Raw genomic sequence first — 56,933 nt, forward strand, 5'->3', positions numbered from 1 at the left:
GACAAAAAGGTGTTATTTATGCTTTGGATTTGGATATAGAGATGGATCGTTATGGTAAAAAGAGATATGAAATCTTTGATCATTTTATGAAAAATGGGGTTTGTCTTCGTCCGTTAGGAAAAACAATCTATTTATTACCGCCTTATGTTATCAAGAAAGGTCAATTGGATAAAATTTATGATACAATTATTTCTGTTTTAAACTCTTTGTAAACAGATGACTATAGTATAGCTAAGAAATTTGATCACATTTTAGGGTAACAAATATCGCTCTTAAGACACTAACTATCGACTTCGTGTATAGCGAGGATAATTAAACCCATTTAATAATGAAAAAACTTTTATTTCTATCTGCGATTACAATTTTTGCAAGTTGTGATAGTGATTCTGTCTCTGATGAATTTGACAATGCCAATGGAGATGCTGCAAAAAAATTAATAGAAAGCGTGGAATTTAATCCTGCGCAAATTGATGAAGAAGATCAAGTGTTTACAGTAAATTATGATGCCAATAATAACGTAACTAGTGCATCTAGCGGAGCTGGAACAGTTGGGTTAGTGTATGAAAATGATGGATTGTCGACGGTTACAGGAGATGGTGATCCTTTTAGTATAAGTGAATTATATCAAGATCCATATGATGCTTTTGAGACAGGAGATGTATTAGAATATGATACCAGTGGAAACCCGATTTCCATTAGTGTACTCGAGGAGTATTATGAATACAATCAGGCCACAGGAGAGTATGAAGAAACTATAGAAGAGTATATTGCAACAATAACATATGATGCTACACCGAATCCTTATTTCTATACGTTTGAAGCTGCTGGTTTAATTGAGGTTTTAGATAGAGTTCAATTAAACTTTAGTATGATGCCGCAAAGTTCTGAAATTGTTAGAGCGCGTGCACTATTTCCTTTAAATAATATTAAATCTATTGTTTACAAAGATGAAGATGGTGAAGTTGTTGGTGAACTTAAAATTGAATACGTATACGATGCAGATAATTATCCAACTTCTGCAACATTAACTGTGATTGATGAAGATGAGTTGTCATCAGTATATACAATGACATATAATTACAAGCAATAATTTTGCATAACCTACTCAAAAAAATAAGAGGACTTCTTGAAAAAGAGTCCTCTTATTTTTTTATGATATTTCGAAGCTAATTTTCTTCGGATCCTTTTCCCCACAATAAATCGACTTGTTCGTTTGTTTCTTCAAGTATAACATATAGTTCAGAATACGTCCAGGTATCATTTTGTTTGGTACCAACAATATATATTCTGGCTTCTCCGTCAGGACCCTTGATCGGTATGGAGATGTCTACAGAACCTTCGTCATTTTCAAATTTTAAACTACCATTCATTATACCATTAGTTTCTATTGGTTCTCCTAGCTTTTGAACAACATACTCATCTTGTTGTGCTTTTAAAAGGCCGTCTTGATAAGGAGCTGAGTTTGTAAAAGCTTTAGAAACACCAAAAACAACTGAACCAAGGAATACAAAAAATATAACGATTATTGTGAAACAACCTCCTACAGGTACAACCCAAGGCCAATTTCTTTTAAACCAACTTTTTCGTGGTGTATGTTCTTCCATAATATAGATTGCTTTTTAGTTATTTATATGTATCAATTTCTATTGATTTGTTACAAAAGTATATTTTATAATTTCATTAAAAAAAGTGATTTACAGTTGAACAAAATTCAACAAACCCCTACATTTGTTCAAAAATTAAGTGTTGCAAAACCCTGTATCAATAACTGGAATCTCATCTATTTCTCCGATAGGAATTTTTTCCAAAGAGATTTGGAATTTATATAAGGAATCATCACATAAGATTACTTTTGAAGACTTTGCTGGAAGTATAGCACCAGTTGCAAAACTAAATTCAACATCAAGAAAAGAAATAGAAAAACTTAAAGAAGAGAATTCTCAATATGCTTCTTTAGATGATTCTGTTTTGTTTGCACTATTTGCTGCCAGAAATGCTATAAAAGAAGCAAACTGGGAAGATGAAGTTGATTTTGGAATTAATGTTGGATCCTCAAGAGGAGCAACAACTCTTTTTGAAAAATATCATAAAGAGTTTTTAGAAACCAATCAATCTTCTACATTAAGTTCTCCGACTACTACATTGGGTAATGTGTCTTCTTGGATTGCTCAGGATTTAGGATCTAATGGTCCAGATATAAGTCATTCTATTACCTGTTCTACAGCATTGCATGCAGTATTAAATGGTGTTGCATGGTTACAATCTGGTTTAAGCAATAAGTTTTTGGTTGGTGGTAGCGAAGCTCCATTAACGCCATTTACTATTGCGCAGATGAAAGCTTTAAAAATTTATGCATCGGCCACTACAAACCCTTATCCTTGTCAAGCAATGAATTGGGATAAGACTAGAAATACAATGTTTTTAGGGGAAGGAGCTGGGATTGCTTGTTTAGAAAATGGAATTACAGAAAATGCGTTAGCACTGATTACAGGAATTGGATATGCTACAGAATCATTAACACATAACATATCTATATCAACTAATGCAGATTGTTTCCAGAAATCTATGAAAATGGCTTTAGGAACAACCAACTTGGAAGATATTGATGCAATAATATTACACGCTCCTGGAACGATAAAGGGAGACCAAGCAGAATTTAATGCAATTAAAGCTGTTTTTGGTGAAACTGTTCCTGCATTGACGACAAATAAATGGAAAATTGGTCACACATTTGGGGCTAGTGGGATTTTAAGCATGGAACTAGCAATTTTAATGATGAAACATCAGGAATTTATACCAGTCCCTTATATAAGTCATAAAACAATTCCCCAGAAATTGAATAAAATTATTGTAAATGCTGTTGGATTCGGAGGAAATGCGGTTAGTATTTTGTTAGAACTCCCGCAAAAATGAATATAGATTGTTATTAAAACTATCGAATTTGATAAAGCTAATTTGTGTTTTTTGATTTTAAACAATTACTTTTGAAAATTCACATACCATTGATTTATGAGCGTTATTAGACACGATTGGACATCACAGGAAATATTAGATATATATAATAAACCATTAATGGAGTTGCTGTATGAAGCGGCATCTGTACATCGTGAATATCACGATCCTAATACAGTTCAAGTTTCTACACTATTATCGATTAAAACAGGAGGATGTCCGGAAGATTGTGGGTACTGCCCGCAAGCGGCAAGATATCATACTGATATAGAGGGTAATGATTTAATGAGTGTGCAACAAGTAAAAGCTCAAGCACTTCGTGCTAAAGCTTCTGGAAGTTCTAGAGTATGTATGGGTGCTGCTTGGCGTAATGTAAAAGATGGTCCAGAGTTTGACAACGTATTGGAGATGGTGAGAACTATCAATAAGTTAGAGATGGAAGTTTGTTGTACTTTAGGTATGATAACAGAAAATCAAGCTCAGAGATTGGCAGAAGCAGGATTATATGCTTACAATCATAATTTAGATACATCAGAAGAATATTATAAAGAAGTGATTTCTACTAGAGGTTATGAAGATCGTCTTCAGACCATTGATAATGTGCGTAAAACCAATGTTACTGTTTGTAGTGGAGGAATCATCGGAATGGGTGAAAAAGCGGCAGATCGTGCTGGGATGTTAGTGGCTTTAGCAAAATTAAGTCCACAGCCAGAATCTGTTCCTATTAATGCGCTTGTAGCAGTTGATGGAACACCAATGGAAGATCAAACACCTGTGGAAATTTGGGATATGATTAGAATGGTAGCAACCACTAGAATTGTAATGCCGCAAACACAGGTAAGACTTTCTGCGGGGAGAACGGAAATGAGTAGAGAAGGACAAGCTATGTGCTTTTTTGCAGGAGCAAATTCAATTTTTGCGGGAGACAAATTATTAACAACTCCTAATCCAGATGTTAATCAGGATATGGAAATGTTCAAAAAATTAGGATTGAATCCACAAAAACCATTTGTTAAGAAAGCGCAACCTGATACAGTGGAAGCTGAGAACTCTAAGTTTGAAGCTAAAGGAGAAAAACCTAAATGGTCTAGACCAGAGCATGTCATTGAAAAAAATGAATTTGCTAAACAAAAAGGGAAAGAAGCTTTACTTAATAAATAATTTGTAGTTATTTTTTAGTTGGTGGGATTAAATTTAGAACAAATATCAAGAGTAGAAACAATTACTAAAGAAGAATTTTTGCGGGATTATTTTATACCTCAAAAACCTGTAGTAATTGAACGATTAATTGAAGACTGGCCGGCATATCAAAAATGGAATTTAGATTATATCAATGAAGTTGCTGGAGATAAAGAAGTGCCTTTATTTGATGATCGACCTATAAACTCTGAATTTAAGTTTAATGAACCCCATACTAGCATGAAAATGAGTGAGTATGTGGAGCTCCTAAAAAAGAAACCTACCAATTATAGAATTTTCTTGTATAACTTATTGAAAGAGGTACCGAAACTTAGAGAGGATTATAAATATCCTGAGATAGGATTGAGACTACTAAAAAAAATGCCTTATTTATTTTTTGGTGGTGGAGGTTCTAAGGTATTTATGCATTATGATATAGATTTAGGTAATATTCTTCACTTTCATTTTCATGGAGAAAAACAATGTATTTTATTTCCTCCTTCCGAGACGAAATATTTGTATAAGGTTCCTCATGCATTAATAGCCCATCAAGAAATTGATTTTACAAATCCGGATTTAGAAAAATGGCCAGCTCTTAAGAAAGCAAATGGATATATTGCAAATCTTACACACGGCGAAACATTGTATATGCCAGAAGGATATTGGCATCAAATGACTTACCTTACTCCTGGGTTTTCTATGAGTATCCGAGCAATGGCAACTAGATTAGGCAATATGAATAAAGCAGCTTACAACATTTTTTTTATGCGCTATTTCGATAATATTATGAGAAGGATCGGCGGTCAGAAGTGGATGAATCATAAAAATGAGTTGGCTATTAAAAGAACTAATAAAAAGAATAGTTTCTAATTATAGAAAACTTGCAACCCTTTTAGTTTCTTTTTGTCTTTTTTATTAGAAATCATAAGTCTTTCTAGATGGAATTTGTGAATATTATTCTATTAATAAGTGTTTCCCAAGGATTTCTTTTTGGTTTTGCCATTTTGTTTTCTCCTTATTTTAGAAGTTCTACCAATAAATATTTAGGGTATTCAATCTTGATTTTAGCGTTCTTGATGTTTAATGTATATCTAGATGCCTTAAATATATATGAACAATATCCTAAGTTTTTAGTTTTATATGATATAGAATGGATATTCTTATTCCCTGTTTTTTTCTTTGTATATATATTAAAATCAATTGATCATGAGTTTATAGTAGAGAGAAAATGGAATTGGTTGTACATTCCGTTTATGTTTTCTGTTATATTGAATGTAGTTTATAATTTAGAACACATTTACAAATGGGAAATATTCTTTTTATCTGATGAAACATTGATGTATAAATGGGCTTTTGATGTACAAGAGTTCGGGTATTATTCTTATAATTTTGTAATCGCTATTTGGGCTTATAATATTCTTAAACATAAAAAAAATACTAACCAAATAAAGGGGAAATGGCTGAAAAAGTTATGTGTATATGAGGTCTCATTAGTTACTTGTTGGGTTTTAATAGATATCGCTGATATGATTTTTGATATTGGCTATGATGTGGGCATTTCTATCATATGTACTATTACTTCATTTTTTATATTTTGGATTGTATATAACGGGGTTTACTCTTTAAAAATAAGCAATTTCAAGAATAGTGATGTTAATTTAAATAAAGATACTCTAGAGGTTAAAAATCTTAAAGTTTCAATTTCCGAACATTCGTTTTCTAGGAATAATATTTACTTTCAAAAGTTAGAAGATTTATTGGAAAAAGATTATATCTATCGAAATCCTAATTTGAATCAAGAAATGGTTGCAGAAACTTTAAATATAAGCTCAGGTTACCTTTCTCAGATTGTAAATGATGTTGCTCGAAAAAACTTTACCGCGTATATTAATTCTTATCGAGTAAATGAAGTAAAGGAGATGATACTTAATGAAGAGTTTGATAAATATAGTTTACTGTCAATTGGCTTAGAAGCTGGCTTTAAAGCTAAGTCGACATTTTACACTTCTTTTAAAAAAGAAACTGGATTAACTCCCAACCAGTTTAAAATTGATCATAAAAAGGTACAGTTTTTTTAAATTTTAATAATCCCGAACACCGTTTTTTTATTAGCTATTTAGTTTTGAATCGAATCAAAGGTTGGATCAATTTGTTTTGAATTATTGATTGATCTTATGCAACTGATTGATTGTTTAATTGTCAATAGTGATATAATTCTTAAAACGTAATGTTATGATTTTAGATTTTTTAAAAAAGTATTTCTTAGTATTAATTTTGGTTTTTTTGGTTGGATGTAAATCAGATGATGACACTCCAATAATTATAGAAGATACTATAAATGGATTTTGGTTAGCAGAAGATAAAGGGTATGTGATTGAGTTTACAGATGATCAAGACATCCTTTATAATGTAAATACTTCTGGTTGTTCAATTGCAGATGATAATTTTAAGATAGAAGAATTAGCAGGCCTTCAGTTAGAGATGCTGAATAATAATGAACTGATTGGCAGATCAGAATTAATAGCCTCAGATATTAAATTTATAAGGTTAGAGAATCAAAATGAATTTTGTTTACCGGATCAGATCTCGGAGACTGATGATCCAAAAGTTAATTATGATCATTTCTGGAATATTTTTAATGATTATTATGCTTTTTTTGAAACAAGAAATGTGGATTGGTCACAGTACGAAGATTTAGGCGAGCAAGTAACTTCTGAAAATTTTTATCAGGTTATTGGTGAACTAGTTTTATTGTTAAATGATGGTCATGTTGCAATTGATGATGAAGAAAATAATATTAGTATAGATTCAGGTGTGCATGGTTTATTAGAGCGATTAAATGCAAGCCTATCAGGTGACTTGGTGATTGATTCTGATGAGGTTTATGACAAACTTTATAATCAACGATTAGAAGTTATTGCATTAAAATACCTTGGTGGGGAATATGAACTAGATGAAAGTGGAAACATTGCATGGGGTATAATTGATAATGTTGGTTACGTAAATATTTTGGGGATGGAAGGCTATAGTGATGATGAAAGTATAGAATTACAAATCTTGAATAGTATTTTGGATGAAATGATGGATGATTTTAAAAACTCAGGAGTTTCTAAACTAATAATAGATGTTCGTTTTAATGGAGGAGGCTATGATATGGTATCTATAGAAATTGCATCTCGCTTTGTGGATCAAGAAAGGTTAGTTTTTTCTAAGAAAGCCAGATTGGGAGATAGTTTTACAGAAACCACTTCTGTTTCGGTTAGTCCTAAGGGAGATTTTCAGTTCACCGATGAAATTATTTTACTAACAAGTCCATTAACTGCAAGTGCAGCAGAAATTTTTACTCTTTGTATGAAAGATTTACCCTATGTAACTATTGTAGGTGATAATACCAATGGAGTTTTTTCTGATATTTTGGTCCATGTATTACCAAATGGCGCATTTGTTGGATTGTCTAACGAGGTATATAGTGATGCTCAAGGAGTAGTGTATGAATCAATTGGAGTAGGACCTCTAGAAGAGAACAGAGTTCCTCTGTTTTCTAATGATGATTTTGTAGAAGAAAAAGATAGCGGTATAAATAAAGCTGTTGAAATATTAAGTAATCTTAACTAAGCGATGTTTTTATAATAGAAATAATCCCGTAATTACTAATTACGGGATTATTTCTATTATAATAAATTATACCATTTCATAAATACAGTAAAACCCATTGCATATTCCTCTTCCATAATCACAATCTAGTTCTGTACGACAAGTATTTGCCCCTGGACCACCTCCTCCATTGATTGTTTTTACTTTTAATTATTAATTCTAGATAAAGAAATAAAATATTAATAATACATTTACGAGAGGAAAATAATTAATAAAATGAATATGAAAAAAAATAAATTAGATCTTAAAAAGTTAACAGTAGCTAAGTTATCTAACCCTATTGCAATTAAAGGAGGAGTAACAATAATTGGTCCTACTACTACAGGAGATAGACCTACGGAAGTGCGGACTAAATGCAATTGTTGTACAGATTGTGATTGTCCTCCTGATAATTAATGTTTTTAGTATATTTTACTAGATATAAAAAGAGATAAAATAAATTACTTTTTTAGCGAAATATAGAAAATGTATTTTAAAAAAGGTCATTAATCTTTTCGAAAACTAGTTGATTTTCCCATCCTCGATAGAGGAGATAATCAATTAGTTTTTTTCTTTTCCTATATGTGTCAGTTTCTGAAATAGTATTAAATTTCTTTTCTGCAATTTCATGAAAAGTTTCTAGATAATCATTTTCAGAGATTTCTTTTAAAGCGACTTTAATACAGTATTCAGAGATTTGTCTGAATTTTAATTCTCTAACTATTCGTTGTTTTCCCCATTTTTTTATCCGAAATTTTCCTCTTGCAAAACTTTTAGCAAAACGCTCTTCATTTAAAAAATTATGTTCTATAAGATGTAATATGATCTTTTCTTTTGCTTCAGGAATTAGTTTCATTGTAGTTAACTTCTGTGAAACATCCTTATGACAGCGATCTTGATAAGCACAGTAATGCTCCATCTTTTTGATTGCTTCAGTAACCGTAATTGATTCTGGTGTTTTGTGGTACATTATTGTAAAAATACATAATCTGATATTATAAGTTTAACAATAACATTTTATTCGTGATTGTGTCTTTTTTTGATGCTTTATTTTTCTTTAGAAAATTTTTGATTTTTTCTTGATAAGGTTTTCCTTCAAAACTTTGAAGAAGATTTTTTCTGGTTAATTTTTTTAATTCTAATGGGAAGTATTTTGATTTAAAATGATAGTTATTAAAAATTTGCCAATCGGGTAGAAATTTATTAACCTCCTTGTAAATATGAATTACTCCATTACTTCCTATAAATTCACAAAAATTTCCACTTGGAAGTATACTGAAGTAAAAAGGATCAATTTCTTCACTATTGACTTCAGAAGTTATAATGTTCTTAATTTCATCTATGTTTACAGGACCATTGATATAGTATAATAAAATTTCCATTTTATGAATAAGATCAAAGCTGTCGATTTTTGACATTCCTTCAAAATTTTTCATAATACTACAAAGTGTTTTATGCTGGTTATTTTCCATATCAATGTTAGTTCTAGTTAATATAATTGTAGAATAATTGATGAATAACAATTCCTTCTATTTTAGATAATAGAAGGAATTGTAACATTAAAGCTTAATAATGTATTGTCTACTATCCAAAGATTGTATCTGGATCAGGAAATGTAGGTCCTGTAGTAGGTTTGATAATTATGATAACTGGCCCTGTGCATCCTCCACCATTACCATCATCAATTACACTTGGGTTATGGTTTCCACCAGTGATAGTTTTGATTTCTTGACTTGTCAATGTTGTTGTTTGATTTTTTAAATTTTTCATAAGATGTTTATTTTTAATTGTTATTTAAGAAGTGTATTAAATTCCGAAACCAGTATTGTTTATACTTTCAAAGTTTTGATTAATCTCGTCATCATAACGATTTATTGGATCTCCGAATGGTACGATTTCTATTAAAGTAGAGATCGTTGTTTCAGTTGATAAACCTCCACCGTTGTAATTTTCTAATTCTTGTTGACTTAGTAAAGTCGTGTTTAAATTTTTCATGATGTGTTGTTTTAATTTATTAAATATTGATGTTGTGCAATTGCTTTTACAGTACAATGATACAGGCTCCTGGTCTCATTATTTGAGACTTTCAATTTTTTTCTAAAGTTTAATGCAAATGGTTTTCAGGAAGAATATTAGGTGTCGTTTCTGATAGATATAAAAAGGGTGAACTATTACTCAAAGTTCACCCTTTTACAGAAATGATATTGTGCTTTTCTAAGACATACATACTGGGCAGACAATGTACTCAACAAATAATTCCCAGCTATATTTCTGAAAGATAGTTTTGATATCTCTTAACCAAATATAGAGTCCCAAGCACTTTCTAATCCATCTGCAATAGTTTCTACAGCTTCTGATATTGTATCAACTGCCATTTCTATAACTTCTCCTACACCTAAAGAACCTCCCGATGATCCTCCAGAGCCCCATAAATAACCATGGTTTCCTCCATCTATAGTAATTTGTTCTTCTTTATTTATTTCTACTAGTCCTAAATTTTCCATTATGATAATTTTTAAATTATAAAGTAAATATATTCCTTGTTAGTCCCATTTAATGAGATTTATAAAAAGATAGGTTTTTTATCCCTGTTGATGTTCGTTAATTGTATCCATAACTTCATCGATTACTTCTTGAACCTTATTTACCACCAATTCTTCAAGGGCTTCTAAAGCATCTGTGAACCAGTTTCCTCCATTAATGTTTATTAATTCAGTGTGACTCATTTCTTCTAATTTCATTTTTTCTAGATTTTTCATTTTTGAACGTTTTTTAATTTTATATATTCAGTTAGAGTAGTTGCTTTCGAATTACAATAATACTATGGGTAAATCTCATTTTATGAGAGTGTTATATGAGTTTTTGTTTGCTAATAAATAGTTTGTTATGAGAAGTATTCGAATAGCCTTTATGAGAGAACTCTATAAAAATACTAATAGTTCTATTTATTGAGATAGTACACTTTTTCAGATTTAGTGAACTTTATTTCCATGTTATTAAGCGTATCCTTAATAGCATTGAAGGAACAAAATTGTTCTACTGTTTCAATTGATTTACCATTGATTAAGAATTCTTTCATATATGGTTTTAAACCAATGGAATGAGCTTTACTTCCCTCTATGATTGATCTAATATAAAGCTCTTGTTCAAATCCAAATCGTATACCAAAACCAGTTTCGGCAAAATTCATTGTTTTTGTTTTTTGCACTAGTGTTAACATTTTGTTTGTCCAATCAATTGTCACTAAAAAGTTTTTTAAAACCCCCACACCTATGGCTTTAAACGATGATTTCTCACTAACTTTTACAGATATGTCAGATATAGGTAGTTCTTTATTTTTTCCTAAAAACAGAGAATTAAAATGCAGTAAATATTGTTTCGAGTCACTTTTACCACCAAGTCCTCTACTACCTTCTCCAAGAATATTTCTTTTTTCTTTAGTAGAGGTCAGTTTATCAATTTCTTTAGGTGAAAGACTCATATTTCCTCCAAGTCCCGTATCTAATATTATTTTTGTTTTTAAATTAGATTCTATGTATAAAGGAATGTATAGGTGATGACTAAATTTGTTTTCTTGTAACTTTATTTTAATTTCTTTTTCTTTATTTTTTGATAGATACTTTATGTCTTTCGCTATATGTATGATTTTATTTTGAAAATCGATCTGCCAAACAAAATGACGCATGATGTTTTTACCTATAATTCCATAAATTTCTTCGGAACAATTAAATTTTGTGGTAGAAATACTAAATGCGATATCCTCTAATTCAGTATCTCCGATTTTCAAAAAAGGAATCGTATATATTTTTGGAAATGAAATTTTTCCGTTAGTGTCTTTACTTATTCCTTTTCCTATTGATTTCCCTATATTTTTAGTTGGAAAATTATGGAATAAATAATTGGAGGCTCCTGTATCTAGAATAAAAGGATATGTTTTTCCAGAATTATCAATATTGAGATCAATTAAAATATGACCGGAAGAACTATATCTAAATGGAATAGAGTTTACCTCAGATGTTCTTTTTATCGTTAGTTGATCTAGTTTTTTGTAATGGTTAATAAAAAAGAATACAAATACTGTTAAGCATACTACAAGAACACCCATAATTATAAATATTTTTTTTATCATTTTTTAAAGTTTTTGACAAAGTTCTATCTGCTGCTATTGGCTTAATCAGATATAGGATCTGCTAATCCATCAATAAAATCATTTACAGATGTCACAGCTTCATCCCAAACTTCGCTTATAGAGTCTATAGTATCATTTACAGTATTTACTACGTCATCAAACCAATCTCCTCCATAAATAGTTGTCATTTCCAGAAGAGTCATTTCTATCATTTCTTTTTTCTTCATAATCCTATTATATATGTTTTAAATTTCTAATGGTAAAAGAGGTCCGCTAGTTTCAATAATAATATCCGATAAGAACGATAAAAACTCTCCTATTGCTTCTCCAATTTGGTGTCCATTGTTATAGGCATCACTATTGCAATCGTCGTTTCCTCCGTATAAATTAAGTAATTCATTTTTGTTTAAATCGTTCATTTTTTTGTTTTATGGATGTTATACTTAAATTGTAAGAGTAAAAAGAGACTATTTATTAATAGCCTCTTTTTAAAGTACATATTAAAACTTTTCGGTTTTAATGTGTCTTAGAAATTTAGTCTGAAAAAGGAGATAAAGCGTCAATTATATTTCCAATTCCTTGAAGAATTTCACCTACTACTTGTCCTACTTGGTATGCAGTACTTTCTTCGTGATTTCCGTCTACACAATCGTTACCTCCGTTGATTATCACCAACTCATTTAATGTTAATTCTTTCATTTTATAAAAGTTTTATGTTATTAATTATACTTATTCTGAAGATATTTTCAGATTAACCGTCCATAGCATCGTTAAGACCTCTAAAGAAATCTGCAACTACATGGATTACTTCACCAATTACTTCACCAACAGCGTGTCCGTTATTGTAAGCATCACTGTTACAGTCGTCTGTTCCTCCGTTGATTGTCATCAACTCATTTAAATTTAATTCTGTCATAATCTTATTTTTAATAATGTATACTACTATTTATATTCCTTCGATACCTTCGACAATACCATCCCAAAGACCTGAGAAGAAATCTCCTACTGCTTCTACTGCTTCACCTACTGCTTCACCTACTGCGTGTCCTGCATTGTATGCTCCATCATTACCTCCTGTAATAAGGATCATCTCATTTAAATTTAATTCTTGCATAATTTTGTTTTTTAATTTTTTAGTATTTGTATATATTAATCTTCGAAAGCAGCATTCCATCCATCAGCTACTCCATCAGCAAAACTACTAACTGCATCTACTACTGCGTCTGCAGCATCTGATACAGCTTCTACTGTTGCATCCCAAGCATCTCCAAACCAATTTCCACCTTCAATTGAATTTAATTCAAAGTTGTTTAACTCTTGAACTCCAAAATTTTCTAAATTTTTCATTTTTTAAAATTTTATAATTAATATTTGTATGATCTGTCAAACTGTTTTGGTGCACCTGTTTCGTTTTGACAATGTAAAAGTAGGTTTAGGGAATCTCATTAATTGAGAGCGCATTTTTTAAAATGTTAAAATTTGTTAATTCTATGTTTTTAGTAGAAAACAAAGGTTTTTTTATTTTCTGAATTCTTACATCATTTTTATGAAGAGTGCTATCTTGTTATATACATAGAATTTGAATAGGTTTTTGTAATGAATACATTGTGATGTAGAGGGTTTGGGTAAATTGATACAGTCTTATGCTTCTTGAGTATTCTAAATAAAAAAAGGAGCTGTATAAAACAAACTCCTTTTTTATGAATCAAACTCAACATTTTTTATAACCAGTCTCCTATGTCATCTATATAGGTATTATAATCTTCAGAATATACCATTACATCCGAAATGACTAATTGAAGTTCTGGGTCATCTATATTTTGGAATTTCTTTTTGTCGGATAATTGACTTCCTTTTGTACTATTTTTTGGTTTATACTTTTTCATGAGTTGTGCAGTTTAGTTATACTATTCTTAGGTATGGATAGTTAAAACCTGGTTCCATTAAGATTCTTTGGAAACTACCTCCACTAATTTCCAGAATTTCTTCTCCTTGTAAGTCTCTCGTATAAAAACCAAACCTAAAACTTACTTGTTCTTCATATATGTAACTCTGCAATCCAATATCAAAGATAATAGGTGCATTTAATCGTTTCATCACTTCAAATATTCTGAATAATGAAGCCTTAGATATATCCAATCTTCTGGCCAATTGTTGTGGATTACCAGTAGCTTGCATTCGTATTAATCGATCTAGCCTTTCTATTAATTCTATTTGTCGTTCTATTTTTGTCATGATTCGAGTATTTTTTGATTATTTTTTATTTCATATACTGTATTCTCAGGCAACAGCTTCAATCCTATTGATGTTATCTATTGAAGGCATTTGTTGTTGCCATAATTGATGATATTTTTCTTTACGTTGATATAGATCTTGGTGATTCCCTTCTTCTAGTACTTCTCCTTTTTCTAGAACTACAATTTTGTCAGCATCAATAACTGTACTTAGACGATGAGCGATTACAATAATTGTTTTGTTTTCTGTTCTAAGGTTTTGTATCGTTTTTTGGATATAATTTTCTGAGGCGCTATCTAAGGAAGAGGTCGCTTCATCAAGAACTAATATTTCAGGTTTTTTGTATAATGCTCTTGCAATGGCAATACGTTGTTTTTGCCCTCCTGATAATGATGCTCCATTTTCTCCTAAGTAGGTGTTAAATCCGTTAGGGAGTTCTTCAATAAAACCTAAAATACCGATGTCTTTGCAGATAGTAATAATCTCTTCCATATTCGGATTGAATTCCCCAACAGCAATATTTTCTATAACATTGCCCGCAAAAAGATCAATTTTTTGTGGTACCACACTTACTATTGTTCGTAGACTTTCATTATCTATATATCTTAGATCTTTATCTCCTATGCTAATGATTCCGCTTCGGATGGGGTAAATATTTTGTAATAAAGACATTAAAGTAGATTTTCCAGATCCACTTTCGCCAACAATAGCGGTAAGCTCTCCTTTATTAATAGTTAGGTTAAATTTTTTAAATACTTCTTTTCTACTTCCATATCTAAAAGCAACATCTGTAAAAGAAATATTCCCAACTGCTTTTCTACTAAGCTTCATTTTATTTTCAGTGTCTTCACGCTCCAGATCCATAATTTCAAAAAGACGATCTGCTGCGATGAGTGCATTTTGTATTTGCTTATTAGCGCCGACTAAACTTGCAACAGGTCCTGTAAAGTATCCTACTATAGCATAAAAAGACATTAATTCTCCAGCAGTAATTTGTCTTTCTATTACAAAAAAAGAACCTGACCATAGGAGTATAATAACAAATAATTGTGCGATAATCCCTGTAGATGTTCCGGAGAAAACAGAGTTTAGAGCAGATTTGTAGCCACTTTGTAGTAAGTTTATAAATCGTGTTTCGGTTTTGATATTAGCAAAGTCTTCTAAACCGAAACGTTTAATAGTTCCCACAGAGTTCAAAGATTCTACCAGCTGACTTTGTAACTCAGCTCCTTTTTCCATTACTTTACGTTCTGCTTTTTTGTTCAGTCTATTCATGATATAGTAAATACCGGCGTATAAAGGGATCACGCATAACATAATTAAGGCAAGTTTCCAGTAATAAAAAAACATCAATCCAAATGAGAAAAACAATATCATTATATTCACTGTAAGTGATAATGCTACTCCATTAATAAAATTTCTAATCTTAACAGCATCACCAATTCTAGATGTTATTTCTCCTACCCTCATAGTGTCAAAAAACTGTTGAGGTAATTTTAACAGGTGTTTGTAGTACCCAAGGATTAATCGGGTATCAATTTGTTGGCCTGTTTTGATCAAAAACACATCTTTAAAAACACCTATAATAAACTTTAAGACCAATAATCCGATCATAATTACTCCTAAAAGATTAAGGAGTTTTGTGTTGCCTCCTACAAGTACATAGTCGGTAATTTTCTGTATAAAGATGGAAGTAGAAAACCCAAGAAGTGTGTAAACAATTGCTCCAATCAAAGCTTGCATTACCACTAATCTATGTGGTTTAAGTAAGAACCAAAAACGTTTATAAGAAGAGATTTTTTCATTTCCTTTTTCAAAACTCTCATTAGGAGATAATAGTACTAATACGCCTGTCCATTCTTTTTTGAATTCTTCATAAGATTTTTTGTGCATCCTACCATCACCGGGATCCATTACTAGTACGTATTTTTTGGTAACTTCATAGATTACTACAAAATGTTGTAGCTTACCTTTAATAATAACGTGTGCAATTGTGGGTTTTGGAATTTTTGATAGACTTTCGAAATCTCCTCGAACACCTTTAGCTGTGAATCCAATTTTTTGAGCAGCTTCCAAAAGTCCGAGTATGTTCGTCCCTTTTTGATCCGTACTAGCATATTGTCGAATTCTAGCTATGGGTAGTTTTAATTTATAATGAGCAGATATAGATGCAAGACAAGCGGCTCCGCAATCTGTGATATCGTGTTGTTTTATTTTAATTTTAGCCATGATGCTTAATTTTATTGTTGAATTTGTGCTATTGAAGGGTTTGAAGGACTTGATGGATTCAACCAGTCATCTACTTTATCGTAGAGTAGATCAAAAAGTGTACGTTCTGTTAATTGAAATCTGGCGCTCAGTGTCATTCCCTTATTAAAGTTTCCTTTAAAACCATTTTTGAGTGCTAAATGTTCTTGGTCAATCTTGCAGCGAACTTTAAAAACCGGTTGGTTATTTACCATATCTATGTCTTTACTAATGTCTAGTATTTTTCCAGTAGCTAATCCCCATTGATTGTAATTAAAAGCATCAACTTGAAAACTTACTTGTTTTTCTTCGCTGACCAATCCGATATCTGATGGAGATAAATAACATTCTACGATCAAACCTGTATCTGGTGATATTTCTGCAATAGGAGATCCACTGATAATCATGCTTCCTGGTTCTATACCTTTTACACTTTTTAATATGCCGTCTATTGGAGCTGTAATAATATATTCTTTTTGATTTTGTTGTATTTGTGAAACACTACTATGTAGTTCACGTATTTCTACAGAATAATCTGTAAGTTGTGTTTGCCAAGTGTTTTTTTGTTGTTTTTTAAATTGATGCAACGTATTGATAGATAATTGATGTTCGAACTCGGTATTTTCAAACTCTATTTTGGCAATTACTCCTTTTGAATATAGTTTTTGATCCCTTTCAAAATCAATTAACGTTTTTTCAAAGCGTGTTTGCAATTCCCCAAGCTGTTGAGTGTAGTACAGGAATTCTTTTTGATAACGAGCTGATATAAGTTTATTAAAATGTGGATGGACTGTATTGATAAGATATTTGCAGTCGGTAATAAACTTCTGAGTTTCTGTAATTGTAGTGGTAGAAAGCTGTATTTTTTCATCTAGAATCTCTCTATTGGTCATTAACAATGTATCACCTTTTTTTACTTGTTGGTTGTCTAGTAAGTCCACATAAACTACTTTTCCGGATTGTAATGGTGTTATTGCGATACGTTCTTTACTTGGTTTTAGCATTCCACGTGCAGTAGTATAAATATCAACTTTTATAAAAGGTAATAAAATGAATGCGATCAAGATGGCTGCTAGAATCAACCCATAAATGACTTTGCTTCTATTGCGATGTTTAAACTGATGCACCTCTACAGTGTTTTCGATTATTTCTTTTGGAAATAGTTGTTTCATAGTTTTGATATTTACGAGTTAAAAGATGAATTGATATATTCCTATCACAAATTCTAAGAGATGTGTAACAAGTTTTATTAGTAATGTGACCATAGTGAGTTATTATTGACATCTCAAATATAGCCTTGGTAAAAGCTTAATAACAAGGGGACTACATCGGGATTCGGGAAAACAGACCCTGCATTCCCGGAATTCAGACTCTATTTTTTTGACGTAAAAAGCTGGTTAATGGTGATTTAAAAAAAGAAGGATGTAATTTTATAAAAAAGGAAAGTAGTATATTTGCTTCCCTATTATTTAGATAGACTAAAACCCCAAAAAACCGAAATTATACAGATTGCTGCAACTACGATAGTGTTCTTATAGTTATATAGATTACAAAAAAACAGTCTATATTGATTCGAGATTCGTGTTGTATATGGTTTAGTATTAAAAAAATAATTTTTAATAAAGTACATACCATGTACATGATTATAAAAAATAGCATGAATCGCATTGCAGTTTTTATTGTTTTCTTTTTATTCCAACAGCTATATTCGCAAGGTGATAAAGCGATTGATTCTTTAGATCAAAAGAGTTATGATGAATTATCTTTAGGTTTCGATAAGAACATAGGAAAAATAGTTGTTTCTAAGTTATATGCGACTACATTTCTGAAAAAAGCTAAAAGCGAAAAGAATATTTCAAAGCAGGCAGATGGTTATTATATGTTTACTAAAATCTTGGATAAATCTTTAGCACTGAAGTATACAGATAGTATCATTAATCTCACTAAGAATCAAGACAATTTCATATACCCTGCAGAGGCTCATTTGTTAAAAGCAAATATACTAGGGGGCACCGGTAAGTATAAAGAAGCCATGGAAGAGTTAGTAGAGGCTAATAATTTTGCTAAAAAGAATAAAAATATAGATCAACAGTATAGGACTAAGTATTTTATAGCTCTTTTACAAGATAACCTGGGTGAATATGAAGAGACTTTAAAAACATTTAGGTCTTTAAAACAGTATTACGAAAATAAATTTCAGAATAATAATTCTAAATATAGATATGACTACCTAAAATCTATGTATGCTCTAGGGAATGCTTACAATAATTTAGAATTATACGATTCTGCCTACTATGAAAATAGAAAGGCGATTGAACTATCATTAAATTATAAAGATAGTATTCTTTATAGCAACTTGTTATTATCTTCTGGAGTTACAGATTACTTTAAGAAGGATTATAAATCTTCTATTGATAGTATCGAAAAATTTAATAAAATATATGATAGTAGATCTAAGATCAATAAAATATATTTTACAACCGCAGATCTTTACCTTGGCAAGGTATATTATGAACTCAACGATTTAGATAAATCTATGTATTATTTAGAAAAAGTTGATTCTGCTACTTTTTCTAATAGAAATTTTTTCCCAAGTCTTAGATCGGCGTATGAAGTTTTGATAGAAATTCAAAAAGAAAAGGAAAATACAAATAAACAATTGTTTTATATTGAAAGGCTTTTGGAGTTTGATAGTATTTCCAATAATGATTCTAAGAACCTATATAAGAAAATTAATGAAGAGTATTCTACTCCAAATTTATTATCAGAGAAACAGTCTATTATTGATTCGTTGGAGCAGAAAAGTGAGAATAGAACAATATTAATTGTTATTTTAATTCTTCTTTCTTTTGCGCTTTTGTTGTTTTTATATATTAATAATAGAAAGAAAAAGATATATCAAAGTAGGTTTAAGGAAATGTTTGAGCAAAAAGAGAAAATTTCTGAAGTAGTTCGCGATTCCGAACCTAAAAAAGAAAATAAAGATATTGGAATCTCAGAAGATATAGTTGAGGATATTCTAAGAAAGTTGAAAATATTTGAAGAGAAACAGGAGTTTATTAAATCTAATATTACGGTAAGTTCTTTGTCTAAAGATTTAAAAACGAATTCTAAATACTTATCTAAGACAATAAACTTTTATAAAGAAAAAAGTTTTAGTAATTATATTAATGATCTTAGAATCCAATTTGTTGTAGATCGATTAAAATCTGATTCTAAATTCAGAAAATATACAATAAAGGCTATTGCGAATGAAATTGGTTTTAATACCACGGAAGCTTTTTCTAAATCTTTTTATAAAACTACTGGGATTTATCCTTCATTTTTTTTGAAACAACTTGAAAAAAAAGAATTTCCAGAAGGTTAAGCTTTGTTTTTGAGACTCTTTAGTAACAAGTTGTAAACAAGTTGTTTATAGATAGTTGTTCCTTGAATTCAGACTCTGAATTCCTGAAAACAGACAATCACTATAATAATTAAAGACATTTTTCTTACATAAATAAATACATTTGTTTCACAGTCAAATCACTTTACAAAAAAAATCACAATGAAAAAATCGCAATTAAAAGGAAAGCTTACATTAGAAAAAATGAATATTGCTAAACTTAATAACTTATCGAAAATTAGAGGAGGTAATTTTATGATTCTAGATTTAGTAGATAGTATTAATAATAATGATGACGATGATGATGATGATGGAACCTTACCAACTTGGCCTAATACAAATCAAGGTGATCAAGGTAATTAATTATCAAGATTAAATTCTATATATAATGAGTAAAAGAGTACTAATGAAATTATTTTTTTTGACATTGCTTTTTGGATGCCAAGAGAGTCCTAAAAAACTTGTTTCTAAAGAATTCAGGGAAGATGTTTTTGGAATTGTAATTAGTGATCCTTTTCGATACGCAGAAAATTTGGAAGACTCTTTAGTAAAAGATTGGATTAACGATCAAAGAGAAAGTTATTTAGAGGTTCTCAATAAAATAGATAAGCTTGATTATATTATAGATGAGCAAGTTAATTATGATCAACAGAAGTCATCTGTAATTTCTAAACTTAGAATTTCGGAAAACGGAAGATATTTTTATTTAAAGAGGTTACCAAAAGAGAATATTCCTAAACTTTACTATAGGAAGTCTTTTTTAGGAAAAGAGCAGTTATTATATGACCCAAAGAGTTTTCGACTGGGATCGAATACTGAATTTGTAATTAATTATATAAAGCCTAGTATTGATGGTTCTAAAATAGTAGTTAGCTTAACTTCTAAAGGAAAAGAAATATCTGAACTAATCATAATAGATGTTACTTCCGGAGAAGTGAGTCAAGAAATATTGACTAATGCTTGGCCTTCTGCTGCAGGAGGAATACAGTGGTTACAAGATAATACTTCTTTTATTTATGTATATCATCCTGTAACAAATCAGAAATCGGAAAAGTTTCTTAAAAATACTCGATCAGTTTTGTATACATTGGGAGATAAGGCTAATAAACTTAAGGTTGTTTTGTCCAAAGAAAACAATCCTGATCTGATTATAAAAGAAGAAGATTTTCCGGCAATAAGTATAATTGGAGAATATTTAATAGGTAAAATAACTGGAGGAGGAGGCTATTATGATGCGTATTACCTGAATATAAAGGATTTAAAAACTAAAAAATGGAAACCATTATTTACCAAACTTGATTATGTCAAAAGTTATAGAGTAGCTGGAGATTCTATTCTGTTTAGAACGGCAAAAGACGCTCCAAATTTTAAAATATGCAAAACTTCCATTATAAATCCAGATTTTAATAATGCTCAAGTATTAGTTAAAGATTATGATGATCAAGTAATCACAGATTTTGAGTTAACCAGTGAGGGGATATATTATGTTACCAATAAAAATGGTGTCAAAGCAAGTTTATATAGACAAAAAGACGATCTTTTTGAAGAGGTTAAATTGCCGCAACAAAATGGGAATTTAAGTATAAGCTCATTGGGACAATCATATCCAGAATTATGGATTAATGCCAGAGGTTGGGTTACCAATAATAAAAGATATCTATATGCTTCTGGAAAGCTGATTGATCAAAATTTACAAGATGAAATAAATAGTTCGAAACTAGAAAATATTGTTGTTGAAGAAATAGAGGTGGAAGCAGCGGATGGTGCTAAAATACCATTATCCTTAATCTACAATAAAAATCTTGTGAAAGATGGTAAAAATAGAGTTTTAATGGATGGTTATGGTTCTTTTGGGATTTCTATGAAACCTGGGTTTTCGCTTAGAAGGTTATTATGGGTAATGGAAGGAGGGGTATATGCAATAGCACATGTACGTGGAGGAGGAGAAAAAGGTGATGCTTGGCATAAAGCGGCTTATAAGGCTACTAAACCAAATACGTGGAAAGACTTTATCAATTGTGCTGAATTTTTAGTAGAGCAAAAATATACGAATCCAACTCAATTGGCAATTTGGAGCGGTAGTGCTGGTGGCATTATGGTTGGTCGCGCAATAACTGAAAGACCAGATTTATTTGGTGTTGCAATTGTAGAGTTTGGTTCTTTAAATGTGTCTAGATCCTCAGAAGATCCTAACGGAGCTAATATTGCAAAAGAATTTGGCTCTCCGGATAATCCTGAAGAATTTAAACATTTGTTGGAAATGGATGCATATCAGCATATTAAAAATAAAGAAAATTACCCTGCAACATTATTAACAGCTGGATTAAATGATCCGAGAGTTCCCGCTTGGAATTCTATTAAGTTTGCAGCAAGGATACAAGAAGCAAACATTTCGGGAAGACCGAACTACTTGTTGATAGATTCAGATACAGGTCATGCTATAGATGATACAAAGCTGGTAGAGGTTACAAGGTTTGCTAATATCTTGTCGTTTGCACTTTGGCAAACAGGGCATCCAGAGTACCAGCCTGAGTGAAATACTAATTCTTCCTTAAATAATTGTACAAACAAAAAAACCCAGCCTACATAGTAAGCTGGGTTTTGTTTTATTGTATCATTTCTCCGTCTTTGTCGTGAAAATGATATTCTAAATACGTGTAAGCGTCTCTAGGTATAATCTTTACCCATCTTTTATGGTCTATTAGCCATTGAGATCGGGCGGATGGAAATCCTTTAGTTAAAAAAGCTGCAATAAAAGGATGCGCGCTAAGCGTTAACTTTTTATGTTCTTTTTTAATTAATTTTTCTAAATCGACCTTTATTTTATCTACTAAAACTATTGGCGCCTCAACTTCACCATTTCCTCCATTAGGATTTTCCTCACGGGTTTTGATATTCATTTCTGGTCGTACACGCTGTCGCGTTATTTGAATCAAGCCAAACTTACTTGGCGGTAAAATTTTATGCTTTGCCCTGTCGTCTTTCATCTCTTCACGTAAGTGGTTGAAAAGTGTTCTGCGGTTATCAGCATTATTCATGTCTATAAAATCGACTACAATAATACCTCCCATATCCCTAAGACGTAGTTGGCGTGCTACTTCGGATGCACTGATTAGGTTGACTTCTAGTGCAGTGTCTTCTTGATTTTTGGCTTTGTTAGATCGATTACCACTATTTACGTCAATGACATGCATTGCCTCGGTATGTTCGATTACAAGATAGGCTCCCTTACTCATGGATACCGTTTTACCAAAACTTGTTTTGATTTGTCTTTCTATTCCATGTTTTTCAAAAACAGGTACTTTAGACGTGTGTAACTTTACGATAGATTCTTTTTTTGGTGCAATTTCTTGCAGATAATCTTTGATTTGGTTGTAGAGATCTTCTTCATCTACAACGATCGAAGTGAAGGTGTCATTAAAAACATCTCTTAATATAGAAGATGCTCTATTCATTTCACCTAAAATTTTTGATGGATGGGGTGCTTTGTATAATTTTTTACACATAGACTCCCAGCGACCCACCAAGTTTTGCAAATCTCTGTCTAGCTCTGCTACTTTTTTGCCTTCTGCTACAGTACGAACAATAATTCCAAAACCTTTTGGCTTAATACTTTTTACAAGTCTTTTCAGACGTTCTTTTTCTTCAGATGATTCTATTTTCTGTGAAATAGATACTCTATTAGAAAAAGGTACTAATACAATATATCTACCAGCAATCGAAAGCTCTGAGCTAATTCGAGGGCCTTTTGTAGAAATAGGTTCTTTTACTATTTGTACCAATAGCGATTGATTTGATTTTAACACATCTGTAATAACTCCGTGTTTATCAATATCGTTCTCAAAAGGAAAATTCTTAAGAGAATAATCTTTTAATTTACCTGTGCTTACACGTTTAATGAATTTAAGTAAAGAAGATACTTGAGGGCCCAGATCGTGATAATGCAAAAATGCATCTTTTTCATAACCTACATTAACAAATGCAGCGTTAAGACCTGGAACAGCTTTACGAATTTTAGCAATAAAAATATCACCTACCGCAAAATTGCTGTCGTCTTCTTCCTTATGTAATTCAATTAGTTTTCCATCTTTTAATAAGGCAAAATCAGTAGAGGAACCAGATCTAATGATCAATTCTTTGTTCACTCTGATTAGATTTTTATCCACCTCGATACGTTCGAGACAGATGGATTAAACAAATTTTTTCACAGGAATTTTTAATTCCGTTGAAACAAAGTCTTATAAAGGTAGTGATATATAAGATACTTTATTTCGATTTCAAAGAACATTCTTAAATAGAAAAAGTAGTTAGAAAACTACTTTTTCTTGTGGCGATTAGCTCTTCTTCTCTTTTTACGCTTGTGCGTAGCTACCTTGTGTCTTTTACGTTTCTTACCACTTGGCATAGTGCGTCTATTTATTGATTATTAATTGTTACTTAACTTCTACGTTAGTTTTTACACCTTCCACAAATACTTTTGCCGGTTTAAAGGCAGGAATATTATGTGCAGGTATTTTGATTGTAGTGTTTTTAGAAATGTTACGGCCAGTTTTTTCAGCTCTTGTCTTGATGATAAAACTACCAAAACCTCTAAGGTATACATTATCACCGCTCTCTAAAGAACTTTTTACTTCTTCCATAAAGGTTTCAACAGTTGCCTGAACATCTCCTTTTTCAATTCCTAGTTTTTCTGAAATTTTTGCTACAATATCTGCTTTAGTCATTATATTACCTATTTAGGGGTTTTTAAATTTTCAAGGGGGCAAATATAGCAATTTAAAATCCAAAATATCAATACTTAAGATGAAATTATCATCTTTTAAAGGTTTAATTTTACAAAACTTACATTTTTCTTATGATTTTCCATAAAAAACTCATTACGTGGTACTTACAAAACAAAAGATCGATGCCATGGCGAGAAACAACAGACCCATATCACATTTGGTTAAGCGAAATCATACTTCAGCAGACTCGAGTTGCTCAAGGATTACCATATTATTTATCATTTACGGATCAATATCCCACTGTTTTTGACTTAGCAAATGCAGAAGAAGAACAGGTGCTTAAACTATGGCAAGGATTAGGTTATTATTCTAGAGCTAGAAATTTGCATACTACGGCAAAATATATAGCAAATGAGCTTCGTGGTGTTTTTCCTTCTACCTATAATGATTTATTGAAACTAAAAGGGGTAGGTGATTATACCGCTAGTGCTATAGCTTCTATATGTTATAATGAAGTGGTCCCTGTGGTAGATGGTAATGTATATAGAGTTTTGTCCAGATATTTTAATATTGATACTCCTATTAATAGTACCCAAGGAATTAAGGAGTTTAAAAAAATCGCTTTTACGTTGATTGACCCAGAACAACCTGCGACCTATAATCAGGCAATTATGGAATTTGGAGCTTTACAATGTAAGCCCCAAAGTCCATATTGTATTGTTTGTCCATTAAATGATAGTTGTGAGTCTTTAAAAAATGGAACTGTTACTTCGTTACCTGTTAAATTAAAAAAGACAAAAATCAAGAAAAGATATTTTAATTATTTAATATTTTCTGTGAATGATCAGCAAACTGTTATTAAACAACGAACAGGTAAAGGTATTTGGCAGAATTTATATGAGTTTCCACTTATAGAAAGCGACAAGGACGTAAACCTTTCATATATAAAGGAGCATACTATTCTTAAAAACTTGGTTGGAAATATGTCTTATGATATTACTTGTTATGAAGAAGCTTTTAAAATACATAAACTTTCACATCAACATTTATATACTCGATTTTATGTTGTGAAAATAAATACAAAACCGGAAGTAGACGAAGAACTGGAGTTAGTGGAAATAGATAATATTCGTGAATATCCTGTTCCTATATTGTTAGGTAATTTTATAGATAGCTTTTTTTAGGTATGGTGCTTTTTTATTACATTTACTATAAATATAAAGGATATGTCTGGAACGTTGAATAAGGTAATGCTTATTGGTCACACAGGAGATGAAGTAAAGATGCATTATTTTGAAGGCGGTAATTGTATTGGTAGGTTTCCGCTGGCAACTAATGATTCTTATGTAAACAAAACTACAGGAGAAAGAGTTACTTCTACAGAATGGCACAATATTGTTGTCCGTAATAAAGCAGCAGAAATTTGCGAAAAATATTTAAAAAAAGGGGATAAGGTATATATCGAAGGTCGTCTTAAAACTAGAAAGTGGCAAGATGAACAAGGAAAAGATAGGTATAGTACTGAAATTCAGTGTACTGACTTTACATTTTTAACTCCAAAAACTGAGGGTCAGCAACCTGAAACAACTGCGAGTACGCAACCAGCAAGTACTAATAATCCTTCGGTCGGTACAGCACAGTCAGTATCACCCCAATCTACAGAAACGGAAGAAGATGATCTTCCGTTTTAATATGTTTAATTAAACAGCTATAATTTGGACCCTGATCCCGAACCGTTATTTATTTTATTTGTTGCTTTTGATTCTATGCAAGCAATTAATTTGCTTGCTCTAATATTACTATTGATTTGTTCTGCTTTAATTTCGGGTAGCGAGGTATCTCTATTTTCGTTGGCTCCTTCGGATCTTAAAATAGAAGGAGAAGAAGAAACTGCAAATCAAAAGATAATTTCAAAATTATTAAGTAAGCCAAAGAAACTGTTGGCTACTATATTGGTAGCTAATAACTTTATTAATATTGCAATTGTTTTACTTTTTGATGCTTTAGGAGAGATTTACTTTCATGACCTTAATATCGTTTGGTGGGGTTGGGTAGACGTAAGGTTTGTTGTAGAAGTTGTTGTTGTTGCATTCCTTATTCTATTATTTGGAGAAATATTACCAAAAATATATGCTAGTAGGAATAAGGTGAAATTTGCCAGTTTTATGGCAAGACCGTTAAGAGTTTTGGATTGGATTATTACTCCAATTAGTTTGCCTATGCGAAGTGTTACAATAAGTATCCATAATAGATTAGGAAAACAAAAATCAAATATTAGCGTTGATCAGTTATCACAAGCATTAGAGTTAACTTCGGATACTGATACTACTTCTGAAGAGAAAAAGATTTTAGAAGGTATTGTTTCGTTTGGTAATACGGATACTAAACAGGTAATGAAGCCTAGGATAGATATTTTTGCTTTAAATCGAGATATGGGATATGCTGAGGTTATTCCTGCAATTATTAAACAGGGATATTCTCGTATACCAGTATTTGAAGATAGTATTGATAAAGTTATTGGAATTCTTTATGTCAAAGATTTGTTACCTTATATTAATCATAAAGATTATAGTTGGGTGGATCTGGTGAGAGAGCCTTATTTTGTTCCGGAAAACAAGAAGTTAGATGACCTTCTTAATGATTTTAAGGATAAAAAGAATCATTTGGCAATTGTAGTCGATGAATATGGGGGAACAAGCGGTTTAATCTCTTTAGAAGATATTATTGAAGAAATTGTTGGTGATATTAGTGATGAGTTTGATGATGAAGATTTAGTATTTTCTAAGTTAGATGACCTTAACTATGTATTCGAAGGAAGAACTTCTTTAAAGGATTTTTATAAGGTGTTAAAGTTAGAAGATCAAGCAGTTTTTGAAAATAAAAAAGGAGACGCTGAAACGATTGCAGGATTGCTTTTAGAAATATCTGGAAGTTTCCCGAAAAGAGGAGATGTAATTGTATTGGAAAAGTATGTTTTCAAAATAGAATCTTTAGATAATAGACGTATCAAAAGAATTAAATTGACGATTGATGAAGAGTAAATTCTATATTTTTTTTGTGATAGTAGTTACAAGTGTTTTCTGTTCTTGTGGTGGAGATATTTTGCCAAAACCTAAAGGAATGTTGCGATTGGCCTACCCAGCTCCAAAATATGAAAAGGCTACACTAGATTGTTCATATACTTTTGAAAAAAATGATATTGCCACTTTCGAAAAGGCGAAAAATAATAAGCAATGTTGGTATAATATAGACTATCCAAAGTTGAATGCGACTATATATGTCTCCTATTACAATGTCGATAAAAATTTAGATTCTTTGTTGCGAGACGCGCAAAACCTAACGCAAGAACACCATATTAAAGCTGATGGAATAGATCAGAAAGATTTTGTCTTGCCAGAAAAGAATGTATATGGAAGTATTTTTGAGGTTACTGGAAATGCTGCTTCTTCTTGCCAGTTTTATGTAACAGATAGTCTCAATCATTTTGTGTCTGGCTCTGTGTATTTTAAGGTGAAACCAAACTATGATTCTATCCTGCCTGCGGCAAAATACCTGAGAAATGATGTCATTCATTTTATGGAAACTGTTCAATGGATAGAATAACGCTAAACGTTCGTTAATTTTTTTACATAAAAGATCATCACTTATTTAATTTTATTGATTTTTGCAGCTTATTAAATTATCGATGCAAAATTCAAAACTAAAATGGATATATCTTGCGATATTATCTTTAGTGTGGGGTAGTTCTTTTATATTAATTAAGAAATCGTTGATAGGTCTCACTCCAATGCAATTGGGTGCCTTGAGAACTTTGTTTGCGGCATTTTTTTTGTTTCTGATAGGCTTTAGGAGCATGAGAACTATCAAAAGGAATGAATGGAAGTGGATTGTGATTTCTGGTTTTTTAGGAACATTTATTCCTGCATTTTTATTTGCCTTTGCAGAAACTGAAATTGATAGTGGTATTGCTTCTGTTCTGAATTCTACAACTCCACTTGTTACCTTAATACTGGGTGTATTGTTATTCTCTATCCGTTTTAATAGAAATCAATTAATAGGAGTTATTGTTGGGTTAATCGGGTGTTTGGCTCTTATATGGGAAGGAGCTTCTGTGAATCCCAACCAAAACTATTGGTATGCTGTTTTAGTGCTTTGCGCTTCTGTTTGCTATGCGATGAATGTAAATATTATAAAACGATATATGCAGAAAATATCTCCAATGGCAATTGCTAACGGTAATTTTATTGTATTGGTAATTCCTTCAATTGTTGTATTGTATTATTCTGAATTTTTTGATAATAAGGTGATAAATAATCCCGAAGTGCATACAAGTTTAATGTATATTTCTATTCTTGCAGTGGTGGGAACTGGAATTGCTAAGGTGTTGTTTAATAAATTAGTTCAGATGAGCAGTCCTGTTTTTGCTACTTCTGTTACTTACACAATTCCTATTGTAGCTTTAATGTGGGGTTTGCTTGATGGCGAAGAGTTTTCTTTTTATCAGGTAATTGCTACTGGTATTATAATCTTAGGAGTATATATCGCTAATCGAAAAAAAGAAAGGCCCATTCATTAGAACGGACCTTTGTAATTATGTGAGTTGTATATAGATTTTATTTAAAATCTTCTTCTGTAACTCCTTCATTAATTTTAATTTCAGAAACATTAAAATCAAACTTCTGAGGACCTGCAGATATTGATATTGTGTGGGGGAATTTGATTCCATTCACTTCTTTATAGTTGCTATATCCAATAGTAGAAGGTATTTTTTGACCTCCTTGTTCTTGAATTACAATATCCTTTATTTTTAATCCCGTTTCTGTATCATAAAAAGAAGTTCTTTTATCACTCATTTTAATTTTATAAGCTTTGCCATTTTCGTATGGTTCCAAACCTTCTAACTTCGCTTCAGTATTTTTAAGTTCTGGGAACGGATATGTTTCCTTTTTTGCATCAGCAATTTGAGCTTCTGTATAGTCAATTTTTTGACCTTGAGCCATTGCATATCCTTTAGCGCCGTCAAACACATTTTTGTTTACAGAATTACCTCCAAATAATATATTGGTAAGTGTCTGATTTTTTGAAGTTACTTTAGATATCATCTGTAGAGTTGCTCCTCCCATAGATGCTTCAGCTGTAGTGAATGTAGATTGTACTTCTGCTAATTTATCTTTACCACCTATAGCATTAAAATAATTATCTAAAACCGACTGGGTAGTAACTCCTTCTGGAGTAGCTGCGTTATAATCTGGTTTTTCGGTTTTATTTCCATATTTATCAAAATATAGAACAGGAATTTTCTTTCCTTCAAAGCTAATTTTTTCTAGGTTTTCTAAAATGTCACTTCCTTTACCAACTAATACGATTCTAGCCTTGTCTAGATTAAAATACTTGTTAGCAATTCTTTTGATATCAGCTTTGCTAACCGCATTGATTTTAGCAATAAAAGTTTCGTAAAAATCTTTTGGAAGATTTTGAGTTTTGATATCAATACTTCTTGCTGCTATTGTTCTGTCATTTTCTGAAGCTAGAATAAAGTTTCCTAAGAATTTTGCTTTTGCATTTTTTAGTACTTCGTCGTCTACATCTTCGGTTCTAATTCTTTTAATTTCTTTTAGAGTTTCTACTACGGCACTGTCTGTAACCATATTTCTCACTTTTGCTGTAGCTCTGAATAAGGTTTTGTAGTTTTTATTTCTTGGTAGTGTAGATCGTCCTCCGTAAGTGTATCCGTGCTCTTCTCTTAGGTTCATGTTTATGTAACTACCAAAAGACCCTCCTAGAACATAGTTAGCAACCAATGCAGCATGATGGTCTTCATCGGCCATCTTTAAGTTAGAAACGTTCATTACAGCCATTTCTGTTTGTACAGCATTAGGCATGTCGATAAAATTGATCTGTCTGTATTGCGCATCTTTTACTTCTGGCATTCCAAAAGAAGGAGCTTTTCCAGCTTTCCAAGAAGTGAAATTCTTCTCTATTAATTCTTTTGCTTTGTCATTATTGATATCACCACTGATTACCATATAGGCATTTGCGGGAACAAAGTTGTTTCTGTAGTATGTTTCTACATCAGCCAAAGTGATATTATTAATCGTTTTTTCTGTAATATATTCTCCAGCAGGGTGATTTTTTCCGTAACCAAGTACACTTCTTACTCGATCAGCAACTGCCTCTGCACTGTTTTCTCCGGACTTGATACCTTCGATAAGTTTTTTCTTTTCAAGATCTAATTCTTCTTGTGTAAAGTTTGGATTTAACGAAGCTTTTGCAAAAAGCTCGATGATACGATCAGAATATTTAGATAACGACTGTGCAAACCCTCCGGATACTCCTACATTAACAAAAGCTCCGAGAAAATCAACCTCTTCATTAAAAGCATCTTTGCTAATAGTTTTAGTTCCTTTGCCCATTATTTGGGATACTATTCCTTCAATTCCTGCTTTATCACCTTCTGCATTTGGTGGATTGTCTAATGATAAGCTTACTGTGATTCTTGGTAATTTCTTGTTTTCTACTACAAGAACCGTAAGCCCGTTACCCATTTTAAATGTATACGGCTCTCCAAGATTTATAACAGGAGTAGGTCCTGATTTTGGCATTTTTGATCGATCTATTTGTGCTTGAGCACTTATTGCGACCAATAAAAATGCTATTATAAAGATTATATTTTTTTTCATTTCTGTATTCATTTATATTATTTGCTTGACTCTGGTAAGTAGTCAAGATTAAGACGTTGGTTTTTATTCAGATATTTCTTAGCAACATTTTGAATGTCTTCTCGCGTAATTGATCTGTAGATTTCAATTTCTTTATTGATAAGACTAGTATCGTCATAAAGCATGTTGTAACGAGCTAATGAATTTGCAATTCCTTCAATACTGGAATTGGAATTCACAAAGTTGTTTTCGAATTGATTCTGAAGTTTTTTAAATTCTCTTTCAGAAATTAGTTCGTTTTGTAACTTTTCGATTTCACTATCCATTTCTGCCAAAAGTTTGTCTAAACTTACATCACCAAGAGGTAGTGCTCCCATTAAGTAGGTTCCATAATCTTCTTGTGCATCAGTAAAGGCAATTACTTGTAATGCCATTTTTTTGTCTTCTACCATATTCTTCTGCATTCTAGAGCTATTTCCTCCTGTCAATATTGTAGAAATGTAGTCTAGTACATATGCGTCTTTCTCAGTCTGCTTAGGTGTTCTGTAAACCAAAACTTTTGCAGGAATTTGAATGTTCGCGTCTTTTTCTACGGCCGTAATTTCTGATGTAATTGGTTCTTCTTCTATGTTGGTTCTTGTTATTTTTTCTCCATTGTTTTTGATGGAGCCAAAATAATCTGAAATCATTTTCTTAGTGTCTTCGATCTGGATATCTCCAGCTACTACTAGTGTTGCGTTATTTGGATTATAGAATTTTTTATTAAAAGCTATAAACTCATCAAGTTTGGCAGCATCAAGATCAGCCATACTACCTATTACAGACTGACCGTAAGGGTGTTTTTTAAATAAATATTTATTTATCCCAGTTTTGTAAATAATCTTACCATAAGGCGCATTATCTATTCGTTGTCTTTTTTCTTCTTTTACAACTTCGTTTTGAGTGTCTACTCCTATTTTATTGATAACCGGATGTAGCATACGTTCGGATTCCATCCATAATCCCAATTCTAGATTGTTAGAAGGTAGTGTTTCATAATAGTATGTTCTATCTTGAGTAGTGTTAGCGTTGTTTCTCCCGCCATTTGCAGAAACGATATCAAACCATTTTCCTCTTTCTATGTTTTCTGTTCCTTCAAATAATAAGTGTTCAAAAAAATGAGCAAAACCAGTTCTTCCTTTTTCTTCATCTTTTGCACCTACATGATACATAACACCTACTGTTACTACAGGTGCTTTATTTTCTTGATGTAGAATTACGTGCAGACCATTATCTAAGTCATATTCCGTAAATTCTACTTCCTGCGCACTTCCGGAAATTGAAATCAAGAGCCCACAAGCAATTGTGTAAAGTTTATTTTTCATTAGTAATAATTTTGTTTATTGAATTTGTGTGCAAAGATCGCATTTTGTTACGATTTTAACGAAAAAGAATTTTAAGGGTCTAAAAGCCTTGTTTTTAATAAATTAACAGTTCTTTAGGTTGGAAAATGACGAATTATCCATAAATTTCTGTTAAATCCAAAATAGTAGAATTATGAAAAAGTCAACAATCCCAGTTAAATATGGTTCTCTAGTAGCAGTAGGACTCATAGCATATTTTTTAATTTTGTCATTATTTGGGGTGCAGACGAACCCAGTTTTTAGTTTGGGTAATGGAATAATCGTGGCCTTCGGGTTATATAAAGCAATGAAAGACTATAAGCTCGAAAAAGGAAGCGAATTTGAATATCAAAAGGGGTTTATGGCTGGATTGTTTACCGGATTTAATGCTACTCTTATATTTACTATTTTCTTTGCAATTTATGTAACTAATATAAATACTAGTTTTCTCCCGGAAATGCTTGCCAATTGGAGTTCTCACTATCATGTAGGTGTTGGTATAGTAGTGTTTGTTGCAGCTATTATGGGTTTTGCAACTACATTTGTATTAACATTGTCTTTTATGCAATTATTAAAAGAAAGTTGGAACATCAAAAAAAGACACAACTCTCCTCCTATAAAAGTCTAAAATATTTGTCAGTTAATTAATTAGGAGTATATTTGCATCCGCTTATTTTAGATAAGCGATAGTTCTTTATATAAAAAAATTAATTAAACGTTACGCTATGTACGCAATTGTAGAGATAGCAGGGCAGCAATTTAAAGTTGCAAAAGACCAAAAAGTTTTTGTTCATCGTTTAGCAGGAGAAGAAGGAGATAAAGTTTCTTTTGACAAAGTACTTCTTACTGCAGATGGAGACAAAGTTACCTTAGGCGCCCCGGCTATAGATGGAGCTCAAGTAGGAGCAAAAATCACAAGACACCTTAGAGGTGATAAAGTTATTGTTTTCAAGAAAAAGAGACGTAAAGGATACCGTGTTAAAAATGGTCACCGTCAATCTCTTACCGAAATCGTAATTGAAAGTATAGTAGCTTCTGGAGCTAAGAAAGCAGCTCCTAAAAAAGAAGCTAAGAAAGCTGCACCAAAAACTGAGAAAAAAGTAGAGGCTAAAGCTGCTGCTCCTAAAAAAGCAGAAGCACCAAAGAAAGCAGCTCCTAAAAAATCAGCTAAAGCAGACGATCTTAAAAAGATTGAAGGTATTGGACCGAAAATCGCTGAAACTCTGAAAGCTAATGGAATTGTAACTTTTGCTGATCTTGCAAAAGCTGATTCAAAGAATATTGCTGAGTTTATTAAAGATGTTCGTGGAAACCACGTTCCTGATACTTGGCCAAAGCAAGCTGAAATGGCTGCTGATGGTAAGTGGGACGAGTTAAAAGAATGGCAAGATAAATTAGACGGCGGGATTGAAAAATAATCACCGTTATTATTAACGATATAAAACCTTAAGAAAATGGCTCATAAAAAAGGAGTTGGTAGTTCTAAGAATGGTAGAGAATCAGAATCGAAACGTTTAGGTGTTAAGATTTATGGAGGACAAGCTGCCATTGCTGGTAACATCATTGTAAGACAAAGAGGTACAGCGCACAAACCAGGTGAGAATGTTTATGCTGGTAAAGACCATACACTACACGCAAGAGTGGACGGTGTGGTAAAATTCACCAAGAAAAAAGATAATAAATCTTATGTTTCTATAGTTCCTTTTGAAGCATAAGAATATTTTCCTTTGTAATAAAGATGAAGCCCTTTTCAAGTTGATTTGAAAAGGGCTTTTTATTTAAATTGTAATTCTTAAATATAAGTTTATGAAGCTACTAATGAATAGAGTTTTATCCTGTTTTGTTTTTTTGTTGATAACTACAGTGGTAGTATCTCAGGAAGTCCCGAAATATGATTATTTAGAAATTATTGTGGTCCAAAAGGCTAATAATAGTGGGAGAGTAAAACGAATAAAAGTTCAAGAACAGAAATCTTTAGAAGGCAAGCAGATTACAATTAAGGAAATAGAAGATTTAGAAGGAACTTCTGATTTGCTATATTATATGAATGCTGCTAATTGGGAATTCATAGATCGCCAATCTGTAGTATCCGAGGAAAATGATCCCGTATGGATGAGCTATATTTTCCGAAAGAGAAGATAAGTAAGGAATAAATAAAAACCCTCACAGAAATGTAAGGGTTTTTATTTAAACTAAAAATTATTTCTAATCTTAGTATCTGTAATGTTCAGGTTTAAATGGTCCCTCAACAGTTACGCCAATATATTCAGCTTGATCGTTACGTAACTCTGTAAGTTCAACACCAATTTTAGCTAAATGTAATTTTGCTACTTTTTCATCTAAGTGTTTTGGTAGCATATACACTTCGTTGTCGTATTTCTCACTGTTTTTCCAAAGCTCAATTTGTGCTAACGTTTGGTTTGTAAAGGAATTACTCATTACAAAACTTGGGTGACCTGTAGCACAACCTAGATTTACTAAACGACCTTCTGCAAGAATGATTACATCATTTCCATTTACATTGTACTTGTCAACTTGAGGCTTAATAGTGTCTTTAGTATGACCGTATTTTTCGTTTAGCCAAGCCATGTCAATTTCGTTATCAAAATGCCCAATATTACATACAATAGCTTTGTCTTTTAAAGCTTCAAAATGATGACCTTGAACGATATCCTTGTTTCCTGTAGTAGTAATTACAATATCGCTATTTCCGATAACAGTTTCTAGTTTCTTTACTTCAAAACCGTCCATGGCAGCTTGTAATGCGCAGATAGGATCTATTTCTGTAACGGTAACAATACTTCCCGCACCTTTAAAAGAAGCAGCAGTACCTTTACCAACATCTCCGTATCCACAAACTGTAACTCGTTTTCCGGCTAGCATAATATCGGTTGCTCTTCTTATTGCATCTACTGCACTTTCTTTACATCCGTATTTGTTGTCAAATTTAGATTTAGTAACAGAGTCATTTACATTGATAGCAGGCATAGTTAAGGTTCCGTTTTTTACTCTTTCGTATAAACGATGAACACCTGTAGTAGTTTCTTCAGATAAACCTTTGATTCCTTTAGCTAATTCAGGATAACGATCTAAAACCATATTTGTTAAATCTCCACCATCATCAAGAATCATATTTAGCGGTTGGCGATCTTCTCCAAAGAATAAAGTTTGCTCAATACACCAGTCAAACTCTTCCTCGTTCATGCCTTTCCAAGCATATACAGGAATTCCTGCATCAGCAATAGCAGCTGCAGCTTGATCTTGTGTAGAAAATATGTTACAAGAACTCCAAGTAACCTCTGCACCAAGAGCTTGTAATGTTTCTATTAACACAGCAGTTTGGATAGTCATATGAAGACACCCTGCGATACGAGAACCTTTAAGAGGTTGTTCGTCTTTATATTCTTCTCTAAGGGACATAAGACCTGGCATCTCAGCTTCTGCTAGTTCGATTTCTTTTCTTCCCCAGGCAGCTAATGAAATGTCTTTAACTTTGTAAGGAACATAAGGTACTGTTTTGGTACTCATAGTATCTGTTTTATGTTTATGAAGTGCAATAATTTTAGTATTTCGCACTAAATTATTCTAAATTCGTCTCCTGAAAATCAAGATACTGATGTCCTGAATTTCAGTTTGCAAAGGTACATAATAACTTTAAGAATTCACATGCCTCTTTACAAAACTATAACAGTAGATGATAGCACTAATATCTTGATTTGGAAGATAGAAGAGTCTTTTGAAACTCTATCTGAAGGAATTAAGTTAACGGATCATTGCCAGAATCGGGTGGATAACATGAAATCGGATATGCATAGAAGAGGGTTTATGAGTGTCCGCCATTTATTAGCAATTTTTGGATATAATGATCACGATTTATATTACGATGATTTTGGAAAACCGCATTTAAAGGATGGAAAGCAGATCTCAATAACCCATTCTTATGAATATGCGGGGATTATTATAAGTGATAAACTTGTAGGGATCGATATCGAAAAGCAGCGTGAAAAAATCCTTAGGATTGCTCATAAGTTTGTAGAGTCTGAACAAGATTTTGTAGATCAACAAGATGAAAAAACGAGAGTGCTTACCGTTATTTGGGGGGCAAAAGAATCTTTATATAAATTATATGGTACAGCAGGATTAAGTTTTGAGCAAAATGTACATATCATGCCATTTGATCTTACAATGCCTTTTACTGCAGGTAGTATTCATCATAATGATAAAATTAGTCATTATGAGATAACTTTTATGGAATTTGATGGTTTTACCTGTGTGTACGCTTTGCCTTATGTCTGAATATGATAAACAAGAATTTTGAAAATTTTATAAGATGCAAATATCAATAGAATTAACACTTACCCCTCTACAAAATGATTTCGAAGAACACATAATTAGATTCATAAAAAGATTGAGAAATTCAAAATTTAAAGTAATAGAAAACCCATTAAGTACACAAGTATACGGCACGTATGATGAAGTAATGTCTTTTTTAACTTTAGAAATCAAAAAGGCTTTCGGAGACATGGAGCACGTTTTGGTTTATATGAAAATGGTAAAGAGTAACAGGAGCGATTATGAGCCAAGTTTTTGATTTTCTTTTCGGTCAATATTCTGAATATTCTACACTTGATATTTCTTTAGAAGTTATTGCGGTGCTATTTGGAATAGCTAGTGTCTTTTTTGCTTGGATGAATAAAATATGGGTGTATCCTACAGGTATTATAAGTACTTCTATTTATGTGTATTTACTTTTAAAATGGTCTTTGTTAGGTGATATGATGATCAATGCATATTATTTTGTAATGAGTATATATGGTTGGTATATATGGACAAAGAAAATAGATGAAACACATACAACTCCCATTTCTAGAACAACTTCTACAGAAAAGAGGATAGAGTTTCTGATTTTTGTTGGAACATTAGTTTTTGTATATGTTATTTACAGAATATTTGATAAATGGAATGATTGGACGGCATATGTTGATACATTAACAACAGCTATATTCTTTGTGGGAATGTGGTTGATGGCGAGAAGGAAAATAGAGAATTGGATTTTTTGGATTATCGGAGATATTATTTCTATCCCTTTGTATTTTTATAAAGGATTTACTTTTACTAGTTTTCAGTATATCATCTTTACATTTATGGCAATTCAAGGATATTTAGCATGGAAGAAAAGTTTAGACAAGAATTTAGCGACTGTATAAGAGTTGTATTATTTGGCCCTGAATCAACGGGTAAAACTACTTTGTCTAGACAATTAGCAAATCATTATAATGTTTCCTGGGTCCCAGAATATATGAGAATATATCTTCAAGATAAATGGAATAGACTTAAAGAAGTTTGTGTTTATGAAGATTTGATTCCAATTGCTGCTGGACAAATGAAGTTAGAAAATCAAATGATTAAAAAAGAAGATCCAATAATCTTTTGTGACACAAATCTTTTGGAGATTAAAGTCTATTCTGAAGCTTATTATGATGGATCAGTTCCAGAAATTATAGAGAAATTTTCGCTAGAAAACACATATGATTTGTATCTTTTAACTTATATTGACACTCCCTGGGTTCCGGATGATTTAAGGGATAAGCCGGATCAGAGAGAAGAGATGTTTTTGAATTTCAAAGAATCTTTAGAAGAAAATAATTGTAATTATGTTACATTAAAAGGAGATTCAGATACTCGTTTTAAGAAAGCAAAAGTTATCATTGACCAATTAATAAAAGAAGCAAAGTGAATATTACAGATAAGGATATTAAACTCATAAGATCAAAAGAATTAACTGTAGAAAAAGTGTTGTCTCAAATAGAGACATTTAAGAACGAAATTCCTTTTGTAGCGTTGAGAAGTGCTGCTAGTTTAGATAATGGAATTTTGAAGTTCTCCGAACATTATCAATCTGAGTTAACTAAATTGTATGAGTCAAGATCAGCAGATTTAAACACGACTAAATTTGTTCCTGCTTCCGGAGCTGCAACCAGAATGTTTAAAGAGTTGTTTAAGTTCTTAGATAACTATGAATATCAAAAAGAAAGTCTCAATTCATATACGAATCATGAGAAGGCTAATGCGATACGACTTTTTTTAATTGGGTTAGAAAAATTTCCTTTTTATGATATTGTAATGCAAAAAGTAAAAAGCTCTTATCCTAATTTCACATCGCTCTCAGAAGGAAGACAGCTTCATATTTTTGTAGAAATGATGTTAAAAGAAAAAGGATTAAATTTTGGAGCCTATCCCAAAGGATTGCTGCCATTTCATAAGTATACGAATAGTATATCAACGTCTTTTGAGGAGCATCTGTTTGAAGCTGCAGGATATAATAAAAATATAAAAGGAGACTCTAAACTACATTTTACAATCTCTAAAGAACATCTAGATGCATTTAAAGATGAATTTGAAAGAATAAAGAAAAAGGTAGAAGCCGAGACTAATACAAATTTTATAATTACATATTCTTTTCAGAAATCAGAAACCGATACGATAGCGGTGGATGAAAATAATGAGCCATTTAGAAAAGAAGATGGTTCGTTGCTATTTAGACCAGGCGGACATGGCGCGTTAATCGAAAATTTAAACGATTTAGATTCTGATATTATATATATCAAAAATATTGATAATGTAGTAGTCCGAAAATATCAAGATGAGGTATCCGGATATAAAAAGGTGTTGGCTGGTAAGTTAATTGAGATTCAAGATGAGTCATTTAGAATATTAAATGCGATTGATAAAAAAGCACCTACTGAAGCGGAATTAAAAGATATTAAGAAATTTTTGGTAGAGCAACTTAATGTGAGACTGCCTCTAGATTTTGATAAGTTCTCGGAAAACTACAAACTTGAATTTTTAAAGGAATCATTAGATCGACCTATTAGAGTTTGCGGTATGGTGATTAATGAAGGAGAACCAGGAGGAGGTCCTTTTTGGGTTAAAAAAGAAAATGGAAGGTTGGTCTTACAGATTATCGAAACACCACAAATAAATTCTGAGGATAATAGGCAGCAGGATATTTTAAAAAGTGCTACCCATTTTAACCCGGTAGATTTGGTTTGTGGAGTTCGAGATTATAAAGGAATTAAATTTAATTTGTTGGATTTTGTAGATCCAGACGCCGGATTTATAACAACAAAATCTCTTAACGGGGAGGTTTTGAAAGCATTGGAGTTACCAGGATTATGGAATGGAGCTATGGCAAATTGGATTAGTGTTTTTGTAGAAGTTCCTCTTACTACTTTTAACCCTGTTAAAACAGTGAATGATTTATTAAAGTCAGCGCATCAGGTAAAACTTTTTTCGTGAACATACCAGTAATTATTAGTGAGCTAAAGTTTAAAGCAGTGAGAAGTTCTGGTGCTGGAGGTCAGCACGTAAATAAAGTATCTTCTAAGGTTGAGCTTTCTTTTAATATATCAGACTCTAAAGGAATGACTGATGAAGAAAAATTACGGATCTCTCAAAAGCTAGTTTCAAGAATTACTAAATCGGATGATTTAATTTTATATTGTGGAGATACTAGAAGCCAACATAAAAATAAAGAACTAGTAATTAGCAGGTTTTTAGATATCCTAAAAGCTGGTCTGCATATTCCTAAGCCAAGAAAGCGCTCTAGGCCATCAAAATCTTCTATTAAAAAACGATTGGAAAATAAAAAAAGACAAGGATTGAAAAAATCTAATCGTAAAAAACCTTTATTGTAACAGCATCAACACTAATACCGTGTAAAATTTCTACACTTTTGTGTGGATTTTACAAATTTCTACAGTTTTTAATTTTCTTTAAAAACAGTTAAATATCTTAAAATCAGGTATTTAGTTTAATTTATTCATTTGTTTATTTTTTGGAACAATTATTCCTAGTTATAAAAGAGTAAGACCAGTTTTTACAATAATAACAAAATGAAAAATTTAAAAATGATCATCGCGATAGTAGTAAGCATTATATCAGCACAAGGAGTGATAGCTCAGGATGAGTTGGCTGAAAATGACGGATGGGAATTTATGGATTATGAATATGAAGTACAGGAGTATGCAGAAATTGAAATTGTAGAATTACCAATGTCAATTCAAGATGCTGCTGCGAGAGATTTTGAAAACTTACGTATATACAAAGCCTACATGTCTAAGGATAATACTTATAAAATTGTTCTTAAAGGTAAAGATAACTACACTAAAGTTGTATTTGCTAGCGCTAATGGCGAATGGATAAAGCCAGACGACAAATCTTAAATCTAGGGGTAGAAAAGGATATCGTTTTGCAACCAAAAGACGATATAAAGTTGTTTAGTGCTAAAAAGAGACCCAATCCCAAGGGTCTCTTTTTTATTTTTTACGTTTCTTTGATGTAGAGAATTATTAAATGTTATTAATGTTTAATTTTATGTATTACATTTAGAATTAAATGATGTCAATATGTCCAAATTACTAATTGTTGAAGATGATGTTGCTTTTTGTACAATGCTTAAAACTTTTTTGCAAAAAAAAGGATATGAGGTGTCTACTTCATTTTCTGGAAGCGAAGCTGTTTTACAAATTCAAGAGCATACATTTGATGTTGTACTTACCGATGTAAGGTTACCAGATAGAGATGGTATTACTTTATTAGAGGATATCCGGATGAAAAACCCAAAAACTCAGGTGGTTATTATGACGGGTTATGCTGAGATTAATATGGCTGTTAGTGCAATTAAGCAAGGGGCATTTGACTACGTTTCTAAACCATTCAATCCAGATAAGATACTGCAGATTATAGAAAACGCTTTAAACGCTGAAACAAAAAATTCAGAGCCGAATAGAAATAAAGAGCGAAAGAATAACGAAAGAATTATTCCTAGCAACAATTCTTTTGTCAAAGGAATTAGCGATGCTTCTAAAAAATTAAATGAGTATGTTGCTCTAGTGGCGCCTACACGTATGTCTGTATTGGTTATTGGTGATAGTGGTACAGGAAAAGAATATGTTGCTAGTAGTATTCATAAAGCTAGTAAAAGAGCAGATAAGCCTTTTGTTCCTGTTGATTGTGGAGCTATTCCAAAAGAGATTGCGTCAAGTGAATTTTTTGGTCATATAAAAGGATCCTTTACCGGTGCAGTTAATGACAAAGTAGGTCATTTTGAAGCAGCTAATGGGGGTACTTTGTTTTTAGATGAAATAGGTAATCTTAGTTATGAATTACAAGTTCAATTGCTTAGGGCGTTACAAGAACGAAAAATTAAACCGGTAGGTAGTAATAAGGAAATAGAGGTTGATATTAGAGTTATTGCGGCTACAAATGAAGATCTTAGTAATGCAGTTAAAGAAGGAGAGTTTAGAGAAGATTTATATCATCGACTAAATGAGTTTTCGATAAAAGTCCCACCGCTAAAAGATAGAATAGAAGATTTAATGCTCTTTGCGAATTATTTTCTTGAAGAATCTAACGTGGAGTTGGATAAACATGTCGTTGGTTTTGCAGATGAAGTATTAGATACATTTAAAAAATATGACTGGCCTGGTAACCTAAGGGAGCTAAAAAATATAGTTAAAAGATCGGTGCTGTTATCACAAAATGAGATGATCACTATGGATGTATTACCTAATGATATAGCATATGCTTCTCATAACTCGAAGCAAACGTATGGTTTGTTTAAAAATCAGAATGAGCAGGAATTGATTTTGGATGCTTTAGAAAAAGCAAATGGTAACAAAGCAAAAGCTGCACGTATGTTAGATATAGATAGAAAGACACTATACAATAAGTTGAAACAATATGATATAAGTCTTTAGTTTTTAACTTTTAGTTTATCTATTAAATTTTCTATTTTGTTTATTCCTTTTTCTGTGAGTGAAAGTATTTCTTTAGGTTCTAATTCATAATCGTCTTGATGTTCTAAGGTGTCTAAAATCGGAATAATTTCTTTCGCTTTTATCTGTTTGAACATTGGTAACATTTTATGAGCTAGTCTTTTAATTTGTTCAAAGTCTTGATGTTTGATGGCAGCTTTTAGTTCCTTTATGTGTTCGGTTGTGCTGTTACAAAAAGTTTCTAAAATTGCATAAAGAGATTCAGAATCTCCTTGAGCAAAAAGCATCAAGTCATTTAAAGAGTAATTAGAATCTTTTTCCTGTTCAGATGTATTATTTTCATAATCTAGATTGACATCAACAGTTTTAATTTTTAAAACACCAGCAATTAGGCCTATTAAAGCTTGCGGAGCATATGGTTTACGAAGGCTTCCAGAAAAACCTGCATCTTCATATTCTGATTCAGAAACAGCGGTTCTACCCGATAACGCGATGATCGGCAGATCTTTATAATAAGAGTTGTTCTGAATTTCTTTCAGCAGTCCAAAACCATCCATCTTTGGCATTTGTATATCAGTTAGGATTAAATCATATGTCTTTTTGTTTAGAAGCTCTAAAGCATCTACTCCGTTTTCTGCAATATCATATGACAAACCTATTAAGGACACAACTTCACTAGTTAAATCTAGTTGGCTGAGATCATCATCTACTATAAGGACCTTTTTGTTTGTAAAATGTTGAATTTCTACAGATTCATTGTCTTCTTCAGTAATTTGAGATTTAGCAAGTTCAATAGGAATACAAAATGTAAAATTACTTCCTTTATCAGCCTCACTTTCTAATTTGATTTTTCCATTAAGTAATTTGATTATTTTTTTAGTGATTGCTAAACCTAAGCCAAAACCGCCATACTTTTTTTCTGTATCATCATCTCCTTGAGAGAATTCTTCGAAAATATATTTTTGTTGTTCCTGTGTGATTCCTATTCCAGTATCTTTTACCGAGATGACAAGTTCTTTTTCTGCAAGTCCATTTTCTTTTATTTGACCGTCTATTGAAATGGATCCTTGATCAGTAAATTTATAAGCGTTGTTCAGTAGATTAGTAAGAACTTGTTTGATTCTAAATGGATCTCCTAAATACTGCTTATTTAGTTTTTTATCTACGTTTATGAAAATCTCTAGGTTTTTGGTGTCATTTACAGGAATGATACTAGTAATGGTGTTTTCTATTAATTTTATAGGAGAGAATGGTAATTTTTCGATAACCATTCTACCTGCTTCAAGTTTAGATAAATCTAATAGATCATTTACTAAATGTAGAATATAGTCTGAGGATTTTTTAAGGTGACCTAAATAATGTTTTTGCTTGTTGTTTAAGCCTGTTTTTTCTAATAAATCAGAATACCCAATAACTGTATTTAAAGGAGAACGAAGATCATGAGTTACTGTATTTATTAATGATTCTCTGGTTTTTAATAGGGATTCTTTATAAGTTTTTTCTGCCTCTAACTCGTTTCTATATTTTTGACTCTTTGATACATCTTTGGTGATCAAAAAGAGAAAAGTAATGGCAATTATTAAGCTAATTGCAGTAATGATGATAATGAAATGAGCAGTTTTATCAAGAATATTATTAGATCGTTCTAGTTTTGCAACATATTCTCTTCTCTCATTATCTTCTATAGCGGCCATTAAATCTCGAAGCTGTCGAGTGATAATTTGATCATTCTTTAAAAGTTTATTTTCTCTAGCTTTGATCTGTCTTTGATATCTTCTTTCTTTTTCTTCAGCACCTGAAAGTGCTTGATAAATGGATCTGGCAATAGAATCAATAGTTTGATTGGTTAAACGTTCTTCATTATCTTTTCTAGTATATTCAAGCCAAGCTATGATAGCCTCTTTTTTCTGAGGACTATATTTTCTAAAGCGTTTATCATAATTGGTATAATTTCCAAAGTTTTCATTCTTCTTTAATTGATCCATTACATTTTCTTGCAACCCTTTTTCTTTACTTTGCTCATAAATAGCAATAAGTTTTTCAAAATTTTGATTTTTATTGTCAATCAAGATTTTAATACTGTCAATTTTTCTGGATTGTAATGTGTCAAGAGACATCGTACTAACTTTATCTATAGTCCCTATGATAGAATCAATTTTTGTTTTATAGTTTTTGAATTTCTCTGTATCCGAAGTTTGGATGATATTTCTCGTTAGACTTTCCGCTTCGTAAAGACCGGTTATGGCCTCGCCAACTAAGAAAAGTTTTTCGTTATTATCATTTTTTATTTTTGTGATTTCAGAATAATTGCTAAACTGCCTGTAGATCACCCAAAAAGCAATTACCGCAAGTACAATTGCTAGTGTGTATCCTGCAATTATTTTTAACGTAATAGAACGTTTTGTATTTTTCATACTATACTAACTTCAAAAAAACGGAAGCATTGTTTTTATCTTTAATAAAGTTACAATAAATGAATTAAACATAGTATTTTTGCGGCAAAATCTCAAAGGGGTGCGAAATCTTGAAAAAAAACTTTTCCTGGATAAAGCTGAGATCATACCCGATGAACCTGGGCAGGTAATGCTGCCAAGGGACGCTATAAGTTATTAATATCCTTGGATAATAGTACTTTAGGGAATAATAATTATGCTTGTTATACAGTGTAATTAGGTCAAATTAATTTTAATCGTTGAATAATTACTCCTTTTATTCGTAACAATATTTTACGAATGAAAAACATATTGTTTTATCTCATCATCTTTTTAGTGAGCCTACAAATCTCGGCTCAGGAAAAGCAAAAAGATTCCATAACTAATAAAGTTGAAAAACTAGATGAAGTTCTAGTTAAATCTGTTCGTGTTGATGCAGATTCACCAATAACACATTCTAATCTTTCTAAAGAAGAATTAGCTACTCGTAATCTTGGTCAGGATATACCAATATTACTTAATTATTTGCCAGGAGTTGTAACCACTACAGATGCAGGAGCAGGAGTTGGATATACATATATTAGAGTGAGAGGTAGTGATGCGTCCCGAGTAAATGTTACCTTAAATGGAATTCCTTTTAATGATGCAGAGAGTCAAGGTACGTTCTGGGTTAATTTACCAGATTTTGCATCTTCTGTAGAAAATTTACAACTTCAGCGTGGAGTTGGAACTTCTACTAATGGTTCTGGAGCCTTTGGAGCTAGTTTAAATTTGTTAACTGATGCTATTTCTGAAAAGGCAAATGGAGAAATCTCTAATTCGTTTGGATCCTTTGGTACAAGAAGACATAATCTTAAATTTAGTACAGGGCTGCTCAATGATCATATAGAGATTGCAGGTCGTTTATCTGCTATTGCATCTGATGGATATATTGATAGGGCATCATCTGATCTTAAATCATATTTTTTGCAGGGTTCTTATGTGGATGATAATACCTTGATCAAGGCAGTTGCTTTTGGAGGTCACGAAATTACATATCAATCTTGGTTTGGAATAGATGAAGCAACTTTAGAAAGCGACCGTACATTTAATCCTGCAGGTCAATACACTGATGAGGACGGAAATACTCGTTTTTATGATAATGAGGTAGATAATTACAAACAAGATCATTATCAATTGCATTGGAATCAAAAATATAATAATTATTGGTCCACTAATGTGGGGCTTAATTATACATATGGTAGAGGGTTTTTCGAGCAGTATAAAGAAGATGAAGATTTTGCGGATTATGACTTTACACCTATTACTATTGGAGGAGAAACTATTAATACTACAGATTTAATTCGTCGTAGGTGGTTAGATAATGATTTTTATGTAATTAATGCTACTGCTAATTATAAGAATAATAATTTAGATGTAGACTTTGGTGCATTTTATAGTTTTTATGATGGCGATCATTTTGGAGAAGTAATTTGGGCTCAAAACTCTGGAGGATCGGAAATAAGAGATAATTATTATTTTGGAAATGGAAAGAAAAAAGAATTTACCATTTTTGGAAAAACTACCTATAGAGTTAATGATAAATGGAGTGCATTTGTAGATTTACAAGGGCGTTTTGTTGGGTATGAAACTTCTGGATTAACATCTGATAGAGTACCTCTAGAAGTCGATGAGAACTATGATTTCTTTAATCCTAAATTGGGAGCTACTTATCAAATTAATGCTTCAAATCAGTTTTATGCATCATATGCTAGAGCTAATAGAGAGCCCAGAAGAAGTGATTTTGAGAATGGAATTAACAAGGCAGAAAAACTTAACGATATCGAATTGGGTTGGAGATTTAATAAAAAGAGAACAATCGTGAATGCCAACTTATACTACATGTGGTATAAAGATCAATTAGTACTTACAGGAGCATTAGATGATGTAGGGGCGCCAATAAGGGCTACAAGTGGAGAAAGTTATCGTTTAGGGATAGAAATTGATGCAGATATCACTATTACGGATAAGTTTATTGTAAAACCTAATGTGTCAATAAGTACTAATAAAAATAAGGATTTTGTTACTTCTAGAGATGGTAGTTTAGTTAATTTAGGGAATACAAATATTTCATATTCCCCAAATATAGTAGCAGGAAATATGTTTATTTATCAGCCTGTCAAAAACCTTCAGCTTGGATTTCTTTCCAAGTTTGTAGGAGAACAGTATATGGGTAATATAGATAGTGAAACATCTAAATTAGATAGTTTTTTCATAAATGATCTAAACGTAGTGTATGAGATCAAAAACATCCCGGTTTTTAAATCTATACTATTAACAGGTCTAGTGAATAATATTTTTGATACAGAATATGTATCCAATGGATATTTTTTCACTTTTGATGATGATTTCACAAACCCGGGAACTGTTACAACGGTTGAAGGAGCAGGATTCTATCCACAAGCTGGAGTTAATTTTCTGCTTGGAGCAACACTAAAATTTTAAGTTAAAAAACCTAGAAAATTAATATTTCTTAGTATAGTTTTCTGGGTTTTATTATTTTTATCAAATAAACTTTAGGGGTGACTCCTTAGTATGGAGTCTGAGAAATACCCTTTGAACCTGATGCAGTTAGTACTGACGAAGGGAAAAGTTAATCTCATTTCTTATGTAATAAAATATATAAGAATATGATTTTTCTTCTCAAAAGGATAAGTTATTCCTAAAGTTTATGGATTTAAATCTAAAAAGATGACCATAAACGTTAATAATCAAGAGCAAATAATTTCAGAAAATAGTTCGGTAAATCTTCTATTAGAAGAGTTATCTCTTTCTAAAAAAGGAATTGCTGTTGCTATTAATAATAAAATCATTACCAAAGATACTTGGAGTGATACTATAGTTAACTTAAATGATAACGTTACTATCATCCATGCTACACAAGGAGGATGATGAAAAATATTAACCAGGTTTACTAAAAGTTAAAAAACTTACTTATGAAGAAAAAAGATACAGCACCACAAGAGGGGAAAATAACAACAACCCCTTTCCCTAGTTCTAAAAAAATCTATGTAAACGGACATATACATCCAGAGATAAGCGTGGCAATGAGAGAAATAGAACTAAGTGATACCATAGATTCTATGACTCGTAAGAAAACATCAAATGAATCTGTAGTAGTATATGATACTAGTGGACCATATACCGATCCGAGTAAAGAAATTAATGTCCATGAAGGGATTGAGCGTATTAGGGAACAATGGATCATGGATCGTGGTGATGTTGAGGAATTAGACGGTTTTTCTTCAGAGTATTGTAATCAACGTTTAAATGATACTAGTTTAGATCATCTTAGGTTTAATCATTTAAGAAAGCCTAAGAGAGCAAAAGAAGGAAAAAATGTTTCCCAGATGTATTATGCGAAGCAAGGAGTTATAACTCCTGAGATGGAATATGTTGCTATTCGAGAAAACCAAAAAATTGAAGAAGCGACTAGAATTGCTAATCAACATGCAGGTCAGGATTTTGGAGCAAGTATTCCAAAAAAAATTACGGCAGAGTTTGTTAGGGAAGAAGTAGCCAGAGGGAGAGCAGTAATACCTTCTAATATAAATCACCCAGAAGCAGAGCCAATGATTCTTGGGCGCAACTTTTTGGTAAAAATAAATGCTAATATTGGTAATTCTGCTACTACTTCTAGTATCGAAGAAGAGGTAGAAAAAGCTGTGTGGGCTTGTCGTTGGGGAGCAGATAATATTATGGATCTTTCTACAGGCCAGAATATTCATGAAACAAGAGAATGGATCGTTCGTAATTCTCCGGTACCAATTGGAACAGTACCTATTTATCAAGCTTTAGAAAAAGTAAATGGTAAGGCAGAAGATCTTACTTGGGAGATTTTTAGAGATACTTTGATAGAGCAGGCAGAACAAGGAGTAGATTACTTTACTATACATGCAGGAGTACGTTTGGCATATGTGCCGATGACTGCAAAAAGAGTTACAGGAATTGTTTCTCGAGGAGGTTCAATTATGGCAAAATGGTGTTTAGCACATCATAAAGAAAGTTTTCTTTATACGCATTTTGAAGAAATTTGTGAGATTATGAAATCTTACGATGTAGCGTTCTCATTGGGGGATGGTTTACGTCCTGGAAGTATAGCTGATGCTAATGATGAGGCGCAATTTGCAGAATTAGAAACGTTGGGTGAGTTAACTAAGATTGCTTGGAAGCATGATGTACAAACGTTTATAGAAGGACCTGGACATGTACCAATGCATATGATTAAACAAAATATGGATAAGCAATTAGAAGCTTGTGGAGAAGCACCTTTTTATACTTTAGGTCCATTAACCACTGATATTGCACCAGGATATGATCATATAACATCAGGAATCGGTGCAGCAATGATTGGTTGGTATGGGACAGCTATGTTATGTTACGTTACTCCCAAAGAACATTTAGGATTGCCTAATAAAGAAGACGTTCGTGTTGGTGTGATAACATATAAGTTAGCAGCTCACGCGGCTGATTTGGCAAAAGGACATCCAGGAGCACAGCATAGGGATGATGCATTGAGTAAAGCCCGATTCGAATTCCGTTGGGAGGATCAATTTAACTTAGCTTTAGATCCTGAAAGAGCACGAGAGTATCATGATGAAACACTACCAGCTGAAGGAGCTAAAATTGCTCATTTTTGTAGTATGTGTGGTCCTAAATTCTGTTCTATGAAAATCTCGCAGGAAGTACGAGATTATGCTGCACAAAAAGAAATTGATGATCAGAAAGCATTAGAAGAAGGCATGCAAGAGAAAGCAGAAGAATTTAAAGAAAAAGGAAGCGAAGTATATTTATAAACTATAAGTTATCGGTAATTGGGTTTCAATAATTCTGATACCCAATGCCCGATATCTAATTCTCTGAGACTAAAAAGATGATTATAGTATTAACATCAGAAAAGCCAATTTCTAACGAATTCAATCAGATTAATCAATTGTTTAATGCTGGCTTAGAAATTTTACACCTTCGCAAACCGACATTTACGATTGATGGATATCGATCTTTATTAGACTTAATAGAGGTTAAGTATCATAATAGAATAATGACGCATCAGTTTCCCGAGCTAACTCAAGAGTATAAATTAAGAGGAATTCATTTACAAGAACAAGCACGTTTTGATCTAGAAGATGCATTAGAAGCAACTGTTCAGATATATAAGAGTAAAGGATTTTCTGTAACAAGTTCTTTTCATTCTAAAGAAGAGATTGATGCATGTAAAGTGAATTTCGAATATGTTTTGCTAAGTCCTGTTTTTGGATCAATTTCTAAAACAGGTTATGAAGGAAAAGGTTTTGATGTAAACGATTTGAATCATACAATTATCGGAATGGGAGGAATTAATGAAACTACTTTGCAAAAAACCTATGATTTAGGATTTAAGGGAGTTGGTGTTTTAGGAGGTGTTTGGAATACAAAAGATCCTGTAAGTAGCTTTTCTAAAATAAAGGAAGCAAATGATATGGTGATAAAGAATACGAACTAGACTGTATATGCAAACGCGCCCTAATGTACTAACAATTGCAGGTTTTGATCCTTCTTCGGGAGCAGGATTAACAGCAGATATTAAAACTTTTGAAGCTTTAAAATGTTATGGTTTTGCAGTTTGTACGGCGAATACGATTCAAAGTGATACAAGTTTTGAAGAATGTTATTGGATCGATATAGGAATTATAAAAAATCAGATAAAGATTTTATTCAAAAATTTCGAGATTGATTATGTCAAAATCGGAATTATCCAAAACTGGAAGGTATTACATGATATTATTGACTTTCTCTTAGAAAAGAATAGCAATGTAAAAATTGTTTTAGACCCAGTTCTAAAATCCAGTTCAGATTTTGATTTCCATAAACTCTCACTTGGAGAGAATGAATTCGAAGAAGTGCTGAATAAAATATATCTATTGACACCGAATTACAATGAGATTAAAGCTTTTTATCCTGATAAAACTATTGAAGAAACAATAAAACACATTTCTAGTAAAACGAATGTTTTTTTAAAAGGAGGTCATCGAGAAGGAATGCTTGGAAAAGACGAGTTATTTACAAAAGAGGGAACAAGTTTTAGGCTGAATCCTAAAAATAAAAATATAACAGAAAAACATGGAAGTGGTTGTGTATTGTCGTCTTCAATAACAGCATATTTATCCCAAGGATTCCCCTTGCTAAAATCCTGTTATAGAGGTAAGCGTTACATAGAAAAAGTATTGAGTTCTAATACTTCTCTTTTAGGATATCATAAATTCTAGCAGTTAAAATATGAAAGAAGAAAATTTACAATATATTTCTCAGGGAAAATCTCCACAAGAGCATTTAAGGCATATCGGTGAAGTCTGTGAAGCCGGAGTTAGGTGGGTGCAATTGCGTTTAAAAGATGTGGATGCTGCTACAGGGCTAAATACTGCTTTAAAATGCAGAGAAATTTGCGATCAGTATGGAGCTATTATGATTGTTAATGATAGTGTGAGTATTGCAAAAGCTTCTCAAGCAGACGGTGTGCATTTGGGATTACAGGATATGAACCCTAAAGAGGCGAGAGCTATTTTAGGAGATAACTTTATTATTGGAGGTACAGCAAATAGTTTAAAAGACTGTATAAAACATATAGATGAAGGAGTAGATTACATAGGATTAGGACCTTTTAGATATACTAGTACCAAAAACAAGTTAAGTCCAATATTAGGTTTAGAAGGGTATCAAAAGATTATTTCAGAATTTAAAAATAATATAGATATTCCTATAGTAGCAATTGGTGGAATTGAAGAAAATGATGTACCTCAAATTCTTAACATAGGAATTAGTGGAATAGCAGTTTCAGGAATGTTAACGGATAAAGAAGATTTGGAGAAAAGAATAGAAACTATAAAAAAGCTTATGGCGGTTGCTTAAAGCTAAGACATACAATGGATACATTAAAAATTGCAGATAAAGAATTTTCTTCTAGGTTATTTACCGGAACAGGAAAATTTAGTTCATCTGATCTGATGAAAGAAGCATTGATAGCTTCAGAAAGTGAGTTGATAACTGTAGCACTTAAACGAGTTGATGTCAAAAATGAAGATGATGATATATTGACTCATTTAGATCATCCAAGAATTAATTTATTGCCTAATACTTCTGGGGTTAGAGATGCTAAAGAAGCTGTCTTTGCCGCTCAGTTGGCTAGAGAAGCACTAGAAACTAACTGGATTAAGTTAGAAATCCATCCTGATCCAAAGTATTTATTACCAGACCCTATCGAAACTTTAAAGGCGGCTGAGGAATTAGTAAGACTTGGTTTCGTTGTGATGCCTTATATACATGCAGATCCTGTTTTATGTAAACGGTTAGAAGAAGTAGGAGCGCAATGTGTTATGCCTTTAGGAGCACCAATAGGCAGTAATAAAGGATTAAAGACATTGGATTTTTTAGAAATAATTATAGATCAAAGTAATATTCCTGTAATAGTAGACGCAGGTATCGGTAGTCCGTCTCATGCAGCACATGCTCTTGAAATAGGCGCTGATGCAGTTTTGGTAAACACTGCTATCGCTGTTTCAGAAAACCCAGTAGCAATGGCTAAAGCATTTAAGATGTCAGTTGAAGCAGGTAGATTGGCATATACCGCTAAGTTAGCTCCCATTAAAAAACATGCGGAAGCAAGTAGTCCATTAACATCTTTTTTGAATGAGTAATTTCAAAAATATATTTGATCAATATAATTGGGACTCTGTCTTATCCGATATTCTTAGCAAAACTGAACGGGATGTTCAGAAAGCTTTAGATACGAATAATAGAACTATTGAGGATTTTAAGGCTTTAATTTCCCCAGTTGCTAAGCCGTATTTAGAACAAATGGCGCAATTGAGCTATCAAATTACAAAAAAGCGGTTTGGGAATACCATACAAATGTATGCGCCAATGTATCTAAGTAATGAATGCCAAAATATTTGTACGTACTGTGGTTTTAGTATGACTAATAAAATACCTCGTAGAACTTTATCTGATCAGGAAATATTGAAAGAGGTAGCTTTTCTAAAGTCAAAAGGGTATGATCATATTCTTTTAGTTACAGGAGAAGCAAATAGAACCGTAGGTGTAGCATATATTGATAATGCTATCAAACTAATACAATCTAAATTTGCCAATATTACTATAGAAGTGCAGCCATTAGATCAAGAAGATTATGAATTATTAATTGATAGCGGTTTATATGCGGTCTTAGTGTATCAGGAAACATATCATAAAGGAGAATATAAAAAGCATCATCCAAAAGGAAAGAAATCAAATTTTGATTATCGATTAGAAACTCCAGATAGATTGGGGCGAGCAGGGGTTCATAAAATAGGTTTGGGAGCCTTATTTGGCTTAGAAGATTGGAGAGCTGATAGTTTTTTTACAGCCTTACATTTGCAGTATTTGCAAAAGACATACTGGAAGACTAAATATTCTATATCGTTTCCAAGATTAAGACCTCATAGTGGTGGATTAGAACCAAAAGTTGAAATGACTGATTCCGATTTGGTGCAATTAATCTGTGCATTCCGTTTATTGGATGAAGATGTAGAATTATCCATGTCTACTAGGGAAAGTGAAGTTTTTAGAGAAAATATTGTGAACTTAGGGATTACTTCAATTAGTGCAGAATCTAAGACAAATCCTGGAGGATATGCTGTAGAACCTCAGTCTTTAGAGCAGTTTGAGATTTCTGATGAACGTTCTACAGAAGAAGTGGTAACCATGTTAAAATCTAAAGGTTTAGAGGTAGTTTGGAAAGATTGGGCTCATAATTGGAAATAAATTGTAATATCTTTATAGCTTGTTTGTGAAAATGCTAGATAAAGAAGAAAAAATACAATACAGCCGTCATATTTTGTTAGATGAAATAGGTGTTGATGGTCAAGAAAAACTGAAATCAGCTAAGGTTTTAGTGATTGGTGCAGGAGGATTAGGGTGCCCTATTTTACAATATCTTACTGCAGCTGGAGTAGGTACTATCGGAATTATTGATGACGACGTAGTTGATAAAACAAACCTTCAAAGACAAGTTTTATATACCGTAGATGATATCGGAAGATCAAAAGCCAAAGTAGCTTCAGAAAGATTATCTGGACTAAATCCTTTTGTGTTCTTTAAGGTATATGAAGAGAAGTTAGATAACGATAATGCATTAGAGCTTTTTTCTGAGTATGATATTATAGTAGATGGAAGTGATAATTTTCCAACTCGATATTTAGTAAATGACGCTTGTGTGATCACTGATAAACCATTAGTATTTGGTTCTATATTTAAGTTTCAAGGGCAGGTTTCTGTGTTAAATTATAAAAATGGCCCAACATATCGGTGTTTGTTTCCAAATCCACCGGAACAAGGAGCTGTTCCTAACTGTTCTGAGATAGGAGTTTTAGGAGTATTACCTGGGATTATAGGAAGTCTTCAGGCAAATGAAACTATTAAAATAATTGTTGGTATAGGAGAAGTTTTAAAAGGAAAACTACTCTATTTTGATGCTCTTACTTTACAACAACAAACATTAAGTTTTAATAAAAACCAAAATATCGATATAGATCGATTACTTGACAACTATGATTTTTTCTGTGGTATTAAACCAAATACTTTTGAGGAAATTTCTGCTGAAGAACTAAAACAAAATATAGAAAATTATCAAATTCTAGATGTTAGATCTCCAGAAGAGATTGATTATTTTAATATTGGAGGCATTCATATTCCTCTAGATACAGTTTCTTCAAGTGTTTTTGAACTAAACAATGAAAAACCAATTGTAGTTTGTTGCCAATCTGGTTTACGAAGTAAAAAAGCAATCGAAATTATACGTAAACATAGAGACGATCTTCATTTGATTAATTTAAAAGATGGATTATCTGCATATTAATTAGAAACGACCAAAATATTTCCGTCTCTTCTAATTTGATATCTTAAAAGGGGGAACCCACCTTCTCCTTCTAATTGTTGTCCATTAATAATCTCATAAGCATTATCATTTCCACAATTAGATTCAGCTCTAATTCCTGTTACGCTAAGTGCGGAACAACTACTAGGAATTATATTTGGATCACTTAATTCAAAAGCAGAGTATAATGTATTATCTATATTATATATGACAACTCCTTTGATACCAACTCCTTCAATTCTAATTAATTCAAAATTCCCGGGAAACTTAAGACTATTAAATTGTGGTAAGTCTAAATTTACAGTATGATTAAAACCTATAGAAGGAAGATTAGGGTTGTTAGAGCGACCATCATCACTACTACAAGAGAGTATAAATACTGAAATAAAAACTACTAATATTATTTTTTTCATTTTTTGTTGTATTAATAATAAAGAAAGATATTCTTTACTAATCCAAGTGCAATTTTTTAAATGACCAAATTAAGTAAAAATGTGATTCGGTATTATTTTTTATTATATTTGTTTATAGATAAAGTCCCATGGCCGTGGGATTTTTTGTATTTATATAAACGATGAAGTTATGAGCAAAGTATCTTATTACACTGCAGAAGGGCTAAAAAAGTTAAGAGACGAATTAAATAACCTTAAAGATATAGAGAGACCAAAGGCATCACAGGCTATTGCAGAAGCCCGTGATAAAGGTGATTTAAGTGAAAATGCTGAATATGATGCAGCAAAAGAAGCGCAAGGATTATTAGAGATGAGAATTTCTAAGTTAGAAGAAACATTATCTGGAGCACGCTTAATAGATGAATCTCAATTAGACACCTCAAAAGCATTAATACACTCTACTGTTAAGATTAAGAACCAAATCAATGGCGCTCATATGACCTATAAGTTAGTTGCGCAGAGTGAAGCTGATATTAAAACAGGTAAGATATCTGTTGATTCACCTATTGGAAAAGGCCTTTTAGGTAAGAGTGTTGGTGAGGTTGCAGAAATTCAAGTCCCTAATGGGATTATGAAGTTTGATGTTGTAGAAATCTCGCGAGAATAAAAGATATAACTAGCACTTACGAAAACCTTTCTTAAAAAAATGAGAAAGGTTTTTTTATGACCTTTATTTTGCCAGAAATATCCTATATTTCGTATTGATAAACCAACTAAAAGTTTTAACGAATGTCTACCCTGTTCACTAAAATCATTAATGGCGAAATACCTTCTTATAAAGTTGCGGAAGATGAAAATTTTTATGCTTTTTTGGATATAAATCCTAATGCAAAAGGACATGCCTTATGCATTCCTAAAAAAGAAGAAAATAAAATATTTGATCTCGATGAAGAAACGTATATTGAGTTAATGCGTTTTTCGCGTAAAGTAGCTCTTGCAATAGAAAAATCAGTTGTTTGTAAGAGAGTTGGTATTGCAGTAGTAGGTTTAGAAGTACCTCATGTCCATGTTCATTTAATACCAATTAATGAAATGAAAGAAATGACTTTTCAATCTAAAGTATCTCTAACCAAAGATGAATTTGAAATATTAGCAGAAAAGATCCAATCGAATTTATAAAATGAATACTACATCAGAGTTTAAGTTATCGTTGCAATTAAGAATTGATTGGAGCGAGATGGATACGTATCAGCATGTCAATAATGTAAACTTTATGAAGTATATGCAAAGTGCTCGTGTTCAGTTTTGGGAAGTTTCAGGATTAGCTAAATTATATGCTGAAACTAAAAAAGGACCAATGCTTGTTTCTACAAAATGTGATTTTAAAAACCCACTCTTCTTTCCTGGAAATGTATTAATAAGAACGAAGGTTGCATTTATAAAAAACTCTAGTTTTGGATTGTATCATGAGCTTTATAATGACAATGAAATTTTATGTGCAATTGGGAATGACGTAGCAGTTTGTTTTGATTTTAATATGGATAAAACTTTTAAGATTTCGGATGAATTACGAGAAGTAATGAGTCAATATGTATAATACATATTATTGAATTTGAAAAAGTTCAGGGTGAATAATAAATATACCTAATGTTGCGCTTAGAGCAATTACTAAAAAAACTATTAGATAAAACAATCCAGTGAATTTAACGCTAGATGATTTTAAATCAATTGTCTTTCTGTGATAATTATAAACTCTTTCTATATCATCTGTCCAACGTCCTGGAAAAATAGTAGTTTCACATTTTCTACAGTCCATACTTTCAATAACTTCCTTATTGGTTTTTATAAAAAGTTTAGAAAATGTTTTTTTTTGTTTGAAC

Annotated in this window: 66 protein-coding genes and 1 riboswitch (2 of these 67 only partly in view); of the genes, 40 read left to right on the forward strand and 26 right to left on the reverse strand. The window is 31.9% G+C overall.

The genetic code is table 11. From position 1 onward, the window contains the following. Positions 1-212 carry the final stretch of an adenosylmethionine--8-amino-7-oxononanoate transaminase gene (gene bioA, locus BMY33_RS06810; RefSeq protein ID WP_091406933.1) on the forward strand. The gene continues 1,054 nt to the left of window position 1, outside the view, so the window shows 212 of its 1,266 coding nt (coding positions 1,055-1,266); its start codon lies beyond the left edge, outside the window; its stop codon occupies positions 210-212. A 116-nt stretch (positions 213-328) separates the two neighbouring features. Beyond that, the gene (locus BMY33_RS06815) at positions 329-1,090 is read left to right on the forward strand and encodes a hypothetical protein (RefSeq protein ID WP_091406934.1); all 762 of its coding nucleotides are present in this window, start codon (positions 329-331) and stop codon (positions 1,088-1,090) included. 76 nt (positions 1,091-1,166) lie between these two features. Here BMY33_RS06815 and BMY33_RS06820 read toward each other — a convergent pair whose 3' ends face one another. Next, the gene (locus BMY33_RS06820) at positions 1,167-1,604 is read right to left on the reverse strand and encodes a cytochrome c oxidase assembly factor Coa1 family protein (protein WP_091406936.1); all 438 of its coding nucleotides are present in this window, start codon (positions 1,602-1,604) and stop codon (positions 1,167-1,169) included. A 142-nt stretch (positions 1,605-1,746) separates the two neighbouring features. On the opposite strand from BMY33_RS06820, the gene BMY33_RS06825 reads away from it, so the two are divergent. The 6 genes from BMY33_RS06825 to BMY33_RS23400 all read left to right on the forward strand — a co-directional run bounded on the left by BMY33_RS06825 (position 1,747) and on the right by BMY33_RS23400 (position 8,181). Next, complete coding sequence (locus BMY33_RS06825; RefSeq protein WP_091406937.1) at positions 1,747-2,913, forward strand: beta-ketoacyl synthase N-terminal-like domain-containing protein; 1,167 nt, start codon at positions 1,747-1,749, stop codon at positions 2,911-2,913. A 96-nt stretch (positions 2,914-3,009) separates the two neighbouring features. Then, positions 3,010-4,113, forward strand: a complete 1,104-nt coding sequence (gene bioB, locus BMY33_RS06830) for a biotin synthase BioB (RefSeq protein WP_091406939.1) — start codon at positions 3,010-3,012, stop codon at positions 4,111-4,113. A gap of 21 nt (positions 4,114-4,134) precedes the next feature. Then, a complete protein-coding gene (locus tag BMY33_RS06835) occupies positions 4,135-5,001 on the forward strand; it encodes a cupin-like domain-containing protein (protein ID WP_091406941.1) in 867 nt (288 codons plus the stop codon). A gap of 68 nt (positions 5,002-5,069) precedes the next feature. Beyond that, positions 5,070-6,209 (forward strand): helix-turn-helix domain-containing protein, encoded by a 1,140-nt coding sequence (locus BMY33_RS06840; RefSeq protein ID WP_091406944.1) that lies wholly within the window; start codon positions 5,070-5,072, stop codon positions 6,207-6,209. A gap of 154 nt (positions 6,210-6,363) precedes the next feature. After that, the gene (locus BMY33_RS06845) at positions 6,364-7,746 is read left to right on the forward strand and encodes a S41 family peptidase (RefSeq protein WP_091406946.1); all 1,383 of its coding nucleotides are present in this window, start codon (positions 6,364-6,366) and stop codon (positions 7,744-7,746) included. 261 nt (positions 7,747-8,007) lie between these two features. Then, positions 8,008-8,181, forward strand: coding sequence for a hypothetical protein (locus BMY33_RS23400; protein WP_170837023.1), 174 nt, complete (start codon positions 8,008-8,010; stop codon positions 8,179-8,181). A 76-nt stretch (positions 8,182-8,257) separates the two neighbouring features. On the opposite strand, the gene BMY33_RS06855 is transcribed toward BMY33_RS23400, so the two are convergent. The 17 genes from BMY33_RS06855 to BMY33_RS06905 form a co-directional block, all read right to left on the reverse strand. Further along, entirely contained in the window at positions 8,258-8,734 is a 477-nt protein-coding gene (locus tag BMY33_RS06855; protein WP_091406952.1) for a regulatory protein RecX, read from the reverse strand. Between the two features lie 25 nt (positions 8,735-8,759). Continuing rightward, positions 8,760-9,200 (reverse strand): hypothetical protein, encoded by a 441-nt coding sequence (locus BMY33_RS06860; RefSeq protein WP_091406953.1) that lies wholly within the window; start codon positions 9,198-9,200, stop codon positions 8,760-8,762. A gap of 148 nt (positions 9,201-9,348) precedes the next feature. Then, positions 9,349-9,534, reverse strand: coding sequence for a hypothetical protein (locus BMY33_RS06865; RefSeq protein WP_091406955.1), 186 nt, complete (start codon positions 9,532-9,534; stop codon positions 9,349-9,351). 36 nt (positions 9,535-9,570) lie between these two features. Continuing rightward, entirely contained in the window at positions 9,571-9,759 is a 189-nt protein-coding gene (locus BMY33_RS06870) for a hypothetical protein (RefSeq protein WP_091406956.1), read from the reverse strand. 299 nt (positions 9,760-10,058) lie between these two features. Beyond that, positions 10,059-10,268, reverse strand: coding sequence for a hypothetical protein (locus BMY33_RS06875; RefSeq protein WP_091406958.1), 210 nt, complete (start codon positions 10,266-10,268; stop codon positions 10,059-10,061). A 78-nt stretch (positions 10,269-10,346) separates the two neighbouring features. After that, positions 10,347-10,490, reverse strand: a complete 144-nt coding sequence (locus BMY33_RS23405; protein ID WP_170837024.1) for a hypothetical protein — start codon at positions 10,488-10,490, stop codon at positions 10,347-10,349. Positions 10,491-10,705: 215 nt separating this feature from the next. Continuing rightward, positions 10,706-11,893 (reverse strand): pepsin/retropepsin-like aspartic protease family protein, encoded by a 1,188-nt coding sequence (locus tag BMY33_RS06880; protein ID WP_091406962.1) that lies wholly within the window; start codon positions 11,891-11,893, stop codon positions 10,706-10,708. 41 nt (positions 11,894-11,934) lie between these two features. After that, on the reverse strand, positions 11,935-12,120 hold the full coding sequence (locus BMY33_RS06885; protein ID WP_091406965.1) for a hypothetical protein: 186 nt from the start codon (positions 12,118-12,120) through the stop codon (positions 11,935-11,937). Positions 12,121-12,138: 18 nt separating this feature from the next. After that, positions 12,139-12,312: a hypothetical protein gene (locus tag BMY33_RS23410; RefSeq protein ID WP_170837025.1), complete on the reverse strand. Its 174-nt coding sequence runs from the start codon at positions 12,310-12,312 to the stop codon at positions 12,139-12,141. 115 nt (positions 12,313-12,427) lie between these two features. Further along, positions 12,428-12,592: a hypothetical protein gene (locus BMY33_RS23415; protein WP_170837026.1), complete on the reverse strand. Its 165-nt coding sequence runs from the start codon at positions 12,590-12,592 to the stop codon at positions 12,428-12,430. A gap of 52 nt (positions 12,593-12,644) precedes the next feature. Next, the gene (locus BMY33_RS23420; RefSeq protein ID WP_170837027.1) at positions 12,645-12,809 is read right to left on the reverse strand and encodes a hypothetical protein; all 165 of its coding nucleotides are present in this window, start codon (positions 12,807-12,809) and stop codon (positions 12,645-12,647) included. Between the two features lie 30 nt (positions 12,810-12,839). After that, positions 12,840-13,007 (reverse strand): hypothetical protein, encoded by a 168-nt coding sequence (locus tag BMY33_RS23425; RefSeq protein ID WP_170837028.1) that lies wholly within the window; start codon positions 13,005-13,007, stop codon positions 12,840-12,842. Between the two features lie 35 nt (positions 13,008-13,042). Further along, a complete protein-coding gene (locus tag BMY33_RS06890) occupies positions 13,043-13,240 on the reverse strand; it encodes a bacteriocin (RefSeq protein WP_091406966.1) in 198 nt (65 codons plus the stop codon). A 374-nt stretch (positions 13,241-13,614) separates the two neighbouring features. After that, a complete protein-coding gene (locus tag BMY33_RS23430; RefSeq protein WP_170837029.1) occupies positions 13,615-13,779 on the reverse strand; it encodes a hypothetical protein in 165 nt (54 codons plus the stop codon). Positions 13,780-13,795: 16 nt separating this feature from the next. Continuing rightward, positions 13,796-14,128 carry a hypothetical protein gene (locus tag BMY33_RS06895; protein WP_091406968.1) on the reverse strand — a complete coding sequence of 111 codons (333 nt, stop codon included), beginning with the start codon at positions 14,126-14,128 and terminating at the stop codon, positions 13,796-13,798. A 45-nt stretch (positions 14,129-14,173) separates the two neighbouring features. Next, a complete protein-coding gene (locus BMY33_RS06900) occupies positions 14,174-16,357 on the reverse strand; it encodes a peptidase domain-containing ABC transporter (RefSeq protein ID WP_091406970.1) in 2,184 nt (727 codons plus the stop codon). 11 nt (positions 16,358-16,368) lie between these two features. Further along, entirely contained in the window at positions 16,369-17,547 is a 1,179-nt protein-coding gene (locus tag BMY33_RS06905; protein WP_091406972.1) for an HlyD family secretion protein, read from the reverse strand. A 485-nt stretch (positions 17,548-18,032) separates the two neighbouring features. On the opposite strand from BMY33_RS06905, the gene BMY33_RS06910 reads away from it, so the two are divergent. The 3 genes from BMY33_RS06910 (at position 18,033) to BMY33_RS06920 (ending at position 22,296) form a co-directional block, all read left to right on the forward strand. After that, positions 18,033-19,742 (forward strand): helix-turn-helix domain-containing protein, encoded by a 1,710-nt coding sequence (locus BMY33_RS06910; RefSeq protein WP_170837030.1) that lies wholly within the window; start codon positions 18,033-18,035, stop codon positions 19,740-19,742. Between the two features lie 180 nt (positions 19,743-19,922). Further along, entirely contained in the window at positions 19,923-20,123 is a 201-nt protein-coding gene (locus tag BMY33_RS06915; RefSeq protein ID WP_091406975.1) for a hypothetical protein, read from the forward strand. Between the two features lie 43 nt (positions 20,124-20,166). Continuing rightward, positions 20,167-22,296, forward strand: coding sequence for a prolyl oligopeptidase family serine peptidase (locus BMY33_RS06920; RefSeq protein WP_170837031.1), 2,130 nt, complete (start codon positions 20,167-20,169; stop codon positions 22,294-22,296). A 70-nt stretch (positions 22,297-22,366) separates the two neighbouring features. On the opposite strand, the gene BMY33_RS06925 is transcribed toward BMY33_RS06920, so the two are convergent. Then, entirely contained in the window at positions 22,367-23,905 is a 1,539-nt protein-coding gene (locus tag BMY33_RS06925; protein WP_091406978.1) for an Rne/Rng family ribonuclease, read from the reverse strand. A 288-nt stretch (positions 23,906-24,193) separates the two neighbouring features. Next, the gene (locus tag BMY33_RS06930; protein WP_024768281.1) at positions 24,194-24,484 is read right to left on the reverse strand and encodes an HU family DNA-binding protein; all 291 of its coding nucleotides are present in this window, start codon (positions 24,482-24,484) and stop codon (positions 24,194-24,196) included. A 131-nt stretch (positions 24,485-24,615) separates the two neighbouring features. Here BMY33_RS06930 and mutY point away from each other — a divergent pair, with 131 nt between their 5' ends. The 5 genes from mutY to BMY33_RS06955 all read left to right on the forward strand — a co-directional run bounded on the left by mutY (position 24,616) and on the right by BMY33_RS06955 (position 29,060). Next, entirely contained in the window at positions 24,616-25,668 is a 1,053-nt protein-coding gene (gene mutY, locus BMY33_RS06935) for an A/G-specific adenine glycosylase (protein ID WP_091406980.1), read from the forward strand. A gap of 42 nt (positions 25,669-25,710) precedes the next feature. Further along, positions 25,711-26,175 carry a single-stranded DNA-binding protein gene (locus BMY33_RS06940; protein WP_091406982.1) on the forward strand — a complete coding sequence of 155 codons (465 nt, stop codon included), beginning with the start codon at positions 25,711-25,713 and terminating at the stop codon, positions 26,173-26,175. Positions 26,176-26,199: 24 nt separating this feature from the next. Further along, positions 26,200-27,525 (forward strand): gliding motility-associated protein GldE, encoded by a 1,326-nt coding sequence (gldE, locus tag BMY33_RS06945; protein WP_091406985.1) that lies wholly within the window; start codon positions 26,200-26,202, stop codon positions 27,523-27,525. Continuing rightward, positions 27,515-28,087 (forward strand): gliding motility lipoprotein GldD, encoded by a 573-nt coding sequence (gene gldD / locus BMY33_RS06950; RefSeq protein WP_091406988.1) that lies wholly within the window; start codon positions 27,515-27,517, stop codon positions 28,085-28,087. The genes gldE and gldD overlap by 11 nt, the downstream gene beginning before the upstream one ends. A gap of 82 nt (positions 28,088-28,169) precedes the next feature. Continuing rightward, complete coding sequence (locus tag BMY33_RS06955) at positions 28,170-29,060, forward strand: DMT family transporter (RefSeq protein WP_091406990.1); 891 nt, start codon at positions 28,170-28,172, stop codon at positions 29,058-29,060. 37 nt (positions 29,061-29,097) lie between these two features. On the opposite strand, the gene BMY33_RS06960 is transcribed toward BMY33_RS06955, so the two are convergent. Continuing rightward, entirely contained in the window at positions 29,098-31,164 is a 2,067-nt protein-coding gene (locus BMY33_RS06960; protein WP_091407222.1) for a M16 family metallopeptidase, read from the reverse strand. Between the two features lie 17 nt (positions 31,165-31,181). Next, positions 31,182-32,507 (reverse strand): M16 family metallopeptidase, encoded by a 1,326-nt coding sequence (locus BMY33_RS06965; protein WP_091406991.1) that lies wholly within the window; start codon positions 32,505-32,507, stop codon positions 31,182-31,184. Positions 32,508-32,679: 172 nt separating this feature from the next. On the opposite strand from BMY33_RS06965, the gene BMY33_RS06970 reads away from it, so the two are divergent. From BMY33_RS06970 to BMY33_RS06985, 4 genes are all read left to right on the forward strand, one after another. Continuing rightward, on the forward strand, positions 32,680-33,153 hold the full coding sequence (locus BMY33_RS06970) for a DUF4199 domain-containing protein (protein WP_091406993.1): 474 nt from the start codon (positions 32,680-32,682) through the stop codon (positions 33,151-33,153). Between the two features lie 97 nt (positions 33,154-33,250). Beyond that, positions 33,251-33,943, forward strand: coding sequence for a 50S ribosomal protein L21 (gene rplU / locus BMY33_RS06975; protein ID WP_091406995.1), 693 nt, complete (start codon positions 33,251-33,253; stop codon positions 33,941-33,943). 36 nt (positions 33,944-33,979) lie between these two features. Beyond that, positions 33,980-34,240 (forward strand): 50S ribosomal protein L27, encoded by a 261-nt coding sequence (gene rpmA / locus BMY33_RS06980; protein ID WP_091406997.1) that lies wholly within the window; start codon positions 33,980-33,982, stop codon positions 34,238-34,240. 91 nt (positions 34,241-34,331) lie between these two features. Next, a complete protein-coding gene (locus tag BMY33_RS06985; RefSeq protein ID WP_091406999.1) occupies positions 34,332-34,667 on the forward strand; it encodes a hypothetical protein in 336 nt (111 codons plus the stop codon). Between the two features lie 69 nt (positions 34,668-34,736). Here BMY33_RS06985 and ahcY read toward each other — a convergent pair whose 3' ends face one another. Next, positions 34,737-36,053 carry an adenosylhomocysteinase gene (gene ahcY, locus BMY33_RS06990; protein ID WP_091407001.1) on the reverse strand — a complete coding sequence of 439 codons (1,317 nt, stop codon included), beginning with the start codon at positions 36,051-36,053 and terminating at the stop codon, positions 34,737-34,739. A 138-nt stretch (positions 36,054-36,191) separates the two neighbouring features. Here ahcY and BMY33_RS06995 point away from each other — a divergent pair, with 138 nt between their 5' ends. From BMY33_RS06995 to BMY33_RS07030, 8 genes are all read left to right on the forward strand, one after another. Next, a complete protein-coding gene (locus BMY33_RS06995; RefSeq protein ID WP_091407002.1) occupies positions 36,192-36,821 on the forward strand; it encodes a 4'-phosphopantetheinyl transferase family protein in 630 nt (209 codons plus the stop codon). 34 nt (positions 36,822-36,855) lie between these two features. Then, positions 36,856-37,116 (forward strand): YkoF family thiamine/hydroxymethylpyrimidine-binding protein, encoded by a 261-nt coding sequence (locus BMY33_RS07000; RefSeq protein ID WP_091407004.1) that lies wholly within the window; start codon positions 36,856-36,858, stop codon positions 37,114-37,116. Then, entirely contained in the window at positions 37,100-37,732 is a 633-nt protein-coding gene (gene pnuC, locus BMY33_RS07005) for a nicotinamide riboside transporter PnuC (protein WP_091407005.1), read from the forward strand. The genes BMY33_RS07000 and pnuC overlap by 17 nt, the downstream gene beginning before the upstream one ends. Beyond that, on the forward strand, positions 37,693-38,262 hold the full coding sequence (locus BMY33_RS07010) for an AAA family ATPase (protein ID WP_091407006.1): 570 nt from the start codon (positions 37,693-37,695) through the stop codon (positions 38,260-38,262). The genes pnuC and BMY33_RS07010 overlap by 40 nt, the downstream gene beginning before the upstream one ends. Next, positions 38,259-39,824 carry a DUF4301 family protein gene (locus tag BMY33_RS07015; protein ID WP_091407008.1) on the forward strand — a complete coding sequence of 522 codons (1,566 nt, stop codon included), beginning with the start codon at positions 38,259-38,261 and terminating at the stop codon, positions 39,822-39,824. Before BMY33_RS07010 ends, BMY33_RS07015 begins: the two co-directional genes overlap by 4 nt. Further along, positions 39,821-40,222: an alternative ribosome rescue aminoacyl-tRNA hydrolase ArfB gene (arfB, locus tag BMY33_RS07020; RefSeq protein ID WP_091407009.1), complete on the forward strand. Its 402-nt coding sequence runs from the start codon at positions 39,821-39,823 to the stop codon at positions 40,220-40,222. The genes BMY33_RS07015 and arfB overlap by 4 nt, the downstream gene beginning before the upstream one ends. A gap of 198 nt (positions 40,223-40,420) precedes the next feature. Beyond that, positions 40,421-40,750 (forward strand): hypothetical protein, encoded by a 330-nt coding sequence (locus tag BMY33_RS07025; RefSeq protein ID WP_139195605.1) that lies wholly within the window; start codon positions 40,421-40,423, stop codon positions 40,748-40,750. Between the two features lie 183 nt (positions 40,751-40,933). Further along, positions 40,934-42,286, forward strand: a complete 1,353-nt coding sequence (locus BMY33_RS07030) for a sigma-54-dependent transcriptional regulator (protein WP_091407012.1) — start codon at positions 40,934-40,936, stop codon at positions 42,284-42,286. Here BMY33_RS07030 and BMY33_RS07035 read toward each other — a convergent pair. Continuing rightward, complete coding sequence (locus BMY33_RS07035; RefSeq protein WP_091407014.1) at positions 42,283-44,718, reverse strand: hybrid sensor histidine kinase/response regulator; 2,436 nt, start codon at positions 44,716-44,718, stop codon at positions 42,283-42,285. The two genes, BMY33_RS07030 and BMY33_RS07035, sit on opposite strands and share 4 nt — an antisense overlap. Positions 44,719-45,036: 318 nt before the next feature. Here BMY33_RS07035 and BMY33_RS07040 point away from each other — a divergent pair, with 318 nt between their 5' ends. From BMY33_RS07040 to moeB, 9 genes are all read left to right on the forward strand, one after another. Continuing rightward, positions 45,037-47,220 carry a TonB-dependent receptor gene (locus BMY33_RS07040; protein ID WP_091407016.1) on the forward strand — a complete coding sequence of 728 codons (2,184 nt, stop codon included), beginning with the start codon at positions 45,037-45,039 and terminating at the stop codon, positions 47,218-47,220. A gap of 63 nt (positions 47,221-47,283) precedes the next feature. Next, positions 47,284-47,381: riboswitch (TPP riboswitch) on the forward strand. A gap of 85 nt (positions 47,382-47,466) precedes the next feature. Further along, entirely contained in the window at positions 47,467-47,667 is a 201-nt protein-coding gene (thiS, locus tag BMY33_RS07045) for a sulfur carrier protein ThiS (protein ID WP_091407017.1), read from the forward strand. A gap of 44 nt (positions 47,668-47,711) precedes the next feature. Then, positions 47,712-49,571: a phosphomethylpyrimidine synthase ThiC gene (gene thiC / locus BMY33_RS07050; RefSeq protein WP_091407019.1), complete on the forward strand. Its 1,860-nt coding sequence runs from the start codon at positions 47,712-47,714 to the stop codon at positions 49,569-49,571. 77 nt (positions 49,572-49,648) lie between these two features. Next, the gene (locus BMY33_RS07055) at positions 49,649-50,257 is read left to right on the forward strand and encodes a thiamine phosphate synthase (protein WP_091407020.1); all 609 of its coding nucleotides are present in this window, start codon (positions 49,649-49,651) and stop codon (positions 50,255-50,257) included. 7 nt (positions 50,258-50,264) lie between these two features. Then, a complete protein-coding gene (locus BMY33_RS07060; protein WP_091407021.1) occupies positions 50,265-51,020 on the forward strand; it encodes a hydroxymethylpyrimidine/phosphomethylpyrimidine kinase in 756 nt (251 codons plus the stop codon). Between the two features lie 10 nt (positions 51,021-51,030). Further along, positions 51,031-51,660, forward strand: a complete 630-nt coding sequence (locus tag BMY33_RS07065) for a thiamine phosphate synthase (protein WP_091407023.1) — start codon at positions 51,031-51,033, stop codon at positions 51,658-51,660. Positions 51,661-51,674: 14 nt separating this feature from the next. Further along, positions 51,675-52,445, forward strand: a complete 771-nt coding sequence (locus tag BMY33_RS07070) for a thiazole synthase (RefSeq protein WP_091407024.1) — start codon at positions 51,675-51,677, stop codon at positions 52,443-52,445. Next, positions 52,438-53,550 carry a 2-iminoacetate synthase ThiH gene (thiH, locus tag BMY33_RS07075; protein WP_091407026.1) on the forward strand — a complete coding sequence of 371 codons (1,113 nt, stop codon included), beginning with the start codon at positions 52,438-52,440 and terminating at the stop codon, positions 53,548-53,550. Before BMY33_RS07070 ends, thiH begins: the two co-directional genes overlap by 8 nt. Positions 53,551-53,581: 31 nt before the next feature. Continuing rightward, positions 53,582-54,643: a molybdopterin-synthase adenylyltransferase MoeB gene (gene moeB, locus BMY33_RS07080; protein ID WP_091407028.1), complete on the forward strand. Its 1,062-nt coding sequence runs from the start codon at positions 53,582-53,584 to the stop codon at positions 54,641-54,643. On the opposite strand, the gene BMY33_RS07085 is transcribed toward moeB, so the two are convergent. After that, complete coding sequence (locus BMY33_RS07085; protein ID WP_091407029.1) at positions 54,640-55,074, reverse strand: hypothetical protein; 435 nt, start codon at positions 55,072-55,074, stop codon at positions 54,640-54,642. The genes moeB and BMY33_RS07085 overlap by 4 nt on opposite strands. Before the next feature lie 169 nt (positions 55,075-55,243). Here BMY33_RS07085 and greA point away from each other — a divergent pair, with 169 nt between their 5' ends. The 3 genes from greA (at position 55,244) to BMY33_RS07100 (ending at position 56,650) form a co-directional block, all read left to right on the forward strand. Next, positions 55,244-55,720, forward strand: a complete 477-nt coding sequence (gene greA / locus BMY33_RS07090) for a transcription elongation factor GreA (protein WP_091407031.1) — start codon at positions 55,244-55,246, stop codon at positions 55,718-55,720. Between the two features lie 122 nt (positions 55,721-55,842). Beyond that, on the forward strand, positions 55,843-56,232 hold the full coding sequence (locus BMY33_RS07095; protein WP_091407033.1) for an HIT family protein: 390 nt from the start codon (positions 55,843-55,845) through the stop codon (positions 56,230-56,232). Position 56,233: 1 nt separating this feature from the next. Beyond that, positions 56,234-56,650: an acyl-CoA thioesterase gene (locus BMY33_RS07100; protein ID WP_091407035.1), complete on the forward strand. Its 417-nt coding sequence runs from the start codon at positions 56,234-56,236 to the stop codon at positions 56,648-56,650. Positions 56,651-56,656: 6 nt separating this feature from the next. Here BMY33_RS07100 and BMY33_RS07105 read toward each other — a convergent pair whose 3' ends face one another. After that, positions 56,657-56,933, reverse strand: partial view of a hypothetical protein gene (locus BMY33_RS07105; RefSeq protein WP_091407037.1) — the 3' portion only. Its footprint extends 86 nt past the window's final position; 277 of the gene's 363 nt are visible here — the last part of the coding sequence; its start codon lies off the right edge, out of view — the gene reads right to left on this strand; the stop codon is at positions 56,657-56,659.

This window comes from Aquimarina amphilecti (assembly GCF_900109375.1).
Lineage (GTDB): Bacteria > Bacteroidota > Bacteroidia > Flavobacteriales > Flavobacteriaceae > Aquimarina > Aquimarina amphilecti.

Excerpts from the sequence above, each read along its gene's own strand:
- BMY33_RS06815 (WP_091406934.1), top strand. The coding sequence starts at position 329 with ATGAAAAAACTTTTATTTCTATCTGCGATTACAATTTTTGCAAGTTGT.
- BMY33_RS06820 (WP_091406936.1), bottom strand. The coding sequence starts at position 1,604 with ATGGAAGAACATACACCACGAAAAAGTTGGTTTAAAAGAAATTGGCCT.
- bioB (WP_091406939.1), top strand. The coding sequence starts at position 3,010 with ATGAGCGTTATTAGACACGATTGGACATCACAGGAAATATTAGATATA.
- BMY33_RS06840 (WP_091406944.1), top strand. The coding sequence starts at position 5,070 with ATGGAATTTGTGAATATTATTCTATTAATAAGTGTTTCCCAAGGATTT.
- BMY33_RS06845 (WP_091406946.1), top strand. The coding sequence starts at position 6,364 with ATGATTTTAGATTTTTTAAAAAAGTATTTCTTAGTATTAATTTTGGTT.
- BMY33_RS23400 (WP_170837023.1), top strand. The coding sequence starts at position 8,008 with ATGAAAAAAAATAAATTAGATCTTAAAAAGTTAACAGTAGCTAAGTTA.
- BMY33_RS06855 (WP_091406952.1), bottom strand. The coding sequence starts at position 8,734 with ATGTACCACAAAACACCAGAATCAATTACGGTTACTGAAGCAATCAAA.
- BMY33_RS06860 (WP_091406953.1), bottom strand. The coding sequence starts at position 9,200 with ATGAAAAATTTTGAAGGAATGTCAAAAATCGACAGCTTTGATCTTATT.
- BMY33_RS06865 (WP_091406955.1), bottom strand. The coding sequence starts at position 9,534 with ATGAAAAATTTAAAAAATCAAACAACAACATTGACAAGTCAAGAAATC.
- BMY33_RS06870 (WP_091406956.1), bottom strand. The coding sequence starts at position 9,759 with ATGAAAAATTTAAACACGACTTTACTAAGTCAACAAGAATTAGAAAAT.
- BMY33_RS06875 (WP_091406958.1), bottom strand. The coding sequence starts at position 10,268 with ATGGAAAATTTAGGACTAGTAGAAATAAATAAAGAAGAACAAATTACT.
- BMY33_RS23405 (WP_170837024.1), bottom strand. The coding sequence starts at position 10,490 with ATGAGTCACACTGAATTAATAAACATTAATGGAGGAAACTGGTTCACA.
- BMY33_RS06880 (WP_091406962.1), bottom strand. The coding sequence starts at position 11,893 with ATGATAAAAAAAATATTTATAATTATGGGTGTTCTTGTAGTATGCTTA.
- BMY33_RS06885 (WP_091406965.1), bottom strand. The coding sequence starts at position 12,120 with ATGAAGAAAAAAGAAATGATAGAAATGACTCTTCTGGAAATGACAACT.
- BMY33_RS23410 (WP_170837025.1), bottom strand. The coding sequence starts at position 12,312 with ATGAACGATTTAAACAAAAATGAATTACTTAATTTATACGGAGGAAAC.
- BMY33_RS23415 (WP_170837026.1), bottom strand. The coding sequence starts at position 12,592 with ATGAAAGAATTAACATTAAATGAGTTGGTGATAATCAACGGAGGTAAC.
- BMY33_RS23420 (WP_170837027.1), bottom strand. The coding sequence starts at position 12,809 with ATGACAGAATTAAATTTAAATGAGTTGATGACAATCAACGGAGGAACA.
- BMY33_RS23425 (WP_170837028.1), bottom strand. The coding sequence starts at position 13,007 with ATGCAAGAATTAAATTTAAATGAGATGATCCTTATTACAGGAGGTAAT.
- BMY33_RS06890 (WP_091406966.1), bottom strand. The coding sequence starts at position 13,240 with ATGAAAAATTTAGAAAATTTTGGAGTTCAAGAGTTAAACAACTTTGAA.
- BMY33_RS23430 (WP_170837029.1), bottom strand. The coding sequence starts at position 13,779 with ATGAAAAAGTATAAACCAAAAAATAGTACAAAAGGAAGTCAATTATCC.
- BMY33_RS06895 (WP_091406968.1), bottom strand. The coding sequence starts at position 14,128 with ATGACAAAAATAGAACGACAAATAGAATTAATAGAAAGGCTAGATCGA.
- BMY33_RS06900 (WP_091406970.1), bottom strand. The coding sequence starts at position 16,357 with ATGGCTAAAATTAAAATAAAACAACACGATATCACAGATTGCGGAGCC.
- BMY33_RS06905 (WP_091406972.1), bottom strand. The coding sequence starts at position 17,547 with ATGAAACAACTATTTCCAAAAGAAATAATCGAAAACACTGTAGAGGTG.
- BMY33_RS06910 (WP_170837030.1), top strand. The coding sequence starts at position 18,033 with ATGAATCGCATTGCAGTTTTTATTGTTTTCTTTTTATTCCAACAGCTA.
- BMY33_RS06915 (WP_091406975.1), top strand. The coding sequence starts at position 19,923 with ATGAAAAAATCGCAATTAAAAGGAAAGCTTACATTAGAAAAAATGAAT.
- BMY33_RS06920 (WP_170837031.1), top strand. The coding sequence starts at position 20,167 with ATGAAATTATTTTTTTTGACATTGCTTTTTGGATGCCAAGAGAGTCCT.
- BMY33_RS06930 (WP_024768281.1), bottom strand. The coding sequence starts at position 24,484 with ATGACTAAAGCAGATATTGTAGCAAAAATTTCAGAAAAACTAGGAATT.
- mutY (WP_091406980.1), top strand. The coding sequence starts at position 24,616 with ATGATTTTCCATAAAAAACTCATTACGTGGTACTTACAAAACAAAAGA.
- BMY33_RS06940 (WP_091406982.1), top strand. The coding sequence starts at position 25,711 with ATGTCTGGAACGTTGAATAAGGTAATGCTTATTGGTCACACAGGAGAT.
- gldD (WP_091406988.1), top strand. The coding sequence starts at position 27,515 with ATGAAGAGTAAATTCTATATTTTTTTTGTGATAGTAGTTACAAGTGTT.
- BMY33_RS06955 (WP_091406990.1), top strand. The coding sequence starts at position 28,170 with ATGCAAAATTCAAAACTAAAATGGATATATCTTGCGATATTATCTTTA.
- BMY33_RS06960 (WP_091407222.1), bottom strand. The coding sequence starts at position 31,164 with ATGAAAAAAAATATAATCTTTATAATAGCATTTTTATTGGTCGCAATA.
- BMY33_RS06965 (WP_091406991.1), bottom strand. The coding sequence starts at position 32,507 with ATGAAAAATAAACTTTACACAATTGCTTGTGGGCTCTTGATTTCAATT.
- BMY33_RS06970 (WP_091406993.1), top strand. The coding sequence starts at position 32,680 with ATGAAAAAGTCAACAATCCCAGTTAAATATGGTTCTCTAGTAGCAGTA.
- rplU (WP_091406995.1), top strand. The coding sequence starts at position 33,251 with ATGTACGCAATTGTAGAGATAGCAGGGCAGCAATTTAAAGTTGCAAAA.
- rpmA (WP_091406997.1), top strand. The coding sequence starts at position 33,980 with ATGGCTCATAAAAAAGGAGTTGGTAGTTCTAAGAATGGTAGAGAATCA.
- BMY33_RS06985 (WP_091406999.1), top strand. The coding sequence starts at position 34,332 with ATGAAGCTACTAATGAATAGAGTTTTATCCTGTTTTGTTTTTTTGTTG.
- ahcY (WP_091407001.1), bottom strand. The coding sequence starts at position 36,053 with ATGAGTACCAAAACAGTACCTTATGTTCCTTACAAAGTTAAAGACATT.
- BMY33_RS06995 (WP_091407002.1), top strand. The coding sequence starts at position 36,192 with ATGCCTCTTTACAAAACTATAACAGTAGATGATAGCACTAATATCTTG.
- BMY33_RS07000 (WP_091407004.1), top strand. The coding sequence starts at position 36,856 with ATGCAAATATCAATAGAATTAACACTTACCCCTCTACAAAATGATTTC.
- pnuC (WP_091407005.1), top strand. The coding sequence starts at position 37,100 with ATGAGCCAAGTTTTTGATTTTCTTTTCGGTCAATATTCTGAATATTCT.
- BMY33_RS07010 (WP_091407006.1), top strand. The coding sequence starts at position 37,693 with ATGGAAGAAAAGTTTAGACAAGAATTTAGCGACTGTATAAGAGTTGTA.
- BMY33_RS07025 (WP_139195605.1), top strand. The coding sequence starts at position 40,421 with ATGAAAAATTTAAAAATGATCATCGCGATAGTAGTAAGCATTATATCA.
- BMY33_RS07030 (WP_091407012.1), top strand. The coding sequence starts at position 40,934 with ATGTCCAAATTACTAATTGTTGAAGATGATGTTGCTTTTTGTACAATG.
- BMY33_RS07035 (WP_091407014.1), bottom strand. The coding sequence starts at position 44,718 with ATGAAAAATACAAAACGTTCTATTACGTTAAAAATAATTGCAGGATAC.
- BMY33_RS07040 (WP_091407016.1), top strand. The coding sequence starts at position 45,037 with ATGAAAAACATATTGTTTTATCTCATCATCTTTTTAGTGAGCCTACAA.
- thiS (WP_091407017.1), top strand. The coding sequence starts at position 47,467 with ATGACCATAAACGTTAATAATCAAGAGCAAATAATTTCAGAAAATAGT.
- thiC (WP_091407019.1), top strand. The coding sequence starts at position 47,712 with ATGAAGAAAAAAGATACAGCACCACAAGAGGGGAAAATAACAACAACC.
- BMY33_RS07055 (WP_091407020.1), top strand. The coding sequence starts at position 49,649 with ATGATTATAGTATTAACATCAGAAAAGCCAATTTCTAACGAATTCAAT.
- BMY33_RS07060 (WP_091407021.1), top strand. The coding sequence starts at position 50,265 with ATGCAAACGCGCCCTAATGTACTAACAATTGCAGGTTTTGATCCTTCT.
- BMY33_RS07065 (WP_091407023.1), top strand. The coding sequence starts at position 51,031 with ATGAAAGAAGAAAATTTACAATATATTTCTCAGGGAAAATCTCCACAA.
- BMY33_RS07070 (WP_091407024.1), top strand. The coding sequence starts at position 51,675 with ATGGATACATTAAAAATTGCAGATAAAGAATTTTCTTCTAGGTTATTT.
- thiH (WP_091407026.1), top strand. The coding sequence starts at position 52,438 with ATGAGTAATTTCAAAAATATATTTGATCAATATAATTGGGACTCTGTC.
- moeB (WP_091407028.1), top strand. The coding sequence starts at position 53,582 with ATGCTAGATAAAGAAGAAAAAATACAATACAGCCGTCATATTTTGTTA.
- BMY33_RS07085 (WP_091407029.1), bottom strand. The coding sequence starts at position 55,074 with ATGAAAAAAATAATATTAGTAGTTTTTATTTCAGTATTTATACTCTCT.
- greA (WP_091407031.1), top strand. The coding sequence starts at position 55,244 with ATGAGCAAAGTATCTTATTACACTGCAGAAGGGCTAAAAAAGTTAAGA.
- BMY33_RS07095 (WP_091407033.1), top strand. The coding sequence starts at position 55,843 with ATGTCTACCCTGTTCACTAAAATCATTAATGGCGAAATACCTTCTTAT.
- BMY33_RS07100 (WP_091407035.1), top strand. The coding sequence starts at position 56,234 with ATGAATACTACATCAGAGTTTAAGTTATCGTTGCAATTAAGAATTGAT.